This is a genomic window from Vogesella amnigena (genome assembly GCF_042648905.1).
GTDB classification, from domain to species: domain Bacteria; phylum Pseudomonadota; class Gammaproteobacteria; order Burkholderiales; family Chromobacteriaceae; genus Vogesella; species Vogesella amnigena.
Genome location: NZ_JBHRYH010000045.1, coordinates 55,360 through 108,846, shown reverse-complemented (window position 1 = coordinate 108,846; position 53,487 = coordinate 55,360). Strand labels below are relative to the sequence as shown.

Here is a 53,487-nt window from a genome sequence, read left to right as displayed (position 1 = left end):
CGCTCGGCGGTAAGCTGGGCGCTGGTGATCTCCAGCTCCTTGCGTATCGCCCAGCCCTGGGTACTGCTGCGCTGGTTGGCCAGCTCTTTCTCGATGCGCCGCAGTTGCTCCAGCTCGGCCAGCGCCAGCTGAAACTGGCCGGCATCCTTGTACAAGCGGTACAGGCCCTCATGCGCCAGCACCACCATGTCGAACTCCAGCAGCTCGCCCTGTGCCAGCAGGCTGCGTAGCGCCTGCGCCGCCGCCTCGTGCTGCCCGGAGTGATGCAGCAGCGCCGCCTCGGCCAGCTCGGTATTGCGCAGGATATGGGTGAAATGCCCCTGCACCGACAACTCGCGGGAGCGTTGCAGCGCCGTGGTTGCCGCCGCCAGGTCACCCAGATTGGTATGAATCTCGGCCAGATTGATCTGACTGGTCGCCAGTGAATGCAGGTTGTCCCCCTGCCTGGCCAATGCCTCGGCCTGTTCGAACTGCTGCCGCGCCAGCAGGAACAGCCGCTGCGCCTCCTCTGGATTGCCCAGCACTTCCTGCTGCATGCCGGCCGCGCGGTAATTGACCCCCAGATTGGTCAAGGCGCTGAAACTGGCGATGGTATCTCCCACCTGGCTGGCTTGCAGCTGCGCCTGCTGCAGCAGGCTGACACTTTGTTCCAGGTCGCCCAGCGCGGAAAAAGTTGCCAGCCCGGCCCGGTTCAGCGCCCACGACAACAGCAGGGGGTCGCCATCGATACGGGCGGAACTGAGTGCTTCCAGCGCATATTTCAGCGCATCCTGCCCCAGGCCCATTTCATTGCAGGCCATGGCCACCGTGCACAATACATCGGCGCGCGCACCGGCCTGGGCCACGAAATCCAGCCCAGCCGCCGCCTCCAGCCCGTACTGCACCGCCTCGGTCAGCTGCCCCAGCCGCAACAGATGCAGCGCCAGCAGCACCAGCGCCTCATTGCGCTGCCGCTGTTGCTGCGGCTGGCTGCACAGCGCCAGCGCATTGGCCGCAGCCTGACGGCCTAGATGATGCTGGCCGCTCTGCCGCGCCTGCCGCGCATCACGCAGATACCTGGCCAGCATGCGACCCGATGCCGGGCTGGCTGCAGGGGTAACAGGGGAGGGGTTGGAGTCGGTGCTCACGCGGGAAGGCATGTCTTAGTGGCTGAAACGCTGCAGTTAAAAGCAATAAACATAAAAATGACACGGCTTTCGTTTCCATCTTTTATATATAGTTTTTCTCGGCCACAACAGTAGTTGTAGAAGTGATAGCCGGCTTTTTTCGTTTTTGCTGCAACTCCACCCACTAGCGTGGCGCCACTTAAACAGGACCACTGGTAATGGTGAGATTTTATGACGATATGGCTTGATAAACCGGACCGGGCCATGTTGCTGTCTTGCCACGTTGCCAATGCGCCATCCGCCCCTGCTGACTGCAGGCTGTCAGTAGGGTGGGAAGATACTGGCGGCTCCCGACACGCATCACAAGGAGCCAAGCATGTCCGCATTTGTTCACTGGTTCGAAATCCCCGTTAGCGACTTTGATCGCGCCGTTGCCTTCTACCAGCAGGTGTTCGCCATGACCTTGCGGCAGGAAGACATGATGGGCGAACGCAACGCCGTGTTTACCCTGCCGGACGGCAGCAGCCACGGCAGCCTGCTGCACAGCCCGCGGCTGCAACCGGCGGCACAGGGCTGCCGGCTGTACCTGGATGGCAGCCCGGATGTCGCCACCCTGCTGCAACGGGTGCGCGCAGCCGGCGGCGAAGTGGTACTGGAGAAGATGGCGCTGCCGGACGGCATGGGCCACATCGGCCAGTTTGCCGACCCGGATGGCAACATCATCGGCATCCACACCGAGTCATGAGCCGCTACTGGATAGGCGTAGCCAGCCGCGACCACGTTGGCCGCGGCCTGGCAGGCGGCTTCGCCCAGCTATGCCACGGCAAGGCCGGGGCGCTGGCGCGCATGCAGCCGGGCGATGGCCTGGTGTACTACTCGCCGCGCGAGCAGTTCGACGGCAACACCCCGTGCCAGTGCTTTACCGCCATCGGCATCGTGCTGCCGCGCCCGCCGTATCAGGTATCGATGGCGCCGGATTTCACCCCCTGGCGGCGCGATATCGCCTTTGTCGCCGCCAACCCGGCGCCAGTCCGGCCGCTGCTGACACAGCTGGCCTGCATCCCCGACCCGCAACACTGGGGCCAGGCCTTCCGCTTTGGCGTGCTGCAGATCAGCGGCGGTGATTTTGCCTTGATCGCCAGCGCCATGGGCGCGACACTGCCGCCGGACATGTCAATGGAGTGAGCACCATGCGCCGAGCTGACCGGCTGCTACAAATCCTGCTGCTGCTGCGCGGGCGGCGCCGTACCACGGCCGCCCAGTTGGCCGCATGGCTGGAGGTGTCGCCACGCACCGTGTACCGCGACATGGCTGATTTGCTGACCAGCGGCGCACCGCTCAATGGCGAGGCCGGCGAGGGCTACTGGCTGGAGGCGGGCTTCACCCCGCCGCCGATCAGCTTTGCCAGCGAGGAGCTGGCGGCGCTGGAAGCCGGCGCGCGCATGCTGGCCGGCTGTGCCGACAGCGATACCGCCGCGGCCGCCAGCAGCGCGCTGCACAAGATCCACGCCGTGCTGGGCAGCAGCGGGCTGACACCATCCCCGCTGTTCGTGCCGCCACTGCGCAGCCCGGCGCCGACGGTGCTGGCCGAGCTGCGCCGCGCCTGTGAGCAACAGCAATGCCTGCGGCTGCAGTACCAGGACGAAGCCGGCCGGCAAAGTGCGCGGGAAGTGGCGCCACTGGGGCTATTCTTCTGGGGCGAACACTGGACGCTGGCAGCGTGGTGCCTGCTACGCGGCGACTACCGCCACTTCCGCAGCGACCGCATCCAGGCACTGCATGCGGCCAACCTTGCCTGGCCGGACGGCATCTCGCTGGATGCCTTCCTGCAGCAGGCCGGCGCCGGCACGGCCAGCCGCCAGCGCCTGCAGCAACAGACCAGCCAGCCGTGGCACAAGCGTTGACGTGCCACCTTATACACGAGGAGCAGCAAGATGGAAGCACGACTGAGTTTCATCACCCTGGGCGTGGCCGACCTGGCGCGCGCCACCGCCTTCTACCGCGACGTACTGGCACTGCCGCAGATCGCCATGCCGGAAGGTGCCGGCGTGGCGTTTTTCGAACTGGGCAAGACCTGGCTGTCGCTGTTCCCGCGCAGCGAGCTGGCCAAGGATGCAGGCGTGCCGGACAGCCCGCCGGCAGCGTTTCCCGGCTTTTCGCTGGCGCACAATGTGCGCGAACGGCTACAAGTGGATGCGTTGCTGGCCGAGGTGTCCAGCCGTGGCGGCGAGATCGTCAAAGCGGCGGAAGACGCGTTCTGGGGTGGGCGCAGCGGCTACTTCCGCGACCCGGACGGTTTCCTGTGGGAAGTGGCGTGGAACCCGCAGTTTCCGCATGTCTGAGCCGCCGGCAGGCGGCCGCACCATTCCGCTGGCGGCAATAATCAATTGCCGGAAACAGGCGTTCATTTCTCCAGCCTGCCAGGGCACAGTGGCGGCATCCGCATCTGCACAGATGCACCACTTGCCCGGAGACCATCATGACCCGCCTGCCCGTCAAACTGTATACCTTCCCGCTGTCCGGCCACGCGCATCGCGTGCGGCTGGCGCTGTCCCTGCTGCAGGTACCAACCGAGCTGATCGAGGTTGACCTGCGCGCCGGGGCGCACAAGCAGGCCGACTTCATTGCGCTGAATGCGTTTGGCCAGGTGCCGGTAATCGACGACAACGGCACCATCATTGCCGACTCGAACGCCATCCTGGTGTACCTGGCGCGGCGCTATGGCAACGGCGACTGGTTGCCAGGCGATGCCGTGGGCGAGGCCGCCGTGCAACGCTGGCTGTCGGTTGCCGCCGGCCTGCTGGCATTCGGCCCAGCCGCCGCGCGGCTGATCACGGTATTTGGCGCCTGCTTTCGTGCCGAGGAAGTCATCCCGCGTGCCCACAAGCTGTTCGCGGTAATGGATGGCGAGCTGGCGAAGCAGCCCTTTCTCACCGGCGACAAACCCAGCATTGCCGACATCGCCAACTACACCTATACCGCGCATGCACCGGAAGGCCATGTCTCGCTGGCTGACTATCCACATGTGCGTGCCTGGCTGGCGCGCATCGAGGCCCTGCCCGGTTTTGTCGGCATGCAGCACACCGCCGTAGCCCCGGCGGTCGATGCCTGATAACGAGGAAACATCATGTCCAGCTCCTCTCCCTGGCACCGTGGCGAACAACTGCTGCAGGAACGCCTTGGCGTCGCGGAACAGATGCTGGCCGTCGGCCAGCGCGTGATTCGCGACTACATGCCGGAGCAGCACCGGCAGTTTTACGCCCAGCTCCCCTTCCTGCTGGTGGGAGGCGTGGATGCGGCAGGTTGGCCGTGGGCCGGCGTGCTGGAAGGCAGCCCCGGCTTCGTGCAGTCTCCCGATGCCCGGCTACTGACGATTGCCGCCCAGCCGGGGCAGGACGACCCCTTGCACGCCTGCCTGCATCCGGGCGCCCCGCTCGGCTTGCTGGGCATCGAGCTGCCAACCCGCCGCCGCAACCGCGTGAATGGCGAACTGCAAACCATGTCAGATGCCGGTCTGAGAGTGGCGGTAACGCAATCATTCGGCAATTGCCCCAAGTACATCCAGCAGCGCGATATCCGCATTGCGCCCGCGGCCGCCAGCCAGGCCATGCCGGCGGAACGGCAACCGCAACTGGATGCCGCCGCCCGGCAACTGATACGCGCTGCCGATACGCTGTTTGTCGCCAGCTGCTTTCCCGGCGATGCCAGCCAGCCGGCGGCATCGGTGGATGTCTCGCATCGCGGCGGCAAGCCGGGCTTTGTCAGGGTCGAAGGCAACCGGCTGACGATTCCGGATTTTTCCGGCAACCGCTTTTTCAACACGCTCGGCAACCTGCTGCTCAACCCCAGGGCCGGGCTGCTGTTCATCGACTTTGCCAGCGGCGATGTGCTGCAGCTGACCGGGCGCACGGAGATCGTCTGGCAGGACGACACGCTGGCCGCATTCGCGGGCTGCGAGCGCGCCTGGCATTTCACGGTCGAACAGATGTGGCGGCGGCGTGGCGCGCTGGCCCTGCGCGGGGAGGCGGCGCAACTGTCGCCCTTCCTGCTGCAAACCGGCGACTGGCCGGCTTAGCGGGCAGAGCGCATCAGGCGAGGTGCATGTCCGCGCGCAAGCGCTCCACCAGCAGGTCGATGAAGCTGCGCACCCTGGCGGCGCCGTACTTGCTTTCCCGATGCACGATGTGAATCGGCAACGGGGCGCTCTCGTACGCCGGCAGCACCAGCTGCAGCTCGCCGGACTGCACCAGCCCGGCTACCTGGTAGGACAGCAGCCGGGTAATGCCCAGCCCGCCCCTGGCCGCCTCGATGGCGCTGTCGTTGCTGGTGACCAGCAATCGCGGCTGTAACCTGACTGCCTCGGCGCCATCCGCCGCCTCGAACTTCCACTCCACGCTCGGCGACACGTTGGTAGCGGCAATGATGGTATGCGCCTGCAGATCAGCAGGCTGGGCCGGTATGCCATGCGCGGCCAGATAGCCCGGTGACGCACACAGCACCCGCCGCACTTCCCCCACCTTGATCGCCCGCATGCTGGAATCCGGCAGCGGGCCGATGCGCACCGCCACATCCACGCCTTCCTCCAGCATGTTCACCACCCGGTCGAGAAACAGCGCCGACACCGTCACCTGCGGATAACGCTGCAGATAGGCCACGATGCCCGGCATCACGAACAGCTTGCCGAACAGTACCGGCGCGGTAACGGTGAGCTGGCCGCGCGGCGCGGCATTGATGCCGGCTACCGCTTCGTCGGCCTCGTCTACCTCCGCCACAATGCGCCGCGCATCATCCAGGTAACGCTGGCCGGCATCCGTTACCCGCACATGGCGGGTAGTGCGCTGCAGCAGCTTGACCCCCAACCGGGCTTCCAGGCTGGCAATGGCACGCGTCACCGCTGGCGGCGACATGCCCAGCCGGCGGGCGGCGCCGGCAAAGCTGCCTTCGTCCCCCACCGCCACAAACACCGTCATCAGGTGCAGTCTGTCCATGCTTCATTCCCCAAAGTGGAATAATCAATTGCATTGTATGGCTATTCTTCTGGCTGGTGAGGTCTGTCACAGTGCAATCACTGGCACCGCACAAGGCGATGCGCAGCAACATCCCTCACCAGACAAGGACCGCGCCATGAACCGCATCAGCATCCCGACCGTAGAACAATCCCACGCCGCCAGCCAGCCGCTGTTGGCCGCAGTGCAGCAGCAACTGGGCGTGGTGCCCAACCTGATGAAAGTCATCGGCCACAGCCCGGCCGCACTGGAAGGCTACCTGTCGCTGAATGGCGCGCTGAACAAGGGCAAGCTGCCGGCAGCCCTGCGCGAACGCATCGCGCTGGCGGTGGCGGAATACAATGGCTGCGATTACTGCCTGTCGGCACACAGCTACCTTGGCCAGCATGTCGCCAAACTCTCCGCCGCCGAAATCAGCGCCGCCCGCGACCACCACAGTGCCGATGCGCGTAGCGCCGCCGCACTGCAGTTCGCTTTCCTGGTAGCCAGCAAGCGCGGCCAGATCAGCGATGCCGAGCTGGCCGCATTGCGTGCCGCCGGTTTCGACGAAGCAGAAACCATCGAGCTGGTGCTGCTGGTGGCGCTGAACGTGCTGACCAACTATGTCAACAATGTGGTCCGCACCAGCATCGACTTCCCGGTGGTGACTGCCGGCCAACACCACGCAGCGTAAGCTGTGTGCCCCGGGTGCTGGCGCAAGCGCTGGTACCCGGGCCTTGTTTTTTAACCTGGAAGGCTGCCGATTCACGCACTTAGCTGCAGCGCCTCCCTTTGCCAGGAACAGCCATGACCCCGACACCTGAAGCAAGCCGCCCGCCGTTGCCACCGTTCACACTGGATACCGCCATCCAGAAAGTGCGCGCCGCCGAAGATGGCTGGAACAACCGCAACCCGCAGAAAGTGGCACTGGCGTATACCCCCGACAGCCGATGGCGTAATCGCAGTGAATTTCTGAACGGACGGGCGGAAATCGAAGCCTTCCTGACCCGCAAATGGCAGCGGGAACAGGAATATCGGCTGATCAAGGAAATCTGGGCATACAGCGAGAACCGCATTGCGGTGCGCTTTGCCTATGAATGGCACGACGAGCAGGGGCAGTGGTACCGCTCCTACGGCAACGAGAACTGGGAATTCGACGCCAATGGCCTGATGGCGGTGCGCCATGCCAGCATCAATGACCTGCCGATACGGGAGGAGGAACGGCTGTTCCACTGGCCGCAGGGCCGCCGCCCGGACGAGCACCCGGGATTATCCGCCCTGGGGCTGTAATCCACCCCGCGAGCCGCCGGCCAGGCACGCCTGCCAGATCAGCCAACCGGCAAGGGCAAGCGCATCAGGTACTGGTACAGCGGCTCACGGCTGGCGCCCAATGCCAGCAAGGCATCGCCGCCGACATGCGCCGCCTGCAGTTGCGGTACGTCCCATGGCAGCCCCGGGTGTGCCGCGCGCAGCGCCAGCAACAGCGCCCGCGCCGCCTGTTGCGCCGGCTGCCTGTCCACCAGGCTCAGGATCTGCACGCCATCGTCCTGCACCACGAATACCAGCTGGGCACTGCCTGACTGCCAGGCCTGCCACGCCAGTGGCGATGCCGCCAGCACCGGTGCGGTGACCTGCAGCGGCAGCTCCAGACCAGCGGCCTCGGCAGCATCCAGCCAGCCCAGTGCCGCCTCGCGGCCAACGTCGCACGGCTGGATAGCGGCCGCCGGCAACGACACATCGCCTGCCAGGGCGTAACCATGCAGCGCCATCCGCTCGCCAAAGCCACGGCTGCGGTACAGGCGAACGGCACGTTCGTTCTGCGCGAACACTTCCAGCTCCAGCGCGTCCAGCCCATGCGCGGTGGCGCGGGCGATCAGCTCGTCCAGCAGCGCCGGTGCCGCCCCGCTGCCACGCGCCAGCGGCACCGCGCCCATGGTGGCCAGCCGCCAGCGTTGGCCGCGTGGCGCCACCAGTGCCAAAGCCAGAATTTCATCGCCAAGCAATGCCACCCGGCTACGCGACAGCGACACTGCCTGACGGGCAAGAAACCCCGGCCATTGCGACAATGCTTGGGTGAACGGGCCGATCAGGTAATCGGCAAAGGCGGTACGGAATGCCGTGTGCAATTGTGCCGGCGGCACGACATTGGCTGGTACCAGGCGGAAAGCGGACATGGCGTGGCTCCATGACAGAACCACGCCATTCTAGAAAGGCTGCCGACAGGGCACAGCCCGTCGGAAGGACAGCCAACTTGTACTTAGCGCCTGTTCACGATCTAGCGAGCTAGATCGAGACAAGGCAAAAACGTGAGGGGCGCGGAGTTTACATAGAGTAAATGCGCATTCCGAAGCCGTTTTTAACGCCGTATCGCCGACGCGCAACAGATCGTGAACAGGCGCCTACAGCTCGCCCTTGAGCAGCGCCAGCAATGCCTCGGTATCCAGCTTGGCGCTGGCGTCGCCGCCTTCCAGCAGGCTGTCGGCCAGGTCGCGCTTCACGCCATGCAGCGCCACGATCTGCTCCTCGATGGTGTGCTCGGCCACCAGCCGGTAGATGGTCACCGGCCGCTGCTGGCCCATGCGGTAGGCGCGGTCGGAGGCCTGGTCTTCCACCGCCGGATTCCACCACGGGTCGAGGTGGATCACGAAATCGGCGGCGGTGAGGTTAAGGCCGGTGCCGCCGGCTTTCAGGCTGATCAGGAACACATCGCCCTCGCCGCGCTGGAAGGCATCCACCCGCGCCTTGCGCTCCCTGGCCGGAGTGCTGCCGTCCAGGTACTGGTAGGCGATGCCCTGTTCGTCCAGCCACTGCCGCACCAGCTTGAGGTGGTCAACGAACTGGCTGAACACCAGCGCCTTGTGGCCGTTTTCCAGCAGCTCTTCGGCAATCTCGGTGAATGCGGCCAGCTTGCTGCCGGCAATGGCGCTATCCGGCAGCACCAGTTGCGGGTGGCAGCAGAAGCGGCGCAGCTTGGTGATTTCCGCCAGCACCTGCATCTGTTTGCCGTCGGTGCCCTGCAGCTGGTCCAGCTTGTCCACCGCCTGCTGGCGCATGGCTTCGTACAGATGCAGTTCTTCCGCCGACAGCGGCACCTTGCGGGTGATCTCGGTGCGCGGCGGCAGCTCGTGCAGCACCTGGCTCTTGGTGCGGCGCAGGATGAAGGGCTGGATCAGCGCCTTCAGCGCCGCACGGGCGTTCTTGTCGCCACGCTCGATCGGGTTGGAGAAGCGTTGCTGGAAGCGCTCCTGGCTGCCCAGCAGGCCGGGGTTGAGGAAGCGGAACAGGTTCCACAGCTCGCCCAGGTGGTTTTCCACCGGCGTGCCGGAGGCCGCCAGGCGGAAGCCGGCATTCAGCGACATCACCGCCTGCGAGCGCTTGGTGCCGGCGTTCTTGATCGCCTGCGCCTCGTCCAGCACCACCGAGCGCCAGTCCACCGCGGCAAAGGCGTCGGCATCCAGCTGCAGCAGGCCGTAGCTCACCACCACCAGGTCGAACGGCCCCAGGTCCACCAGTGAGCGGAACTGCTGATACGGCCGCACGCGCAGGGTGGGGGCGAAGCGGGCGGCTTCCGACAGCCAGTTCAACGCCACCGAAGTGGGCGCCACCACCAGCTGCGGGCCGCCGGGAGCGCGCTCCAGCAGCAGCGCCAGCGTCTGTACCGTCTTGCCCAGGCCCATATCGTCGGCCAGGCAGGCGCCCACGCCCCAGTGCGCCAGGCGCGCCATCCAGTTGTAGCCTTCGCGCTGGTAGTCGCGCAGCTCGGCCTGCAGCGTGGACGGCAGCTGCGGCTGGTAGTTGCGCAGGCTGTCCAGCGTGGCCAGCTGCTGTTGCCAGGCGGCATCGGCATCGAATTCGCCCACTTCGTCGGCCAGCTCGGCCAGCATCGGCGCCGCCAGCTGGCTGTAATGCACGCCGTCGCGGCCAACGTGGTCGGCCAGGCGCGCCAGCTCTTCCAGCCGCTGCTTCATGCTGTCGGTCAGCGCCAGCCAGTCGTCCTCGCCCAGTGCAATGAAGCGGCCCTGCTGCTGTGCGGCCAGCTCCAGCAGCTCTTTCAGCTGCAGCACGCGGCCATCGTCCAGTTTCAGCTGGCCACCCAGCACGAACCACTCGCCGTGGCGCTGCACCGTCAGCTGCAGCTGCGGCAGGCCGCGGCGCGACTTGATGCGCAGCCGCTCGCCCTCCGGCCACACGCAGGCCAGCAGTGCGCCATCCAGCTGCTGCAGTTCGGACAGCACTTCCAGCGCCTGCTGCGGCGCCGGCAGCTGCCATTCCTGGCCGTCGTTGTCGGCGGCGGCCAGCGTGGGGCAGGCAGCCAGCACCTGCTGCAGCGCGGCGCGCTCGGCAGCCAGGTTACGGCGGGTCTGCACGGTGCGGCCGTCCACCTCGCCGACGATGCTTTCCATGCCGCTGCCCGGCTTGCACCAGTTGGCTGCAGCCAGCGGCCGCACCAAGAGTTGCAGGCGCAGGCCCTGCGCCAGCGGCAGCAGGTGGGCGTAGATGCGACCATCGGCCGGAATGCTGTCCAGGTTGCTGGCCAGCTCCGGCAGGTCGGAGTGAATCGGCACCAGCGGTGCCACGCTGGTCACCGCGTCGATCAGCTGCGCCTTGGCCGCCAGCGGCACGGTGAGTTCGCGGCCGATGATGGCGGCGATCTGCCGTACCTCGCGGCCAACCTGGTACACCGCCAGCCGGGTGGGAGTGTCCTTCTCCCACACCACGTCGCTGTCGGCGGCAATCTTGTTGGGGTTGAGGCGCACGCGGATCTCGCGCGCATCCTCGGTAAGCTGCAGCGATACCTGGCCGGCCACCACGTCCACGCGCACATCCGGCGCATCGGCCCAGTACACCGCGCCGTGGCCCACCAGTGCCGGCAGCGATTTCTCGGCGTCCAGCGCGTAGGCGCTGCCACCGCCGTAGTAGCTGTCGTGCGCGGATTTGATATGGCGCAGGATGCGGCGATCCGGCTCGCCCAGGTAGTCGAATTCGTCCGGCGTCTCCAGCAGGCGGCGCAGCGCCACGGCGCGGCCGCGGCTCCATTGCCCGCGGGCGCCCAGTTTCTGTTCACGCGGCTCCATCAGTACGCCATGCGGCGCCACGGTGATGAGCCAGGCCAGGCGGGTGTCCTTGCTGTCCACGGTAAGCGGGGTCTCCTTGCCGGCGCCCAGCAGCTTGAGCGCGTTGAGTGCGTGCTGCCAGGCTTCCTGGCGGCGGTAGATGTCCACCAGCGGGGTGAGCTGGCGCTGGGCATGCCACTGCGGCTGCTGCCGCTGCACGCCGAACTGGCGCCACAGCAGCGCGGCAAGCTCTTCAGCTGCCCAGACATAGCCTTCGTCCTGCAGCTGCTGGCCGAACTGCGTCAGCGCCGCCTGCCACGCCGGGGTGCGCGCCTGCTTCACATCCAGCCACCAGGCAGCCACCGCCAGCAGCAGGCCATCGAGGCCGTTCAGGGCGGAGACATCCGGCAGCTGCAGGCTGGCGGCCACTGCCGCGCTTTCCTGCACCGTGAGCAGATGCTGCAGCACGTAGTAGCAATGGCCGTGGCGCTGGCGCACGCCGGCGGCAATGGCCTGCTTCAGCTCGGCCTGACGTTTGTCGTCACGGCTGCCGATCAGCGCCAGACAGTAGAAGGCGTTGAACACCGCCGGCAGCTCCAGCGTGCGCTTGCCGGTTTCGCGGCGGATGTCGGCCAGCCAGTCGGCCACCACCTCCAGCGCCTCGGCATAGCGGCCCTGCATCACCGGCAGCAGCAGCCGGCGCGCCACCGGCAGGCCGTCGCCTTCGGCACCCGGCTGGGTGACCTGCTCGAAATCGGCGCGCCACAACGCCTGCTGCAGCAGCTGCGCGGTGAGCTCGTCCCAGTCGCGATAGCCGTCCTCCAGCCGTGCCAGCGCGTAGCGGTAGCCTTCGGCAAAGTGATCCAGCCGCCAGTTGGCATCCGGCAGGTAATCCATCAGCAGCAGTACCTGGATGTCGTCGTCCAGCCGGTCGAACAATGCGCGGCCGGCGGCGGTGTGGAACAGGCGCTTGAACGGCGGCTGCGGCGCCACGCCACTGCTGCCTTGCACCAGCTGCTGGTACAGCGCCAGCCACTGGCCGGTAGGCTCGGCGCGGCCCTGCAGAATCGCCAGCCACAGCCGCAGCTGCACCGCCGGCGCACTGGGCGCCACCCGTGGCAGCGGCAGGTGGTCGCACAACAGCTCGCCCCAGGCGGCCAGCTCGGCCTGCTCGTCCATGAGCTGCAGCAGCACCGCGTTGCGCGCCTGCGGCGCGATGCGGTAAGGCAAGCCGGTGGTGCGCACGATGGCGTCGCGGTGTTCCAGATCGCCCAGCACCGCGCCCAGCGTCTCGTTGTTCAGCGCCTTGCCCTGCGCATCGCGGATCAGGTTCATGCTGAGCAACATCAGCAGGTTGGGCTTGTTTTCCCCGTTGGGCAGGAGCGCAAGTGCACGCAATACCGCCAGGTGGGGGGCAGACAGCTGGTCAAGCGGTAGCTGGAGTTCAGAGGTGGTCATGGGCAACGGGCAATCGGGTTGGCCGCGGCAGCATGTGTGCGGCGGTAAAGCGAAACGAACCCGAAAGTGTACGCCAAGGCGGCGGTGGCGGCCATTGGCGGCGCGAGAAAACGTGCAGGAAGTTGCTGCTCGTAGCCCGGATAAGCGCAGCGCATCCGGGGACTCAGCGCAACGTTGGCCGCATCTCCCCGGATGCGCCTGCGGCTTATCCGGGCTACGGGCTACCGATCCCGCAAATGAAAACACCCCGCCAAATTGCTCGGCGGGGTGTGTCGCATGCGGCCAGAGTTGGCCGCTAACCTCAGATACGTGCCAGAGCGCGGCGGGCCGCGGCGATGGTCTGGTCGATCAGCGCTTCCGTGTGGGCGCTGGAGGTGAACCCGGCTTCGTAGGCCGATGGCGCCAGGTACACGCCTTCGTCCAGCATGGCGTGGAAGAAGGCCTTGAAGCGCGGGATATCGCACTGGGTGGCCTCGGCGTAGCTGGCCGGTACCTTGCTGCTGAAGTAGAAGCCGAACATGCCGCCCACGCTATCGGTGGTCATCGGCACACCGGCTTCACGTGCGGCATCCGCCAGGCCTGCGGCCAGGCGGGCGCTGAGGCGGCCCAGATTGTCGTGGAAGCCAGGCTGCTGGATCAGGCGCAGGGTGGTGAGGCCGGCGGCTACCGCCAGTGGGTTACCGGACAGGGTGCCGGCCTGGTAGACGTTACCCAGCGGCGCGATCTTGGCCATGATGTCGGCGCGACCGCCGAACGCTGCCAGCGGCATGCCGCCGCCCACCACCTTGCCCAGCGTGGTGAGGTCCGGGGTGATGCCGTGCAGGCCCTGTGCGCAGTTCAGCGCCACGCGGAAGCCGGTCATCACCTCGTCGTAGATCAGCACCGCGCCGTACTGCTCGGTGAGTGCGCGCAACGCCTGCACGAACTCGGCGGACGGCTTGATCAGGTTCATGTTGCCGGCGATCGGCTCCAGGATCACGCAGGCGATCTTGTCGCCCAGTTCCTTGAAGGTGTCGGCCAGTTGCTGCACGTCGTTGTACTGCAGCACCAGGGTGTGCTTGGTGGTATCCGCCGGCACGCCGCCGGAGGACGGGTTGCCGAAGGTGAGCAGGCCGGAACCGGCTTTTACCAGCAGGCTGTCGGAGTGGCCGTGGTAGCAGCCCTCGAATTTCACGATCAGGTCACGGCCGGTAAAGCCACGCGCTAGGCGAATGGCGGACATGGTGGCCTCGGTGCCGGAGCTCACCAGGCGCAGCTGCTGCACCGACGGCAGCAGCTTGCAGATTTCCTCGGCGATCTCGACTTCGCCTTCGGTAGGCGCGCCGAAAGACAGGCCACCGGCCGCGGCGTCCTGCACCGCCTTGATCACCTCCGGGTGGGCGTGGCCGAGGATGGCCGGGCCCCAGGAGCCGACGTAGTCCAGGTACTGCTTGTCATCGGCATCCCAGAAGTAGGCGCCCGCGGCGCGCTTCACAAAGCGCGGCGTGCCGCCCACCTGGCCAAAGGCGCGCACCGGTGAGTTCACACCACCGGGGATCACCTGTTTGCCACGTTCGAACAGTTCGAGATTGCGGGACATTGCTTTTCCTTTCTGGCAGCCATGCCGGCTGCGCTTCACATTGGGTGCGGCGCCGGCTGCAAGCGGCAGCCGGGCGGGAATGTCTGTCGGCAACGCTACCGCTTTATTACCGAAGCAGCGTTGACCTGTGTCCAGTGGCGGCGCCTTCTGCGGGCGTCGTGAAATCAAGTGCCGGATTGTCCGGCAAATCGCCGCCCCCGGCTAGCCGACGGCGGGAATGCGGTGTTCTGCCTGCGGCCAACCTGGCGTCAGGGCGTCGCAGGCCGCGTGGACAGCAGGTCCGTCACTTCGGCTTCGGTCAGCGGTCGCACCACGCGGCCCAGCTCCACGCCTTGCTGCAGCAGGATCAGCGTCGGCCAAAGCTTGACGCGGAAGCTGCGCCCCAGCCGCCGCCCGGCACCGTCCTCCACCTTGATGTGGCGCAGTGCCGGGAAGGCCGCCAGCGCCTGTGCGATGGCCGACTGCGCGTTCTGACAATGCGGGCACCAGTCCACGCCGAATTCCAGCAGCACGGGCTCGCTGGCGGCGTCGAGGGCAGCCCGCTCGGGGGCCGCGGGCGAATAGGCGGCAACATAGCTCACGACGTTTCCTTCCGGCGCTACCAGCGGCTGTACGGGTTTTTGGACAGATACGCGTTGGTGTAGCGACCGTCGAAGGTGACTTCCTCGCCGATCCATTCCGGCTTGTCGAAGGCGGTTTCCTCCGATGGCAACTCGATCTCAGCCAGCACCAGGCCGGCGTTTTCGCCGAAGAACTCGTCCACTTCCCAGATGAAGCCGCCGAATGCAATGCGGTAGCGCAGCTTATCCACCACCATCGGGCACATGGCATCCATGATGGTCTGCGCCTCGGCCACCGGAATGGCGTATTCGAACTCGTGGCGGCTAATGTCGCTGATCTGGCCCTTGAGCGTGAGCCAGGCCTGCTCGCCCACCACGCGCACGCGCACGGTGCGTTCCTTTTCCACCGACAGGTAACCCTGACGGTAACGCACGCCCTCGGCCAGGCCGCGCCAGCTGTCACCGTTTACCTTGAAGCGGCGTTCAATTTCCACTGCCATGCGATTCTTCTTTCTTGATCAGGCGGGCCGGGGCCTTCAGGCGCCAGTCGGCTTCGCGGTAGGGGTAGACATCCTGCGGCCAACGGGCATCCAGCCGGTACACGTACCAGGGCTGGCCGGGCTGCAGACGGTTGCCTTTCAGCGCGTCGCTGTAGTCGCTGCGCGCGGCTAGCGCGCTGCAATAGGCCCTGGTGCCGGGGAAGTGACCATCGGATGCCGGTTGCAGTCCGGCAGGCAGTTGGCCGGCGGGCAGGCGGCCCGGCATCGGCGCCACGTTGGCCGCAGGCACATCGCCAAAATCCTGGCCGCTGAGCACGAACACACCATCGGTACAGTCATCGCGCTGGCAGCCAGCCAGCGCGGCAGTCAGCAGCAGGGGAAGAATGAGATTTTTCATCAGAACGGTTTGACCACCACCAGAATCACCACCGCCAGCAGCACCAGCACCGGCAGCTCGTTGAACACGCGGAACCATACATGGCTGCGCCGGTTGCTGCCGGCGCGAAAATCGCCCAGCAGCCGGAAACAATAGCCGTGGTAAGCGGCGAGGCCGGCCACCAGGGTGAGCTTGGCATGCAGCCAGCCGCCACCGATGCCGTAGCCGAACATCAGCCACAGGCCGAACACCATCGCCAGCACGCCCAGCGGCGTCATGAAACGCAGCAGCTTGTGCGCCATCAGCAGCAAGCGGTCGTATTCCGCCCCCGGCTTGGCCATGGCGAGGTTGACGAAGATGCGCGGCAAGTAGAACAGGCCGGCGAACCACGACACCACGAAGAAGATGTGAAACGCCTTGAGATAGAGATATGCCATGTCAGAGTCCGTACGCGGCGCGTACTGTTTTTGGGAGCTTGCCCGCCACCAACCGCCAGGATGCGGCCAACCCTTGCTGCAGCTGCGCCATGTCCAGCGCGGCGGTACTGCTCACACTGATCCAACGCGAGCGGGACAGGTAGGGCGCAGGCCGCACGCCGGGCAGGCCGGACAGGGCGAGGAAATCCTCGTCCGCCACCTTGTAAGCCAGCGTGTCGCCGTGAAAGGTGGCGAACATCTTGCCCGCCACCTTCAGCACCTGCACGCCGCCCCACAGCACTTCCAGCTGCGCGCCGGGCTGGGCCAGAGCGTGCTGCAGCAGGGCATCCAGCTGGGCAGAAGTCAGTTTCACGTGAAACCGCTTACTTCTTCGGCGCCGCCTGGTACAGCGGCATCACCTTGGGAATCAGCCGCTGCAGGGTGGCGATGCGATCCTCGCCCGCCGGGTGGGTGGACAGGAAAGCCGGGCCGCCACCGCCGCCTGCCTTCAGCATCTTCTGCCACAGGGTGATGGAGGCCTGCGGGTTGTAGCCGGCACGCGCCATCAGCTCCAGGCCGATGGTGTCGGCCTCGCTTTCCATGCCGCGGCTGTGCGGCTTGGTCAGCGCCACATCGGTGGCCAGCGCCGCCAGCTCCATCGAGCCCTGCGACAAGCCGGCCAGCTGGCCGACAATGCTCAGCCCGGCCTGCTTGGCATATTCCTGGCTCATGCTTTCGCGGCTGTGCTCGCGCAGCGCGTGGGCGATCTCGTGGCCGATCACGGTGGCCAGCTCGTCATCCGTGAGCGCCAGCTTTTCAGCCAGCCCGCTGTACACCATGATCTTGCCGCCGGCCATGCAGTAGGCGTTCAGCTCCGGCGAGTTGGCCACGTTGACCTCCCACTTCCAGCTGCGCGCATCCTGGCGGAACACCGGCGTCTGGCGGATCAGCCGCTCGGAAATGGCACGCACGCGGCGGGTGAGCGCGGCGTTGGTGTTCAGCGCGCCGGCAGCCTGGGTCTTGCGCACTTCCTGCGCATAGGCCTGCGCCGACATGCTGTCCACTTCCTGCTGCGACAGCAGGATGAACTGTTTGCGCTGCACGCCCACCTCGCCACTGGAGGTGGTATTGACACAGCCAGCCAGCGCAGCAGACAGCAGCAGCGCGGCGCCACAACGTTGCAAGGTGGTATTCATCGTCTAGGCATCCCGTTGGTGATGGCTCAGAATGCCATCATTTCAAAATCGTCCTTGCGTGCCCCGCAGTCCGGGCACGTCCAGTTCATCGGCACGTCTTCCCACTTGGTGCCAGGGGCAATACCGTCTTCCGGGCGGCCGGCAGCCTCGTCGTAAATAAAGCCGCAGATCAGGCACATCCAGGTTTGCATGGTTTTGGTTTCCAAACGGTTAAAATGCACATTGTAATTGCTCCCGCACAAAGAGGATAAACCTTGAGCCAAGACATCGAGCTGCCGCCCATCGTGCTGACGCTGGCCGGCTCCGACCCCACCGGCGGCGCCGGAATCCAGGCCGACATCCTGACCCTGGCCAGCATGGGCTGCCACCCGCTGTCGGTGATCACCGCCATTACCGTGCAGGACACCCGCGGCGTACAGGATTTCATGACCCTGGACGGCGAGTGGGTGCTGGATCAGGCGCGTGCGGTGTTAGAGGACATGCCGGTGGCAGCGTTCAAAGTGGGGATGATAGGCAGCGTGGACAATGTGGCCGCCATCGCCGAGCTGGCCGCCGATTATCCGGATATCCCGCTGATCTACGACCCGGTGCTGGCCAGCGGCCGTGGCGACGAACTGTCGCGCGACGAGCTGGTTCACGTGCTGCGCGAATTGCTGTTGCCGCAGGTAACTGTGCTTACCCCCAACAGCATGGAAGCACGCCGCCTGGCGGCCAACGACGAAGACGACGAAGACAGCATCTCCCTGGCCGACTGCGCCAAGCGCCTCACCCGGCTGGGTTGCGACTACGTGTTCATCACCGGCACCCACGAAGCCACCCGCGACGTGGAAAACCGCCTGTATGACCGCAGCGGCGAAGTGCGCGTGGACACCTGGCCACGGCTGAACGGCAGCTTCCACGGCTCCGGCTGCACGCTGGCCTCGGCAGTGGCCGGGCTGATCGCCCGTGGCCTGGCAGTACCCGAGGCCGTGAAGGAAGCCCAGGACTACACCTGGCAGGCGCTGCGCTACGGCTTCCGCCCCGGCATGGGGCAATACATCCCGGACCGCCTGTTCTGGGCCAACGACACCCCCGAAGACGAACAGGCCCCGGCCGGCAAGGATCACGATGCACTCCGTTAACGGCCTGTACGCCATCACCCCCGACACCGAAGACAGCGAACGGCTGATCGAGCAGGTCAGCGCCGCGCTGGACGGCGGCGCCCGCGTGCTGCAGTACCGCAACAAGGGCAGCGACCCGGTGCGCCGGCTGTGGCAAGCCAGCATTCTGGCCAGCCTGGCACGCAGCCGCGATGCGCTGTTCATCGTCAACGACGACATCGCACTGGCGCGGGCAGTGCAGGCCGACGGGGTGCATGTTGGCCGCGACGATGCCGCCATCGCCAGCGCCCGTGCAGCGCTGGGCCCGGCGGCCATCGTTGGTGCCAGCTGCTACAACAGCATTGAGCTGGCCCGCGCTGCCGTGGCCGCCGGTGCCAGCTACGTGGCCTTCGGTGCGGTGTTTCCGTCCGGCACCAAGCCCGGCGCAGTGGCTGCGCCGCTGCAGCTGTTCGCGCAAAGCGCCGATCTGGGCGTGCCGCGCGTGGCCATCGGCGGCATCACCGCCGCCAATGCCGCACAGGTAGTGGCTGCCGGCGCCGATGCCATCGCGGTGATCGGCGGCCTGTTCGACGGCGATGATGTCGCCGAACGCGCGGCCACGCTGGCAGCGTTGTTCCACAACTAGCCCAGCAGGCAAACCCGGCCGCCATAACAAGCTCCTGCGGCCACCCCCGACGCCCCCCGTCACCACAAGGAAACCGTATGCAACGCTTTGCAGGACGCACCGTGCTGGTTACCGGGGGCACCTCCGGCATCGGCCTCGCCACCGTGCGCGAACTGGCGCGTGAGGGCGCGCAGGTATTGTTTACCGGCCGCCGCGCCGAGCTGGGGCAGCAGATCGCCGCCGACATCTGCGCACAGGGCCAGCTGGCCGAGTTCTGGCCGCTGGATCAGCTGCAGCCGGAAGCCACCCCGGCACTGGTGGAAGCCATCATTGCCCGCCATGGCAATATCCACGGCCTGTTCAACAATGCCGGCGTGGTGCTGGGCGGCACCGCGGAACACACCAGCGAAGCGGACTGGGCCACGGTGCTGGCGCTCAATGTCACCGCGGTGTGGCGCATGTGCAAGGCGGTGCTGCCGCATATGCGCGTCAGCGGTGGCGGCAGCATCGTCAACAATGCCTCCGACTGGGGGTTGGTAGCCGGCGAGTCCGCGGTGGCCTACTGCGCCAGCAAGGGCGCCGTGGTGCAGATGACACGCGCCATGGCGCTGGATCACGCCCGCGACCGCATTCGCGTCAACGCCATCTGCCCCGGCGACACCGAGGTGGAACGCTGGGCGGCGGAGCGTGCGGCCAACCCCGACGCACCATCGCTGACCGTGGCCGGCGGCGTGCCACTGGGGCGCTATGGCCAGCCAGCGGAAATCGCTCGCGCGGTGTGCTTTTTACTGTCGGACGATGCCAGCTTCGTCACCGGCACCACACTGGCGGTGGATGGCGGCAATACCGCACGCTGAGCACTTGTGTTATCAATGGCAATGCTAGTAACGTATCAAAACGATACGTTACTAGGTGCCACGCCATGCACAACCGCTTCGACCAATTCCGCCTTACCGCACTGGGCCAGCAACTGGAAGTGCTGATCGACAGCCCGCAGCGCTACACCGAATACGCGGCGCTATCGCGTGCTGACATCCCTGCGGTTACCGCGATCGTGCATGATCTGCAGGCGCGCTTCCCGGAGGTAGATAGCGACCAGACGGCACGCCAGTTCTGTGGCGCCATGGTGGGCGACGTGATGCGCCGCCATGGCCACGAGCTGCTGCGCCCGCGCGGCCGCGTGCCCGGCGGCTACTTCAGCTACGGCGCCGTGTGGTCGCCGGTGCCGCTGCAACGCAGCTTTGCCGAGCTGCTGCAACAGCTAGCAGCCATGCCACAGCAGGTGCTGCAGCGCCTGGCTACCGTGTCGCCAGGCCAGCGCACGCAACGCCCGGCCGGCACCGCCTTCTCGGCACTGGAACACCTGTGCCACCTGCGCGACCTGGACCGCGATGCCTTCCTGCCACGCGTGCAAGCCATGCTGCAGCAGCAACAGGCCGCACTACACGGCGTGAATGGCAGCGCATGGGCACAGAAACGGGATTACCAGGCGCAGGACTGGCAGCAGGCGGTGGATGGCTTTACCGCCGCACGCCAGGCACTGCTGGCGCTGCTGCAGGGTTGCGACCAAGCGGCACAGGCACGCATCGCGGTATGGGAAGGCAAGCGTCGGCTGACGCTGACGGAGCTGGTGGTCGACATGGCGGCGCACGATGCCACCCACCTGCTGGAAATCGACGAACTGCTGGCGGCGCTGGCGGGCGAAGAGGTGTGAGCAGCGACGTCAATCGGCATACTCCCCTGGAATGCAGCAACAGGTTTAACACTGCGCAGTAAACGTTGGGCCTGGCCATACGGGACTCAACAACCTGCGCTCCCATTTCTCTCAACGCAAAAGGGATGCCATTCGGCATCCCTGGTTCATAACGAGATAGCAACGCTTAGAAGCGCTTGCTGTCACCCTTGTAGCGATGATCCACCCAGGCGCCACCACTTGGCGTGGAGGAAGGAGCCACAGTTGCCGGCCCGGCTGCCGTCGGCTGTCGCTGCATGATGTTCTCCACGTCCATCATCTGTGATGAGCACAGACTCATGCGCTGCCGGCAGCGGTACTCGCCGCTATCGCCACTCTGTGCATATGCCATACCGGCGAGCAGGGTGCCGGCCAGGGCCACGGCCCATATTCGTGCGTTCATGACTACCTCCGTCAGCCCGGGAAGGGCTGTGCTGCTTGTACTTGCCAAGTATTCGTCATTACCGGCTATAAAAAAGCGGGAAATCTTGGGCAAAACCCGCTAGAAATTCGATAGGAAGCATGCCACTTGCCTGCGCTGCGGCGGCGGGCAGCCACGGCATGCATGCCGATGTATCGAACGATTCGATCAGTCTTCGCGCCGCCCGAAATGCATACCGCCCATGGCACATCAGTTTCCCCGCACCACGCTGGAACAATGGCGCGTGCTGCAAGCCATTGTCGAATACGGCAGCTACGCACAGGCAGCCAAGGCACTGTTTCGCAGCCAGTCATCGGTAAGCTACGCCGTGGCCAGGCTGCAGGAGGAACTCGGGGTTACCCTGCTTAGCCCCTGCGGTCGCAAAATGTGCCTGACGCCCTGCGGCGAGGCATTGCTGCATGATGCGTTGCTGTTGCTGGAAGATTCGCTCTACCTGGAACAGCGGGCGCAATCGCCTGCCGGCCTGTGGGAGGCCCAGGTCAACCTGCTGGTGGACATGTTGCTGCCCAGAGCGGTCCTGCAAACCGCGCTGCGCAGCTTCTGCAGCCAATGTCCGTACAGCAGCCTGCAGTTACAGGAGGAATTCAATGGCAACAGCCTGTCGCTGGTGGAGCGCGGCCAGGTGGACGTTGCCGTGCTTGCCCGAGTGCCCAATGGCCACAGCGGCCAACCCTTGATGCACAGCGACAGCGTGGCGGTGGCGGCCAGCAGCCATCCCTTGTGTCAGAACATTCACGCGCTCGGCTCGCACGAGCTGAAAAAATATCCGCAAATCACCCTGAACCATATGGCGTCACTGGCGCGCCCACGCGGCCATGCACCGCTACCGGGCAATCTGTCGGTCAGCACCCTGGGCAGCGCGGTGGAGCTGGTCAGCCAGGGCCTGGGTTATGCCTGGCTGCCGGAGCACGCCGTAGCCGACGCCCTGGCCAAAGGCACTATGCGCTTGCTGGCGCTGAAAAGCGGGCAACGCCGCAGCATGGAGCTATATCTGCTGCTGCCGGCCGGCGAGCGCAGCGGGCCTGCCAGCCGGGTACTGGCCCAGGCGCTGCAGGCGGCGGTCTGACCACATCACAGCAGCTCACGCACCGCCAGCAGCGCCGGACGCCCCAGGTGGTAGCCCTGGTACAGCTCCAGCCCCAGCGCCTGCATGGCGGCGAACTGCTCGGTAGTTTCCACGCCACACACCACGCTACGACAGCCTATCTGCCAGGCCAGCTGCAGTTCGCTGGCCAGCCTGCCACCGTCGCCCAGCTGCTGGTCCAGCAGCATGCTGCGGTCGAACTTGATGATGTCCGGGTTCAGCGCCCGGGTGCGGCCGTGGCTGGAAGCGGTGGCGCCAAAATCGTCGATGGCGATACCGAAGCCGGCCTCGGAAAAACGGCGCAGGCTGCCGGCCAGCTGCAGCGGGCTGTGCTCCAGCTCGTATTCCAGCACTTCCAGCACCACGCCGTCGGCCGCCAGACCCAATGCCGGCAGCAGTTGCTGCAGCAGCGGCAGCAGGCCGTCCTGCAGCAGCGAGGCCGCCTGCACGTTCAGCGACAGGCAGCCTTCGCAGCGCGCCTGGGCAAAGTTGTGCAGATGCATTACCAGTGCCAGGCTGTCCAGCTGCCGGGCGTCGGCCTCGTCCAGGCTGGCAAACAGCAGGTCTGGCCGCAGCGGCTTGTCATCGGCAGCCGTAACTCGCAGCAGCGCCTCGTGGCCGAACACGCTGCCGCTGCGGTAGTACAGCGGCTGGAACACGCTGTGCAGGCGGTAGCCGGCGAATGCCGCGCAGTAACGTCCGGCCTCGTCGCGCAGCAGGGCCGGCAGCAGGGAATGCAGGGAAGGGGACGGGCGCATTGCGGTTTCCGGCTGGGCAGATGTGTGCAGCATAGTCTGCCTGCCGGCCGGCTGTCGCGCCGGCATGTGACAACCATGTGCTGCCATGGCAATAAATCGCTACAAACTGCTTACCAACTGGCAGCGCTGGCGCTACACCCGGGTGCTTGAATCGCGGCATCCCTTTGCCGCGCGAGCCCTGCCATGTCTACCCTGCGCCTGATCTGCCCCCTGCTGCTGCTGACCGGCTGCACCACCCAGTCGGTAGTGCAGCTGCCCACCAGCAGCTATCCGCAACTGCGGCCGGTGCTGGCCACCCAGGCCGATGGCGGCATCTTCAATCCGTCATCGGCACGGTTGTTTTTTGAAACCAGCCTCGCCAGCCGCATCGGCGACGCCATTACCATCACCATCGACGAAGACCTGAGCAGCAGCAGCTCGCAGGCGCTGAGCGACAAGTCCAGCGGCAGCAACAAGGTCAACGGCCCGGCAGCGCTGAATACCGTGCCGGGGGTGGTGAAGCAGCTGTTCGATGTCAACGTGGATTCCGACTATGCCTTGCAGGATCAGCTGGACCACTCGCGCAAGAACAGCAGCAAGGTCAGCGGCAGCATGATGGTGTCGGTAATCGATGTGCTGCCCAATGGCTACCTGGTGGTGGGCGGCGACAAGATGCTGCTGATCAACGGCAAGCAGAGCGTGCTGCGCCTGTCCGGGGTGATCAACCCGGCCAATCTGCAGGCCGCCAACAGTATCTCCTCGCGCCAGCTGGTGAATGCACGGCTGGACCAGGTCACCCAGGACATGCCGCTGGATGCCGGCGTGCTGGCCTGGATGCAGTTTCTGTTCGGCGTGGCGCTGACGGTGTACTGAACGGCTCAGCTGTTGGCCGCAGCCGGCTGCAGGCCAAACAGCAGCTGGTCCAGCAGGAACACCAGCTTGGCCTCGGTGCTGGCCCAGCGGTCCATCACCCGGGGTTCGTACACCACCCGCGCCAGCACGCGGCCATCCTGCTGCAGCGCCATGGTGGCGTAGCTCAGGTAGGCCGCATCCTGTTCCCACACCCTGGTAGCGGCATACTGCAGGGTCACGCAGCCGGCAGGCACACTACCTGCCGGGTACACCTGGGTAGCCACGCCACGGCGCTGCATGCCGTCTTCCATCACCCGCACCATATCCGGCACCGTTACCGCCTGGTTCCACTGGATGCAGATACGCTTGTACGGCGCCTGGCGGCGCTCGGCACGCTGGCGCGCCTTTTCCGCGAATGCCTGCAGCTCGTTGGCGGTGGAAAAGGTAAAGGTGAACACATCGCGCGCCGGGCTGGGTAGCGACTGTACGGTGATGCAGCCGGACAGCAGCAGGGCGGCGGCAACGGAAAAAGCTCGGGTCATGGGTAGGGCGGCCGGTTAACGGGCCGCGACAGACAGGCGGCCTTCGGCGACAAGTCTAGCGGCAGCGGTGTTGCCGGCGATTGGCTGCTTTGTAGAAAAGCGCTTACAAACGGCACACACGGTGCCGGCACGGGGCCGCTACCCTGAGCCTCTTTTGCGGCCAACCCCACGCCACCCCACACCATGCTGCAAGCCATCTACCCCCCACCCACCAGCACCAGCGACACCGGCACCGTACAGGTGCTGGTAGTGGACGACGACGAGGACATCCGCGAGCTGATCTGCCAGTACCTGGGCAATTACGCCATCCGTTCGCTGGGCGTGGCCAATGGCGAGGCGATGCAGGCGGCGCTGGCCGAGCAGCACTTCGACGCCATCGTGCTGGACCTGATGCTGCCGGGCGAAAACGGCCTGACGCTGTGCAAGCGGCTACGCGGCCATTCCACCGTGCCGATCCTGATGATCAGCGCGCATGGCGACCCTACCGAGCGCATCATCAGCCTGGAAGTGGGCGCAGATGATTTCCTGACCAAGCCGTTCGATATCCGCGAGCTGGTGGCGCGCATCCATTCGGTGCTGCGCCGCACCCGGCAACCGCCGGCAGGCGGTCGGGTGCCGGCCACGGCGCCGGAGCGGCTGGGCTTTGGCGACTGGCAGCTGCACCTGACATTGCGCCAGCTGCACGATCGCGACGGCACCGTGGTGCCGCTGTCCAATGCCGAATTCCGCCTGCTGTCGGTAATGCTGCAGCGGCCGCGCACGGTGCTGGACCGCGACCTGCTGCTGGACCTGACCCGCGGCAGCACGGTGGAGGTGTTCGACCGCAGCATCGATATCCTGATCTCGCGGCTGCGCGGCAAGCTGCGCGACGACCCGCGCAACCCGCGGCTGATCCGTACCGTGCGTGGCGAGGGCTATATGCTGGATGTGCAGATCCGCCAGCTGTAGCTGGCCTTGCGGCCAATGCTGGCGGCAGCGGCAAAATGAAAAACGATTCTTTGCCACGAAATCCACAGAAACCACGGAAGACAACAACAGCCCGCAAGGTTATGACCCTGCCACTTTTTCTGTGTATTCCGTGGGTTCTGTGGCAAAGAAAACTATCGGCCACGCAAGGCGTAGCGTGGTCACGAGGGGGGGGGATGAACGGCTACCTCGAACGAAAAAAGGCCACCCGACACCGGGTGGCCAAGCCCATCTCACCACTCACCGCAGGATTACTTGATGTTGCCCAGCTGTTTGTTCAGCGACAGTGCATCGTAGAAATCGCCCTGGTACACGATGCGGTTGTGCTTCACCTTGATCAGGCTGACGCCCTCGAAGCTGATCGGCTTGCCGGTGGGCTTGCCACCGTCCACCGTGGCATCGATGTTCGGGCCGCTGTTGGTGCCGGAAAAGCGCCAGCGGAAGGCGATCTGCTCCTTGCCCTGCACCGGTTCGCCCAGCATTTCCCACTTCAGGTCGGGAAAGCTGTTGATGAAGAAGCGGATCACGTTGTCGCGCGCCACCATCACCCCGTACTGCGACTCACCCACCGTCACGTCGTAGTACTCCACCTCCGGATCCAGCGCCATGGCCGCCTGGTTGGCGTCGTGGGCGTTCCAGCCCGCCATGTATTGCTGCACCACCTGCAGCGGCGTGGCCGCCCAGCTGGCCGCGGACAACATCAGACCACCCACTACCGTAGCCAGGGCAAGCCGCCGGCTGATTGCTGTGTACATGTGTCTCTCCCCTGGTGAACAAGGCTGGCCGCAAGCTTGCGGCCAACCGGATGCCGCGTAGTACATATTCACGATCTCGCGAGCGAGAGCGAGACAAGGCGAAAACGGCTGAGGAAGCGGAATTTACAAGTTGTAAATGCGCATTACTGAGTCGAATTCAACGCCGTATCGCCGACGCGCAGCAGATCGTGATCCGACTGTTACTGCTTGATCATCACGTGACGCACACAGCTGTAATCCTCCAGCGCGTACATCGACATGTCCTTGCCGTAGCCGGAACGCTTCATGCCACCGTGCGGCATTTCGTTCACCAGCATGAAGTGGGTATTCACCCAGGTGCAGCCGTACTGCAGTTCGGCGGATACCTTCATCGCGCGGCCAACGTCCTGGGTCCACACCGAGCTGGCCAGGCCGTAGTCGGAATCGTTGGCCCAGCCAATCACCTGCTCGGTGTCGTCGAACGGGGTGATGGACACCACCGGGCCGAACACTTCACGGCGCACGATCTCGTCGTCCTGGCGCGCACCGGCAATCACCGTCGGCTGGTAGAAGAAGCCGGGGCCGCTGCCCATGGCGCCGCCGGTTACCACTTCGATATGCGGCTGCTGCTCGGCGCGCTCCACGAAGCTGGCCACGCGGCTGCGCTGGCGTTCGGAAATCAGCGGGCCCATCTCCACGCCTTCCAGGTGCTGGTGGCCGTACTTGATAGTGGATACCGCGCCGGCCAGATCGGCGACAAAGCGTTCGTACACGCCCTTCTGCACATACAGGCGGCAGGCGGCGGTGCAGTCCTGGCCGGCGTTGTAGTAGCCGAAGGTGCGGATGCCTTCCACCGCGGCGGCGATGTCGGCATCGTCAAACACGATGACCGGCGCCTTGCCGCCCAGCTCCAGGTGGGTGCGTTTGAGCGAGCGCGAGGCGGTTTCCAGCACGCGCTGGCCGGTGGACACGTCGCCGGTGATGGAGATCATGCGCACTTCCGGCTGCGAGATCAGTGGGCTGCCCACGGTTTCGCCACGGCCCAGCACCAGGTTGAACACCCCCGGCGGCAGGATGCCGGCCACCAGTTCGGCCAGCTTCAGGGTGGACAGCGGGGTCTGCTCGGATGGCTTGAGCACCACGGTATTGCCTGCGGCCAACGCCGGCGCCATCTTCCACGCCGCCATCATCAGCGGGTAGTTCCACGGCGCGATGGAGGCCACCACGCCCAGCGGGTCGCGGCGGATCAGGCTGGTATGGCCGGGCAGGTATTCGCCGGCCAGCGCGCCGGTCTGGGCGCGCACCGCACCGGCAAAGAAGCGGAACACGTCCACCACCGCCGGAATCTCGTCACCCAGTGCCAGGTGATAGGGCTTGCCGCAGTTCAGCGATTCCAGGCGGGCGAATTCCGGGCCGCGCGCCTCGATGGCCTCGGCCAGCGCCAGCAGCTTCTCGCTGCGTTCACGCGGGGTGGTGCGTGCCCAGCTGCCGAACGCGCTCTGGGCGGCGGCCACTGCCGCCTGCACCTGCTCGGCGCTGGCTTCGGCGATTTCCACGATCAGCTCGCCTGTTGCCGGGTTGACGATGCGCTCGCGCTCGCCCTGGCCTTCCACAAACTCGCCACCAATCAGCAAACGGGTATTCAGCGTCTTTTCCATAGGAACCTCGGTCATTTACCGCTGCCGGCGATGTCTTCCGTGCCGCGGGTCAGGTAGTACGCGCCCAGGATAGGCAGCGCGGTAATCAGCATCACGGTCATGGCCACCACGTTGGTGATGGGCACATCGCGTGGGCGGGTAAGCTGGTTCAGCATCCAGATCGGCAGCGTGACTTCGTTGCCGGCGGTGAAGGTGGTAACGATGATCTCGTCAAAGCTCAGCGCGAAGGCCAGCATGCCGCCGGCCAAGAGCGCAGTGGCGATCTGCGGCAGCACCACGTAACGGAAGGTCTGGAACATGTCGGCGCCAAGGTCCTGCGAGGCTTCCACCAGGCTGTAGCTCATGCGGCGGAAGCGGGCGATCACGTTGTTGTAGATCACCACCACGCAGAAGGTGGCGTGGCCGATGGCGATGGTCCAGAAGCCGGACGGGATCTCCGCCAGCCGGAACGCCGACAGCAGCGCGATGCCGGTAATGATGCCGGGCAGGGCAATCGGCAGGATCAGCATCATGGTGATGGCGTTCTTGCCGAAGAAGTCGCGGCGGTACATGGCTGCCGCCGCCAGCGTGCCCAGCAGCACCGCCAGCACGGTGGCCAATGCGGCCAACTGCAGCGACAGGCCGATGGCCTGCATCACGTCGTTGCGGGCAAAGGCGGCGCCGAACCAGCTCAGGGTGAAGCCCTTGGGCGGAAAGCTGTAGCCGGCGCTTTCGGCGTTGAAGGCGTAGATGATGATGACGGCGATCGGCAGGAACAGGAAGCCGATGCCACCGTAGGCCAGCAGGCGCAGCCACAGGGGTGCGCGGTCTTGATCAGAGTGCATCGAACGCTCCCAGTTTGCGTGCGCCGGTCAGGTATAGCGCGATGATCACCACCGGTACCACGGTGAAGGCGGCGGCCAGCGGCATGTTGCCGATGGAGCCCTGCATGGTGTAGACCATGGAGCCGATGAACAGGCCGGACGGGCCGATGATCTGCGGGATGATGTAATCGCCCAGCGTCAGCGAGAAGGTGAAGATGGAGCCGGCCACCACCCCGGGAAACGCCAGCGGCAGGATCACGTGGCGGAAGGTCTGCGCACCGCTGGCGCCCAGGTCGCTGCTGGCCTGCATCAGGCCCAGCGGCACCCGCTCCAGCGCGGCCTGGATCGGCAGGATCATGAACGGCAGCCAGATATAGGTGAACACGGCAAAGCGGCCCAGGTGCGAGGTAGTCAGCGAGTTGCCGCCCAGCAGCGGGATGGTCATCAGCCAGTCCACCACACTGCCCAGCCCCAGGTGCTGGTAGGCCCAGTACACGATGCCATCCTTGGCCAGCAGCACCGTCCAGGCGTACACCTTCACGATGTAGCTGGCCCACATCGGCAGCATCACCGCCACGTAGAAGAAGCCCTTTTTCCAGCCACGGGCGTAACGCACCATGTAGTAGGCCAGCGGAAAGGCCAGTACCGCCGAGGCCAGCGTTACCGCGCTGGCCATGCTCAGCGTGCGCAGCACCACGTCGAAGTTGGCCGGCTGCAGCAGCTGCTGGTAGTTGGCCAGCGTCAGCTCGCGGCTGACCTCCATGGTGAAATCGTCGAAGGTGAAGAAGCTCTGCGCCAGCAGGGTGGCCAGCGAGCCGATATACACCACCAGGAACCACAGCAGCGGCAGGCCCAGCAGCAGCGCCAGCTGCAGGCCGGGGCGACGGTACAGCGCCACGCCCAGTCGCTGCAGCAGGCCAAGCGGCGGCACGGCAGGGGTGGCGGACAGGGAAGCAGTCATCATGTTTCCCCCTCAACCGGCCAGCGGCAGCATGGCCTGACGCGGCCAGGCCAGGGTGATGGCGGCGCCGATGGCGGCCTGCGGCTCGGCATTGCCGTGCTCGTTGGGCAGTACCATGCTCACCACCTTCTGACCGAACACTTCCACCTCGTAGCGGCTTACCGCGCCCAGGTACTGGATATCCAGCAGCTTGCCCGGTACCCGCACCACGTCGGCATCGGCCAGCTGGCCGGCCGGGCGAATGCGCTCCGGCCGCACGGCGAATGCCTGCGCATGGCCGATCAGCGTGCCGGCCAGATCGCCGTCGAATACGTTGGCCGCACCGACGAAATCCGCCACAAAGGCGGTAGCCGGCTGGTTGTACAGCACTTGCGGCGCCGCCACCTGCTCGATGCGGCCCTTGTTGAACACTGCCACGCGGTCGGACATCGACATCGCCTCGCCCTGGTCGTGGGTCACATAGATGAAGGTGATGCCGAGGCGGCGTTGCAGCGCTTTCAGTTCGGTCTGCATCGCTTCGCGCAGCTTGAGGTCGAGCGCGCCCAGCGGCTCGTCCAGCAGCAGCACGCGCGGCTGCAGGATCAGCGCGCGGGCCAGGGCCACACGCTGGCGCTGGCCGCCGGACAGCGCTGCCGGGCGGCGGGTGCCGTACTGGCCGAGCTTGACCATCTCCAGCATTTCCTCGGCGCGGCGGTAGCGCTCGTCCTTGCCCACGCCCTTGAGCATCAGGCCGTAGGCCACGTTGTCCAGCACGTTCATGTGCGGAAACAGCGCGTAATCCTGGAACACGGTATTCACCGCACGCAGATTGGGCGGCAGCCCGGCGGCTTCCTGCCCGAAGATGCGGATGGAGCCCTGGCTGGGCTGCTCGAAGCCGGCGATCAGGCGCAGGCTGGTAGTCTTGCCGGAGCCGGACGGGCCCAGCATGGAGAAGAATTCGCCCTCGGCAATGTCGAGGTTGATGTCGTCAACGGCGCGCACGCTGTCGTAGTGGCGGCTGACATTCTGGAACTGGACGGCGATGGACATGATGTACTCCAAATGCACGGCAAGGCGTGCAAGGCGGCGGCCCGAACGGGCAGCCGTACTACCGGGTGAGCAACCGCCACGCCCCGCCCCCCCAGGAAGGACATGGCGGCGCTCGGTTGAAACGTAGTACCGGGTTGGCCGCAACTGGCGGCCAACCACGGCAGCGGGATTACCGACCGCCCATGATGGCGATGTAGTCGGAAGTCCAGCGGCTGTACGGCACGCAGGTTCCCTGGGTCTTGCAGGTGGCGATCGGGGTTTTCCAGAAGCGGATCTGCGCAAAGCGGTCAAAGCCGTTGCTCTTGCAGAAGTCGCTGCCGCCCGGTGCCTTGGTCTTGCAGGCGTCCGGCACCACCGGGTTGGAACCGAACCATTCAGCCAGGCTGGACTGCAGGTTCTTGTTCAGCGACCACTCCATCCACTTGTAGGCACACACCGGGTGCTGTGCCTTGGCATGCAGCATGGTGGTATCCGCCCAGCCGGTGGCGCCTTCCTTCGGAATCACGCCTTCCACCGGGAAGTTTTCCGCCTGCAGGGTGTTGATGGTGTAGCCCCAGGCACTGGATGCCGCCACGCCTTCTTTCTTGAAGTCGTTCATCTGCACGGTTACGTCGTGCCAGTAGCGGTGGGTGAGCTGCTTTTGCTGGCGCAGCAGCTTCAGCACTTCCTGGTACTGCGCTTCGTTCAGCTCGTACGGGTCCTTGATGCCCAGCTTGGGGTTCTTGCTCATCAGGTACAGCGCGGCATCGGCAATGTAGATGGCGCCGTCGTAAGCCTGCACCTTGCCCTTGTTGGCCTGGCCATTGGCCAGCTTGCCCGGCTCGAATACCGCCGCCCAGCTGGTGGGCGCGCTCGGGTAGAGCTTGGTGTTGTACATCAGGAAGTTGGCGCCCCACTGGTACGGCGTGCCGTACACCTTGCCGCCCACGGTGTACCAGCCACCGTTCTTCACGCGCGGATCCAGCGTGCTCCAGCTGGGAATCAGGTTGGGGTTGATCTCCTGCACCTTCTTGCCGTAGATCAGGCGCAGCGAGGCATCGCCGGAGGCGGTTACCAGGTCGTAGTTGGGCGAGTTCATCAGCGACACCATCTCGTCCGAGGTGGCAGCGGTTTTCACGCTTACCTGGCAGCCGGTGTTCTTTTCGAACTGGGTTACCCAGTCGTAGTTCTTGTCGGTCTCGCCGCGCTCGATATAGCCGGGCCACGCGATGATGTTGAGTTTGCCTTCCGGCTTGCCCAGCGAGGTCGGCGGTGCCGCCATCAGCGGGGTGGCGACCATGCTGCTACAGACGGCCGCCCAGGCCAGGGCATGCAGGCGATGCTTCATCACAGTTCTCCTTTGCAGATCGGCGCATTGATTGCGTCTCGAATGATGTGCTGCATTCTAGGAACCGCGTTTTGGCACTACCAAGGTAACTTGCCCAATACTACCTATCGGAAAAACCGGATGCTCGCCGCCGGTGTTGGCATTTATCGCTGCGCCGTGCGGGAGTTTGAACCGAAAGCGTGCCGCAGCGCAAAATCGCGAGCCACAGCGGTGCAAGCCATCTGTTTTATAAATTGCACACTACAAGATATCGGTTTTATAGAACGAAATTTGATCCAATCAGGCGTGGCTACGGGTGTACTCGCGCGCCACGGTCAGGAAGTTCTGTGCTGTTTCCGCCACCTTGGCACCACGGCGCCAGGCCAGGCCCACCTGCAGCGACGGCGTTTTTTCCAGCAGCTGACGCACTTCCAGCCGGTCGCCATCCAGCGACCACGGCCGGTACAGCAGGTCCGGCATCACCGCCAGCCCCGCGCCGGTGGCCACCAGGCTACGCAGGCCCTCCACCGAGCTGGTACGCACCGCCACCGTTGGCCGCAGGCCCTGGCTGCGCCACAGCGCGGTGGCCACGTCTTCCAGCTCGTCCAGTTTCAGGGTGACCAGCGGCTGCTGCGCCATTTCCGCCACCGCCACCGTGCCCAGCTCCAGCAGCGGGTGGTTCACCGGCAGCCACAGCCGGTAGGCGGATTCCAGCAGCGTTTCCGCCTCCAGCGCCTGGCGGTTTTCCAGGTTGGAAACGATCAGCACCCCCACATCCAGCTCGCCGTTCACCAGCAGGTGCTCGATGTACTCGCGCTGGTCTTCCACCACGCGGATATCCACCAGCGGAAAGGTATTGCGGAAGCGGTCCAGCAGATAGGGCAGGAAGTAGCCGCACACCAGGCTGGTAACGCCGATATTGAGCTGGCCGGTAACGGTGTCCGGCCGCGCGCGCATTGCCTCGCGGGCATTGCGCACCGAAGCCAGGATCTGGTGCGCATGGCGCAGGAACTGGTAACCGGCGTGGGTAAGGATCATGCCGCGGGCGTGGCGCTGGAACAGCGTGGCGCCAAGGTCGGCCTCCAGCGTGCGGATCGCCTCGGTCACCACCGATTGCGACACGTTGAGATCCTGCACCGCACCGGAGATAGACTCCGCCTCGGCAACCGCCACGAAATAACGCACGTTCTTCAGCGTGATGGCCACGTTTTCCCCCTGTAGACAATGGCGGTGTTGCCCGCCTTGGGCTGCACTTTACACCAGCGACAGCACGACGCTACGGCTAGAACAAACCACCCTGTGCCGCCGGCGCGCCCCAGGCGATCTCGCCACGGCCGCGTGCGGCCAACCATTGATTGGCCTGCGAGAAATGGCGGCAGCCAAAGAAGCCGCGGCTGGCGGATAGCGGCGACGGATGCGCGGCCTTCAGCACCGCATGGCGGCCGGTATCGATGCGCTCGGCCTTGCCCTGCGCCCAGTTGCCCCACAGCAGGAACACGCAGCCGGGATTGTGCGCATTCACCGCGTCGATCAGCGCATCGGTCACCTGCTGCCAGCCGATCTTGCCGTGGCTGCCGGCATTGTCGGCTTCCACCGTCAGCGAGGTATTCAGCAGCAGCACACCCTGCTGCGCCCAGTGTGTCAGATCGCCGCTGGCGGCCGGTGCCACGCCCAGGTCACTGGCCAGCTCCTTGTACATATTGCGCAGGCTGGGTGGAATCTTCACCCCGGCCGGCACCGAGAAACTCAGTCCCATGGCCTCGCCGGCGCCGTGGTAGGGGTCCTGGCCCAGGATCACTACCCGCACGTCCTGCGGTGCAGCGTGTTGCAAGGCATGAAAGACCAATTCGCGCGGCGGGTAGATGGCCACGCCGTCGGCGGCGCGGGCGGCCAGACGCGTGTCTATGGCCTGCAACTGCGCAGCCAGCGCCGGTGCGGTCAGCACCTCTCGCCAGGCGGCGGGCAGGGCGGCAAGGGCGGGGGAAAGGTAGCTCATGTTCATTCTTTTCTGCCACGGCGTGGCGACAACAAAAAAGCCGCTCCGGCAGGAACGGCTTTCGACTGGATGGTGTGGCTTAGTAGCGCGCCATCGCCGGGTCCACCTCATTGGCCCAGGCATCCACGCCGCCACGCAGGCTCAGCACCTGTTCGAAGCCGGCGTTCTGCAGGTAGAGGCCCACCTGGAAGCTGCGCACGCCGTGGTGGCAGATGGTTACGATGGGCACATCGTCCGGCAGCTCGTTATGACGCAGCGGCACCAGGTTCATCACCATCTGCTGCGAGCCGGCGATGTGGCACAGCGCGTATTCCCAGTCCTCGCGCACATCCAGCAGCACCGGTTTGACGCGACTGTCGTCGGCCAGCCAGGCAGCCAGATCGCGGGCGGTGATTTCGCCTACCATGCTCAGAAGCTGAAGCGGGACGGCTCGATGGCGTCCAGCTGCTGCAGGCGGGCGATATTGGTGTCGAAGCTCACGCTTTCCTGGTAGGCGCTTTCCGACACGCGGGTGATTACCTTGGCAATCATCACCGGGGCATCACCGGCGATTACCGCCAGGCGGCCGCCCACGGCCAGCTGCGCCTTCAGTGCGTCCGGCACTACCGGTACCGAGCCGCCAACAAAGATCACGTCGAACGGCGCCTGCGAAGCCAGGCCTTCGATACCGTTGCCTACCGACAGGGTCACGTTGCGGATGCCGGCGGTCTTGAGGTTGGCCGCGGCGCGCTGGGATTGCTCGGCATCCAGGTCCACGCTGTACACGTGCTGGCTGACGGCGGCCAGCAGCGCGGTCATGTAGCCGCTGCCGGTACCCACTTCCAGTACCTTGTCGCTGGATTTCACCTGCAGATCCTGCAGCAGGCGGGCTTCCACCTTCGGCTCCAGCATGGTGCAGCCGTTTTCCAGCGGCAGCTGAACGTCGGCAAACGCCAGGCTGCGCTTTTCTTCCGGCACGAAATCTTCGCGTTTCACGTGAAACAGCAGGTCGAGGATGGAGGTGTCGAGCACATCCCACGGACGGATCTGCTGCTCAACCATGTTGAAACGGGCTTGTTCGAAATTCATCGGAAACTCCGGGGGATTCAAGACAATAAGGAAAGGACGACTCTGAAAACGGCACGCACGCTTGATTTCATGCAGTTTTCGCAGCCGGCCGGCCCGTAATGCGGGCGCAACCTAACTTGCGATTATCCCACAATTAACTTACCTTCACAGCATCGCTAGGGGTCCTGCCCCTGCCGGTGAGCATGCCACAGCGTTGTGTGCGGGCGACACTGGCGGGTTGGCGGGTGAGAGTCACCCTTCGAACCTGACCCGGATAATACCGGCGTAGGGAAGCGTAACCTGCCAGACACCGCATCACGCCGCGCGTTCCCGCCAGCCGTGACCGCGGCCAACCGCAGCCGGGCAACCGGGCCGCTCCTTGCGCCGTTTCATCGCACACTGGAGCCCCCCGATGAACGCGCCAAGCAAACTGAACGAACACATGGTGGTGGATTCCGCCGCCATCCAGCCGCTACCGAACTCCCGCAAGATCTATGTCGAGGGCAGCCGCCCGGACATTCGCGTGCCGATGCGCGAAATCAGCCAGGCCGACACCCCCACCCAGTTCGGTGGCGAGCAGAACCCGCCAATCTACGTCTACGACACCAGCGGCCCGTACAGCGACCCGCAAGCCAGCATCGACATCCGCTCCGGCCTGCCGGCACTGCGCGCCGCCTGGATCGCCGAGCGTGACGACACCGAGCGCTTAGCCGGCCTGTCCAGCGACTACGGCCGCGCCCGCGAGGCCGACCCGAAACTGGCCGACCTGCGCTTCGACCTGCAACGCAAACCGCGCCGCGCCAAGGCTGGCCGCAACGTTACCCAGATGCACTACGCGCGCCAGGGCATCATCACGCCAGAGATGGAATACGTTGCCATCCGCGAAAACCTGAACCGCAAGGCGTATGTCGAATCGCTCAAAGCCACCGGCAACAAGCGCCTGCTGGAACTGATGACCCGCCAGCACGCCGGCCAGAACTTCGGCGCCCAGCTGCCGGAAGACATCACCCCGGAATTCGTGCGCCAGGAAGTGGCCGCCGGCCGCGCCATCATCCCCAACAACATCAACCACCCGGAAAGCGAACCGATGATCATCGGCCGCAACTTCCTGGTGAAGATCAACGGCAACATCGGTAACAGCGCGGTAACGTCGTCGATCAGCGAAGAAGTGGACAAGATGACCTGGGGCATCCGCTGGGGCGCCGACACCATCATGGACCTGTCCACCGGCAAGAACATCCACGAAACCCGCGAGTGGATTCTGCGCAACTCGCCGGTACCCATCGGCACCGTGCCCATCTACCAGGCACTGGAAAAGGTGAACGGCAAGGCCGAGGACCTCAGCTGGGAAATCTTCCGCGACACGCTGATCGAGCAGGCAGAACAGGGCGTTGACTACTTCACCATCCACGCCGGCGTGCTGCTGCGCTACGTGCCGCTCACCGCCAACCGCATGACCGGCATCGTGTCGCGCGGCGGCTCTATCATGGCCAAGTGGTGCCTGGCGCATCACCAGGAAAACTTCCTGTACACCCACTTCGCGGAAATCTGCGAAATCATGAAGGCCTACGACGTAGCCTTCAGCCTGGGTGACGGCCTGCGCCCGGGCAGCGCCTGGGATGCCAACGACGCCGCGCAGCTGGGCGAGCTGAAGACCCTGGGGGAGCTGACGCAGATCGCCTGGCAGCACGACGTGCAGGTGATGATCGAAGGCCCCGGCCACGTGCCGATGCAGCTGATCAAGGAGAACATGGACAAAGAGCTGGAGTGGTGCCACGAAGCGCCGTTCTACACCCTGGGGCCGCTCACCACCGACATCGCGCCGGGCTACGACCACATTACCAGCGCGATTGGTGCGGCGCAGATCGGCTGGTACGGTACCGCCATGCTGTGCTACGTCACCCAGAAGGAACACCTGGGCCTGCCGAACAAGAATGATGTGAAGGAAGGCATCATCACCTACAAGCTGGCCGCACACGCCGCCGACCTCGCCAAGGGCCACCCCGGCGCGCAGATCCGCGACAACGCGCTATCCAAGGCACGCTTCGAATTCCGCTGGGAAGACCAGTTCAACCTGGGCCTGGATCCGGACAAGGCGCGCGAATTCCACGACGAAACGCTGCCGAAAGACAGCGCCAAGGTGGCCCACTTCTGCAGCATGTGCGGCCCGCACTTCTGCTCGATGAAAATTACCCAGGACGTGCGCGAATTCGCCGCCAAACAGGGCATCAGCGAGCAGGACGCGCTGCACAAGGGCATGGAAGTGAAAGCCATCGAGTTCGTGCAGGGCGGCGGCAAGCTGTACGACAAGGTATAAGCCTGCTTTGCTTCACGTTAAACGAAGGTTGGCCGCAGCGCTGCGGCCAACCTTTTGGGGCAGATAAACGCCCCGTGACACCCGGCATGTCTTGTTCGCCGGTATCTATACAAAGCCGTATTCCCCATCGGCATATTTTGCGGCACCATGCTGGCTCCAACCGAAGGGGAGTCGCATGAAAAGCGTTCTATTCAGTCTGCTGTTGTCCATGCCATTGGCACTGCCCGCACAGGCAGCAGATATCAAGCAATTGCTGCAGGACGGCTACTACCAGCTGGCACTACAACAGGCCAGCCAAGCATTGCAGCAACTCCCCGCAGATGACGCCACTAGCCAATTACGTGCACAAATCGATCTGGCCAACGCCACCCGAGAACACCGCCAACCCGCTCAGGCGGAACAAATGTTCAAGGCCTTGCTGCAGGACAGCCACCAGATTCCCCCGGGCAGCCTGCTCGAGGCAGAAGTACAAGATGGACTGGCTGCCGTTTATATGGACCTGCAGCAGGCAAAGCCGGCGAGCAAACTCTACCGGCGCATACTGGCTACACGTCAGCAGCACCTGGGGGAACAACATCTGGACGTTGCCCAGACACTGAATGACCTGGGCGTTTCCCTAGGCATGCAAGACCAGGTGGCGGAAAGCCAGAAACTGCTGAAGCAAGCACTGCAAATACGCGAACAACTGGCAGGACATGACAGTTTCCCTGTGGCAGAAAGCCTGTACAACCTGAGCTTCAATCACATGGTTCCCGGTGAGTACCAACAGGCCGAATCCATGATGATCGAAGCCATCCGCATCAAACAGCATGTCTTGCGCCCGGACCACCCCAGCCTGACCCGCAGCATGCGCATGCTGGGCTGGTTGTACCGCAAGGAAAAGCGGTTCGACGAAGCCATGGCGCAATTGCAAGCCACTCTGACCATGACCCAACGCAATGGCGAAGACTCGCTTGACCAGACAGGCAGAACCTTGCGCGCCATCGCTGACTGCCTCCAAGACCAGGGCAAGGTCACGGAAGCGGAACAGTACTACCGGCGGGCCCTGGTAGTGCTACAGCAGGCACTGGGAGCAAAACATTATGCCGTCGGACAGGCCATGAACAATCTGGGGTGGCTGCTGAAACAGAACCTCCATAACAGTGAAGGTCAGCAACTGATTACCGAGGGGCTACGCATCATGGAAGCTGCGGAAAACCAAAACTGACAGCATGCCGGATAGCTTCCGACTGCAAGCACATAACCCTGGGCTGCCCATATGCACATTTTCCGTCCTGTTCTCCCCCTGCTCTTCACCATTGCCTGCCATGCCGACAATGTTGACAACCTGCTGCAGCAGGGCAATTACCAGCAAGCCACCCAACAGGCAGAAGCGGCGCTTGCCAGCGCTACCGACCAGACCGCCCGCTGGCAGGCACAGCGAGACCTTGCCCGCAGCTGGCTAATGAAGGATCACTTCAAGGAAGCAGGAGCATTACTGCAGTCCTTACTGTATGGCCCGCAAGCGGTACCAACAGACACGTTGCTATACGCAGACCTGCTGGATGCATGGTTCCAGTTCCTGCGCGAAAGCAGCCGGTTCAAGGACGCAGAACCCATCGGCTTGCAGGCCCTCGCGTTACGTACGCGACTACTGGGCGAGCAGCACCTGCTGGTTGCTGAGTCGATGAACAATCTGGCACTGCTACGCCAATACACCGGCAATGACAGCGAGGCTATCCGGTTACACGAGCAGGCCCTGGTCATGCGCAAAACCCTTGCTGGGGAAAACAGCAAGGAGGTGGCAGAAAGCCTGCACAACCTGGGCACGCTGTATAACCGCAAGCGGGACTGGGCCTCTGCCGAGCGCTATCTGCAACAGGCACTCGCTATCAAACAGCTGATCATGCCAGCCAACCACCCGTCGATCCGGGTATCGAAGGCGCGCCTTGCCAGCAACTGCATCGATAGTAAGCAGTACGTCCGTGCCATATCACTACTGGAGGAGGTACTGGCCGGGGAGCAGAACGATGCAAACAGCGACAGGGTGCATAAAGCCATCGTGTTGCGCGAACTGGGCGATGCCCATCACTACTTGCGCCATGTCGATGTGGCAGAAGGCTATTACCGGCAAGCACTGGATGCCTTTGCTAGCAGCGTAGGCACGCAGCACTACGCCTATGCGGTCACCCTGAACAGCCTGGGCTGGCTGTACAAGAAGAATGGCAAACAGGAGCAGGGTACAAGCATGATTACCGAATCCGAGCGCCTGTTCGACGCAATCAAATAGCACCGCACCCCAGACAGCCCAATGCGCCTTGGCCCCCTATTCGCCAGCACTTACAGACATACCTGTTCTGCTAACCGGCACGGCCGCAGTTACATGCGGCCAACGGTGTGGAAACTCGCCCGGAACTTGCATCGAGCCGCCCGGTCTTGCCAACGTCGCTCAACACAGCTTCAGAATACATAGACATGTTCAAGAAACTGCTTGCCTCGATTGGCGTCGGTGGCGCCAAAGCTGGTACCCAGCTGGGCAAGCCGCGCCAGTGTCCGGGCGACGGAAAGTGAAAGCCATTGCGTTCGTGCAGGGCGGCGTCAAGCTGTACGACAAGGTATAAGCCCTCCTTGGCACAGGTTGGCCGCATGCTGCGGCCAACCCTTGCACCCGACCGGCGATGCATTAAGCTGACAACATCGTCACTTTTCCTGCCCAGTGCCATGTTGCCTGTCCGTCTGCTGCTTACCACCTGCCTCTGGCTGCCAGTTGCTGCCCTGGCCTGCAACTACACCTACCCGGTAGCGCCAAATCAGCCGGCCCTGTACCAGCAAGCCGCATCCGGCGAGGAAAGCGGACTGATGGTGGTGGTGGCACAGCGCCTTGCCACGCTCAGTGGCTGCCGCCTCCAGCCGCAGCAGCTACCACTGGCCCGTCGCGATGCCGTATTCCGCAGCGGGCAGCTCATGCTGCAGCTGGGCGTGCTGGAAGACCCGCAGATCCCCGCCGCCGATGCCGAGTTCGTCCCCATGCTACGCATGGCACTGCGCGTGGGTGTGCTGCGCGGTGGCGCATATAGCACGGCGGACGAAGCGCTGGCCGATATCTCGACGCGGCTAGGCATGATCCGCGGCACCCATCTGGCCCCCACGGTAACGACACGGCTGAATGCCTTGTCCGTCTTCTCCCGCATCGAATACAGTAACGACCGTTCCAGTCTGTACCAGAAGCTGGCGCGCCAGCGCCTGAGCGCGGTACTGGACACTACCAGCTGGGCCCCCACCGGCGTATCCGGGTTGGAAGGGCAGCTGCAGAGGCTGCCGTTCCGCCCTCCGCTGTATGTACGGGTGGGCAGCTACCTGTCGACCCGGCTACCTGCCACCGACCGGCAGCACCTGCGCCGCGCGTTGCAACAGCTGGTTGCCGAAGATGCGTTGCGCCCGCTGATACAAACCTATCTGGCCATTCCGGCCAGCGACTTGCTCCTACCCTGAGCAAACCCTCTCCGCGCCGCAACCACGGCCGGAACTTGCTGCCGTCCATACGGTCTTGCAAGCGCCCGTCAACACAACTTCAGAATACATAGACATGTTCAAGAAACTGCTTGCCTCGATCGGCGTCGGTGGCGCCAAAGTCGATACCCAGCTGGACAACCCGCGCCTGTATCCAGGCGAACTGCTGCGTGGCCGCGTGCTGGTGCAGGGCGGCAGCGCCGACCAGGACATCGAGAAAATCGAACTGGTACTGATGGTGGAAGCGGAGCAGGAATCCGGCGACCACGAGGCACGTGGGGCGCTGCCGCTGGGCACGGTGCCGGTAAGCGGCCGCTTTACCATTGTGGCAGGCCAGACCAAGGAACTGCCGTTCCAGATTCAGCTGCCGGCGGAAACCCCCATCAACGCGCTGCCGCATTACGGTCGCCCGCTGCCGGTGTGGATCCACACCGACCTGGCCATCGATTCGGCAGTGGATGCCAGCGACCGCGACCTGCTGGAGATTCTGCCGCCGGCACCGGTGCAGACCCTGCTGCAGGCGTTCGAGCAGCTGGGCTGGGCGCTGGCCAGCACCGACGTCGAAGTCGGCACCGCCCGCGCCGGCAATGTGATGAGTACCCTGGGCTGCTACCAGGAGTTCGAGCTGCGCCCGCGCGGCGGCAATTTCCGCATCCAGGAAATCGAGCTGACCTTCATCCCGCAAGGTGGCAACACCCATGTGCTGATCGAGGTGGATGCCCGCTTCGGCAGCGACAGCTACAGCGTGCTGGTGATGGGCCCGGATTATGCCGGCCGCGACTGGGTGGCCGAGCTGCGCCGCTATCTGCCGCTGTAAACCCACGGCCATAAAAGCAAACCGCGCCACCGGCAAGTTGCCTGCGGCGCGGTTTGCCGTTGTTGCGGCCAACTCCGGCCGCAGGCGATGATTATTGCTTGCCCTGCAGGATATCCGCCGCCTGCTTGGCCTGATCGATCTGCTCGCCCAGCTCCGGGTCGAACACCGCCGCCGCCTCACCCACCCGCTTGGCCACGCCGATGGCGGCGCTGGCCTGCTGCTTGAGCTTGCCACCATCCCCCAGCACTGCGCTGGCCTGCTGTTTCAGCTCGGCCAGCGGCGCGCTGCTGTCCTGCACCACCTGGTGCACGCCGCCGATGGCGGCCGATGCCTGCTGCTGCAGCCGGGCGGTCTGTTCTTCGCTGCAGGCAGTCAGCAGCACCAAGCCCGCCATCACCACAAATGTCCTCATGTCCTGCTCTCCGGAATCGATGCCTATCATCTTGCAGCCGCGTAGAGCATTTGCCGCTGGCACAAGTTCCGGCGCGGTCTATGCTGGACAGGCCATGTCATCAAACAGGATAACCGCCAGGACCGCCACCATGGATACCAGCTCCCACGATCTTCCCGGCCTGTTCAAGCAACTGGGCCTGCCGGCAGAGCCCGCCGCCATTCGCGCCTTCATTGCCAGCCACCCGCTGCCGCACGAAACCAGTATCGAGGACGCACCGTTCTGGAATGCTTCGCAAGCCGCCTTCCTGAAACAGTCGCTGGACGACGACGCCGAGTGGGCGGAAGCCGTGGACGAGCTGGCCAATTTGCTCACCGGCTGACCCTGCCGCCAGACCAGCCATGGTCTATGCTGGGTTACACCCACCCTGGGCATGCGCGCCCGCCCCCGCGAGCGCCGGCCCGGCTGCCTTGCACCACGGCCGCCCACCAGCCCCCGCGCTGCAGCGGCAGCTGTTGGCCGCACTCCTTATGGCATGCCCTGTCTGACAGGAGTTGCCACCATGTTCATTGCCCGCTGGAGTATCGAAGCCCGTTTTGGCCACAAGGCGGAGGTGCTCGACCATATGCACCGCTGGCTGCGCGAAATCGGCTCACAGGTCGGCTGGAGCGAAGGAAATACCCGTTTGCTCACCGGCTCGATCGGCGCCAGGGAATCCACCATCCAGAGTGAAATCGCCGTTGCCAGCTTGGCCGAGCTGGAAGCCGCCTGGGCCAAGCTCGCCACCCTGGATAGCCACGCCGCCTGGAGCAAACAGCTGGAACCGCACGTGGTTTCCGGCACCCAGCGCTGGGAAATCTTCCGCCTGCTGAGCTGATCATTGCCGCACTGCGCCCGCCTGCCGCCGGCGCTCGCGGCGGCAATACGGGCAGCTACACCTAAGGGCGCCTCGAAAACCCCGATTTTTAAGCGAGACAAGGCGCGTACGAAAAATCCCGACGACGCATATGTTTGATATGTAAGGAGGGACAATCGTGAGCAACGCAGTATCGCGACGAAGGCGGGGTCTTTTCGGGGTGTCCTAAGCCACTGATTCCGCTATAATTCCGCCCCTTCACCCCACCCACCGCAGGAAGTATTCATGAGTCTGTTGCCGCACCAGGTTGAGCTGCTATCCCCCGCCAAGAACGCCGACATCGGCCGCGAGGCCATCCTGCACGGCGCCGACGCGGTGTATATCGGCGGCCCCAGCTTTGGCGCGCGCCACAACGCCTGCAATAGCGTGGAAGACATCGCCGGCCTGGTGCAGTTTGCCCACCGCTACCACGCGCGCATCTTCGCCACCCTCAACACCATCCTGCACGACGCCGAACTGGACGCCGCGCGCACGCTGATCTGGCAGCTGTACGACGCCGGCGTGGACGCGCTGATCGTGCAGGATATGGGCATCCTGCAGCTGGACCTGCCGCCGATCCAGCTGCACGCCTCCACCCAGTGCGACATCCGCACTCCGGAGAAAGCCCGCTTCCTGTCCGATGCCGGCTTCAGCCAGATCGTGCTGGCGCGCGAGCTGACCATTCCGCAAATCGCCAAGATCTCACAAGTGGTGGCCGAAGGCGCCGACCCGGCCGCCATCGAATACTTCATCCACGGTGCGCTGTGCGTGGCGTTCTCCGGCCAGTGCTACATCAGCCATGCAGACACCGGCCGCAGCGCCAACCGTGGCGACTGCTCGCAGGCCTGCCGCCTGCCGTACACGCTCACCGATGAAAAGGGCGGCGTAGTGGCGTTCGACAAGCACCTGCTATCGATGAAGGACAACAACCAGAGCAACAACCTGGAAGCCTTGCTGGATGCCGGCGTGCGCTCGCTGAAGATCGAGGGCCGCTACAAGGACGTGAGCTATGTGAAGAACATCACCGCCCACTACCGCCTGCTGCTGGACGAGATCTTCGAGCGCCGTCCGGAGCTGGCGCCGGCCGCCAGCGGCAGCAGCGAAATCTTCTTCACGCCGGACCCGGACAAAACCTTCCACCGCGGCGCCACCGACTACTTCGCCACCGGCCGCAAGCAGGATATCGGCGCCTTCGACTCGCCCAAGTTCGTCGGCGTGCAGCTGGGCAGCGTGCACCAGGTGGGCGATGGCTGGCTGGAAATCGCCACCAGCGAGCAGATGAGCAACGGCGACGGCATCAACTTCATGAAGAAGCGTGAAGTGGTGGGCATGCAGCTCAACACCGTGAAGCAGGTGGGCAAGGTGCCTGGCGGCCAGCTGCTGTGGCGCTGCGTGCCCAACGACCCGGCTACGCTTACCGGCCTCAAGCCCGGCACCGACATCAGCCGCAACCGCGACCACGCCTGGGAGCTGGCGCTGCTGAAGAAATCCGCCGAACGCCGCGTGGGCGTGTGGGCCACGTTGGCCGACTCGGCCTCCGGCCTCACGCTCACCCTTACCGACGCCGACGGCTGCAGCGCCAGCGCTGCGGCCAACATCGCGCTGGAGCCGGCCAAGGACGCCGCCCGCGCCGAAGCCAGCCTGCGTGAGGCGGTGGCCAAGCTCGGCAACACCATGTTCGAAGCACACGACGTGGCGCTGAACCTCAGCCAGCCGTGGTTCGTGCCGGCTTCGGTGATCAACGGTCTGCGCCGCGACGCGGTGGAACAGCTGGAAACGGCAAGGTTGGCCGCATGGCAGCGCCCGCCGCGCAAGGCGGAAGCCGAACCCAAGCCGCAGTTCCCCGAGCAGAGCCTGAGCTACCTCGCCAACGTCTACAACGCCCTGGCCTGGGACTTCTACCGCCAGCACGGCGTGGACGTGATCGAGCCGGCGTACGAAGCGCACCAGGAAGAGGGCGAAGTGTCGCTAATGATCACCAAGCACTGCCTGCGCTTCTCCTACAACCTTTGCCCCAAGCAGGCCAAGGGTGTGAAAGGGGTGATGGGCCAGGTGCGCGCCGACCCGATGATCCTGAAATCCGGCGACGAAACCTACACGCTGAAATTCGAATGCCGCCCGTGCGAAATGCACGTGATGGGCAAGATGAAGAAGCACATCCTGAAATCGGCGCCGCCCAGCGACATCCCGGCCACGGCCCCGATCACCTTCTTCAAGCAACGTCCCGCTTCGTAAGGCAGGGAGTGCGGCCAAGGTTGGCCGCACGTGTTCTCGCGTAGCAAAAGACAAGGGCAAGCCATACGGCTTGCCCTTTTGTCATAATGGTAACCGTATTGTCGCCACTACCAGCGCCGACACGTTATCGACACAACGCTGCACATGAACAAATTCAGCCTCTCCGCTACCCAGGCCACCATCATCAGCCTGATCTGCTTTGGCCTGCCGATACTCACCTCCCTGCAGATTGTCAGCGCCGGGTTTCCCGTGATCACGCTCTCGAATGACGGCAATGCCGCCATGATCTTCATCGAGCTGATACTTGCCGCTACTGCCTTGCTCTATCTGCATTCGCAGGGCTTTGACATTACCCACCTTTATCCGCGGCCAAGCTGGCGCAGCACACTGGCCGGATTGCTGCTGACGGTTGTTGCCTGGCTGGCCAGCGGGCTGGCAACGTCGGGAGCCGCCAGCCTTACACACATTACCGGCCTGCACGGTATGAGCCGCTTCTCCTTTGGTGAGCTGTCGCTTGTGTCCATCGTGTGTTTTGCCATGGTCAACGGCACCTTCGAAGAAGTATTCCTGCTTGGCGTACTGGCGCGCGGCCTGCGCCATCACGGCCCATCGCTGGCGCTTGGCGTATCGCTGCTGGTGCGCATGCTTTATCACCTGTATCAAGGGCCGTTGGGCGTGGTATGGGTACTCACCTTCGGGTTGACACTCACCCTTGCCTACCTCTGGAAGCGGACGTTATGGCCCCCGGTGCTTGCCCATATCCTGTGGGATATCGTGCCTTACTTTTACAAGGGTTGAAGCGGGTGGCAAGGCACGCATTGGCTTGTAAAACCCACTCATCAAGGAAGGTGCCGCATGCGCCGATTATTGCTACTGCTACTGTTGCTCGGCTGCCAGATGGTGGCCGCACAGGAGATTTCACCACTGAGCAAGCAGGATATCGCCGCACTTGATGCACAGCGTCAGCTGATCCGGCACTTCCTGTCTCCGCGAGATCTACAGGACAAATACCCCACAGCTGTCGGCAAGCTCGGCACCTTGCGTGCCTTGCTCGAAGCACGCCGCTTCCGCCCCGAGCAGACATATGAGCTGCAGGCCCTGGGCGTGGTGTTGGGCGATGTTTTCGTGCAGGAGATGGGCTTCAAATGGGTGATGGTCAGCGATGAATATGGCCGTGATCCGGCGCTGCAGTACCGGGATTCGCCAATCCTGCTGTTTCCGCTCACCATGATCGCCAAGCGCATCGAACGCGGCGAAACCGTCGATGCATTCGCACTGTACGAGGGCATCGCGGAGCAAGCCAGGCAGCGCATCCGGGCACTGCAATAAACCCGACCTCATTCCGTCATTGATGCGCAGCGCGCATGCGGAAGTGGGGAGCTTGGCAAATGAGCAGCATCAAGAGCAGCGTAGCTTGGGTTGAGCGCAGCGAAGCCCAACGTCTTCCGCACAATGCATTCAAAAGGTTGGCCGCACGCCGTAACGGGTTTGCGGCCAACCTTTTTGGATTGGGACTCGTCAGCCACAGGGTATAGCCACGGGAGAAATGACTACGTCGAACAGGCAGGGCGTCGCCTGCTCGACGACTCCGCGAATGTTGGGCTTCGCTACGCTCAACCCAAGCTACCGTGCTGCCACGTTGGCCGCATGACCAATCCCAACCAGACGCTGCATCACAACGCCAGGTGCCCCACCTTCACGTAGATCAGCGCCCCCGCGTCTCCGGTATACGGCGTGTGCTGGCTGCCGCAGGGGTTGCGCAGCCAGCTGCCTGCCGGATAGCAGCCGCTTTCGTCGCACAGCACGCCTTGCAGCACCAGGATCTCTTCGCCACCGGGGTGGCTGTGCGGTTTGAACACCGTGCCGGGCGCCCAGCGCACCAGCGCGGTGTGCTCGCTGCCGTGCTGATGCAGCGGCAGCACCTGCAGGCCAGGCACCAGCCCCGGCTGCCAGCTTGCCGTGGCCGGATCGATACGCACCGTGGCGGCATCATCCGCCGCAAACTGCCGCAGCTTGACCAGCAGGCGGCAGCCGGTAGTGGAGTAGGGCGCGTGGCGGCTGCCGGGCGGATTGCGCAGGTAGCTGCCGGCCGGGTACACGCCATGCTCGTCGGCAAACTCGCCGGACAGCACCAGGATCTCCTCGCCGCCATCGTGCTCGTGGGCATCGAAGCGGGCGCCGGGAGCGTAATCGACGATGCTGGTGGCGCGCGCCACTTCGCCGCCGACACGATCCAGCATCATGCGCTGCACACCGGGCAGCGGCGAGGCCACGAACCGGTAATCGCCGGGCAGCACCAGCGCGCGTTGTGTCATGTCGGCACGTATCAGCATCTGTTCTCCTGCGGCCAACCTTAGCACCAGGCGGGCAAATACTCACCCTGTGCGACAGCTGCCAGCGCCTTGCTGCGCGCTACCGATAGCCGCCGGGGCAAAACACTTGCCAGCACGCCATGCCGTAAGAATAATCTGCCGCTGCGAGCAGCATGGGTTGCCGCGACGAGGGAGCAGCGCATGTATACCGATGAAGACCTGAGCCATGCCGTGCAGGTGGGCATTTTCCAGCAGCAGGATGTGGCGCGCTTTCGCGCCATGGTGGCCAGCCGCCAGCACACCTCCCTGATGGACGAGGAGCACTTCCGACTGCTTAGCGGTTTCAACGATATTTTTGTGGTGATTGCCGCGCTGCTGCTGCTGGGCTGCGCCGGCTGGCTGGGCGGCACGCTGTGGCCGCCGCTGGGCGCCGTGCTGGTGGCGGCACTGTCCTGGCTGCTGGCCGAGTATTTCGTGCGCCAGCGGCGCATGGCACTGCCGGCCATTGTGTTGCTGGGCAGTTTTGTCAGCGCTAGCGGCATGGCCGTGCTGCTGTTGCTGGACAGCGGGCTGGAAACCACCATGGCGCCGGCGATACTGACCGCCGGCAGCGCCGCAGCCGCCGCCGCCTGGCTGCACTGGCGCCGCTTCCGGGTGCCGATCACCGTTGCCGCGGCGGTGGCCGTGGCGGTGATCACGCTGAATGCCGCACTGCTGCTGCAGTGGCCAAACCTGCGCCACAGCAGTGACCTGCTGCTGCTGGGCTGCGGTGGCATCGCCTTCTGGCTGGCCATGCGCTGGGACATGCAGGACCCGTCGCGGCAGACGCGCAAGTCCGACGTGGCGTTCTGGCTGCACCTGTTGGCCGCACCGCTGATCGTGCACCCGGTGTTCTCGCTGCTGGGCATACAGAGTGGCGAAGCCGGCAGCAGCGCCATGCTGGCGGTAGTACTGCTGTACCTGCTGTTCGGCCTGCTGTCGCTGGCGGTGGATCGCCGCGCGCTGCTGGTCTCGGCACTGGCCTATGTGCTGTATGCCTTCAGCCATCTGCTGCAAGATGCCGGCCTGCAGGGGCAGGGCTTTGCGCTGTCAGGGCTGCTGATCGGCAGCGCGCTGTTGCTGATGTCGGCCTTCTGGCAGCGCTGCCGCCAGCAACTGCTGGCCCGGCTGCCCGCCACGCTGGGCGCCAGGCTGCCACCGCAGGCCTGAGCGGAACCACGCCATGTCCGTCTTGCGCCGCCTGTGCGCCCGCCTGTGGCGCGACCCTGCCACGCGCTGGCCCATGCTGATGCTGCTGATCATGCTGCTGCTGATGCTGATCGTGTGGCTGTTCGGGCTGGATGCCCCCTTGGGCTACCGCCAGCCGCTGCCGCCGCCTGCGGCCAACGCCGTAGCGGTTTGAACGGCAGAAGAGGAAGCATCATGCATCGCACCATCCTTGGCGGCGCCCTGGCCGCGCTACTGTTTGCCACAGCCGCAACGGCCGCGCCGCAGGCCGATCTGGTGCTGGTGGACAAGCGCGCGCAGCGGCTTTACCTGTACCAGGGCCAGCGCCTGCTGGCGGCATTTCCGGTGGCGTTCGGCGCCCAAGCGCAAGGCCACAAGCAACAGGAAGGGGACGAGCGCACACCGGAAGGCCGCTACCTGCTGGACTACAAGAAGGCCGACAGCGGCTATTACAAGGCGATCCACATTTCCTACCCCAACGCCGCCGATCGCGCCGCCGCCGCCGCGCGCGGGGTGTCGCCCGGCGGGCAGGTGATGATTCATGGCCAGCGCAATGGCTTTGGCTGGGCGGCGGCGCTTACCCAGCGCTTCAACTGGACCAATGGCTGCATCGCGCTACGCAATGCCGACATGGAGCAGGTATGGCAGGCGGTGGCGCCCGGCACCCCCATCGTGATCCGGCCGTGAAACTTTCCTCTCTCCTCGGCCTGGCCTACAACGCAGGCATCACCCCGCCGGAGAGCACCATGCGCATCGTCATCGTATTCAGTCTGCTGCTGGCCGCCTGCGGCCCCAGCGGCAAGATCGCCGAAAGCCAGCGCCAGGAGCTGGACAAGGCCAAGGCCGTGCAGCAGCAGGTGGACAGCTACAACCAGCAGCTGCAGCAGCACACGGACAGCTCCGCCGCGCAGTAGCCACCAGCTTGCTGCGGCCAACCCTGCTGGCCGCTGTGCCAGCTCGCCTTGACCGGACCACCAGGCTGCGCCAGATTGCACACTCTACCCGCCAGGAGCCCGCCAGATGGAACAGAAAACCAGCCGCAATGCTGACGGCGCCTGTGAGCCGTTCGCCGCCGACAGCGTGCCGTGGGAAAGTTATCAACAGGGCAGCCGCTTCGGCCTGCGTTATCAACAGCTGGGCGAGTTCGGCGGCGCGCAGCATGTGGGCGTGAGCCGCGAGGAGCTGGCACCAGGCAAACAGGCCTGCCCGCTGCATTACCACATGCAGGAAGAAGAACACCTGCTGATTCTGGATGGCGAGCTCACGCTCATCCTGGGTGAAGCGCGCTACCGCATACAGGCCGGCGACTACGTATGCTTTCCCGCCGGGCAGAAGGTAGGCCACGCGCTGTTTAATCACAGCGCTGCGGTGTGCCGCTACCTGATCATTGGCGAGCGCAATTCCAACGAGGTGGTGGTGTACCCGGAAAGCGGCCGCATCGGCGTGCGCAGCCTGGGGCAGGGCTTCGACGGCAAGGCCACCATGGCGTACTGGGACGGCCAGGCCGGCAGCCAGGACTGATTGCCTGTTTACGCTCTGCTGCGCGCAGCACGCTGAACACAGCGTTGCTTGCCTGCCAACGGCGTCGGCGAGATCATCGCCGCTCCCACCCCTTTGGATTTACCCATGAACGCGCTATTCCTTCCGCTGGCCTTCATCATCGGCATCGTGGTGCCGCTACAGGCCGCCATCAACAACCAGCTCAAGGCGGTGATCGGCGGCAGCCCTATCATGGCGGCCCTGGTGTCCTTTCTGGTGGGCGCCGTCACCCTGATCCTGGCGGCCTTGCTCACCGGCCAGCGCTGGGTAGGGTTGGCCGCGCTGCCCAGGGCGGAATGGTGGATGCTCACCGGCGGCGTGCTGGGCGCGCTGTTCGTGTTCGGCACCACCTTGCTGGCGCCAAGACTCGGCGTGGCGGTCATGTTGTCGCTGATCATCGCCGGCCAGGTATGCGCGTCGCTGCTGTTCGACCGCTACGGCTGGCTGGGCATGCCGCTGAAGGAGATCAACAGCTGGCGCCTGCTGGGTGCGGTACTGGTGATTGCCGGCGTGCTGCTGGTAAATCTGGGCGACAAGATCGGCAAGGCGTAAGCGTAGCGTTTCACGTGAAACGGATTAGCAGATGCGGCAGCGCCTGCTTCACGGCAGGAGATGCACCGGTCTGCGGTCAATATTTTGTTGCGCCGCACACAACAAGCCCCAACGGACAGCTTACCCGCATGCCTTGCTCAAGGCAGATCAAGGACATGCGGATACATTTTTGCCGCATACCTTAGCTGCACCGCAACAAAAGTATGGCTATGCTGCTAGTGATACTGTCTAGCGGAGCCTGCCATGCACAGCGCAACCCTGTTTCCCCAACTGCAAGCCTATGTCACCGACGCCTTTCAGCGCGGCATCCTGGCGCTGGATGTGCTGCGCGAGCGCGGTGATGTCTACCTGCAGCACCACGCCGACGGCAAACCGCCGGTGCTGGCCTTCGACTACAGCATCATCATCGATGGCCGCAAGCTGCCGCAGCCGGTGAACTACGCGCTGGCCGCCATCCACCCGCCGGCCGGCAGCCCGGCCACCGACCCGGACAAGCGCCCCTTCGTGGTGATCGACCCGCGCGCCGGCCACGGCCCGGGCATCGGCGGCTTCAAGATGGACAGCGAGATCGGCATTGCGCTGCGTCAGGGCCACCCCTGCTACTTCGTGATGTTCTTTCCGCAACCGGAGCCGGGCCAGACCATCGAGTGCGTACTGCAGGCGGAAAAAGCCTTCATGGACGAAATCAACAGCCGCCATCACGGCAACAGCGGCAAACCGTTCGTGATCGGCAACTGCCAGGGCGGCTGGGCGCTGGCGCTGCTGGCCGCCACCGCGCCGGAAAAGGTCGGCCCCATCCTGCTGGCCGGCTCGCCGCTGGCCTACTGGTCCGGCATCCGCGGCAAGCACCCGCTGCGCTACAGCGGCGGCCTCACCGGCGGCACCTGGGGTGCCTCGCTGGCCGGCGACCTGGGCGGCGGGCTGTTCGACGGTGCCCACCTGGTAAGTAATTTCGAGAACCTGAACCCGGCCAACACGCTGTGGGAAAAACCGTACCGGCTGTACGCCAACGTGGACGACGAGCGGGAGCGTTTCCTGGATTTCGAACGCTGGTGGGGCGGCCATTTCATGCTCGGCAAGCAGGAAATGGAGTGGATCACCCAGAACCTGTTCGTCGGCAACCACCTGTCCGCCGGCGACATCGAGCTGGAACAGGGCAATAGCCGCGTCGACCTGCGCAATATCCGCTCGCCCATCATCGTGTTCGCCAGCTGGGGCGACAACATCACGCCGCCGCAACAGGCACTGAACTGGGTGATGGACCTGTACCGCAGCAGCGACGAGATTCGCGCCAACGAGCAGACCATCGTCTACTGCCTGCACGAGCAGGTAGGCCACCTGGGCATCTTCGTGTCCGCCGGCGTGGCCAACCGTGAGCACAGCGAGCTGGCCAGCGCGCTGGACCTGATCGACGTGCTGCCGCCGGGGCTGTACGAGGCGGTAATCACCGACACCCACCCGGAAACCCCGGGCCTGGATTACCTGCAGGGCCGCTACATCGTGCGCTTCGAGCCGCGCGAGATTGCCGACATCGCCGCGCTGGACGACGGCCGCGACGACGAGCTGCCGTTCGAAGTGGTGCGCCGCGTGGCCGAGATCAACCAGCAGCTGTACGACAGCTTCGTGTCGCCGTGGCTGCGCGTGCTGATCAAGCCGGCGCAGGCCGAGGCACTGCGCGTGCTGCACCCGGCGCGGCAGGAGCGCCTGCTGCTGTCCAGCCTCAACCCGTGGCTGTCCTGGCTGCCCAAGGCGGCCGAGCAGATTCGCCTGCAGCGCCAGCCGGTGGAAGACAGCAACCCGTTCTGGCAATGGCAGCAGCAAGTCAGCACGCAGCTGGCAGGTGCGCTGGAACAGTGGGGCGACTGGCGCGACCGCTGGATGGAGCAATGCTTCGAACTGACCTACGGCTCGCCATGGCTGCGCGCCGCCGTCGGCCTGCCACCGGCAGACAGCTGGCAGCGCGAGGCACAATCCGGCCGCTGGGAGCGCGAGGAAATGCTGCGCCTGAAGCGTGCCGAGCTGGAACAGCACTACACCGCCGGCAACCCGTTCGATGGCCTGCTGCGCCTGCTGGTGTACACCGCCATCGGCACCGGTGTGGTGGATGTACGCCCGTTCAACGCCATTCGCCGCCTGATGGCGGAAACGCCGCTGGGCGAGGGCGTGGCGCTGCCGGCACTGAAGGACAGCATCCGCCGCCAGACCTGGCTGGTGCGCAACGACGAAACCCGCGCACTGGACACACTGGGCAGCCTGCTCACCGAGCCGCAGCAACGCCAGCAGGCGCTGGACCTGGCCTGGCACCTGCTGGGCATCGCCGGGCCGATCAGCGAGGAAAAACAGGCCCGCCTGGCGCGCGTGGCCGCCGCGCTGCAACTGGATGGCCCCAGCCCGCAGCCAGGCAAGGTTGAAGCGGCGGAGCCGCCTGCTGCCGCAGAAGCCACAACGGCAGCAGCGGTAACTGAGGCCGTGCCAGTAGAAGTTGCTACCCCGGCGACTAAACCTGCGCGCCAGCCAGCCGCCAAGCGCAGCCCGGCCACCACCAAAGCGGTAGCCAGCAAGCCCACCCGCAGCCCGGCAAGCAAAGCGGCAAACAGTGCTGAGCCCAAGCCGGCTGCTCCGCGCAGCCGCCGCAAGCCACCTGCGCCGGACGTGGAATAAAGCGCTCCTCCTTTGCGGCCAACCCTTTGCGGGTTGGCCGCAAGCGTTTCACCACACAGTGCCCTGCGCTGACATTCCAAACGGATTGCGCGATGATTGCCCTTCAATCAACGCCAGAAAGTCCGCGCATGCCGCTGCCAAATCTTCACGATGCCACCCTGCTTTTGATCGAAATCGATTGGGCACAAGGAAGCTGCAAACTGCATCTGCAAACCACCAGCCATGGCCA

The 53,487-nt window shown here is 64.9% G+C and carries 61 protein-coding genes and 1 riboswitch (2 of these 62 cut by a window edge); of the genes, 34 read left to right on the top strand and 27 right to left on the bottom strand.

Annotated elements, in window-relative coordinates; all coding sequences use genetic code 11:
* Nucleotides 1-1,139 carry the 5' portion of a GGDEF domain-containing protein gene (locus ACFOKJ_RS14895; RefSeq protein WP_390281014.1) on the bottom strand. Its footprint begins 592 nt before the window's first position, so 1,139 of the gene's 1,731 nt are visible here — the first part of the coding sequence; the start codon lies at nucleotides 1,137-1,139; its stop codon lies beyond the left edge, outside the window.
* Between the two features lie 343 nt (nucleotides 1,140-1,482).
* Here ACFOKJ_RS14895 and ACFOKJ_RS14890 point away from each other — a divergent pair, with 343 nt between their 5' ends.
* From ACFOKJ_RS14890 to ACFOKJ_RS14865, 6 genes are all read left to right on the top strand, one after another.
* A complete protein-coding gene (locus ACFOKJ_RS14890) occupies nucleotides 1,483-1,851 on the top strand; it encodes a VOC family protein (protein ID WP_390281012.1) in 369 nt (122 codons plus the stop codon).
* Nucleotides 1,848-2,291, top strand: a complete 444-nt coding sequence (locus ACFOKJ_RS14885) for an EVE domain-containing protein (protein ID WP_390281010.1) — start codon at nucleotides 1,848-1,850, stop codon at nucleotides 2,289-2,291. Before ACFOKJ_RS14890 ends, ACFOKJ_RS14885 begins: the two co-directional genes overlap by 4 nt.
* A gap of 5 nt (nucleotides 2,292-2,296) precedes the next feature.
* Nucleotides 2,297-3,010, top strand: a complete 714-nt coding sequence (locus ACFOKJ_RS14880; protein WP_390281008.1) for a helix-turn-helix transcriptional regulator — start codon at nucleotides 2,297-2,299, stop codon at nucleotides 3,008-3,010.
* 30 nt (nucleotides 3,011-3,040) lie between these two features.
* Nucleotides 3,041-3,448, top strand: coding sequence for a VOC family protein (locus tag ACFOKJ_RS14875; protein ID WP_390281006.1), 408 nt, complete (start codon nucleotides 3,041-3,043; stop codon nucleotides 3,446-3,448).
* 137 nt (nucleotides 3,449-3,585) lie between these two features.
* Nucleotides 3,586-4,218 (top strand): glutathione S-transferase family protein, encoded by a 633-nt coding sequence (locus ACFOKJ_RS14870; protein ID WP_390281004.1) that lies wholly within the window; start codon nucleotides 3,586-3,588, stop codon nucleotides 4,216-4,218.
* A 15-nt stretch (nucleotides 4,219-4,233) separates the two neighbouring features.
* Nucleotides 4,234-5,181, top strand: a complete 948-nt coding sequence (locus ACFOKJ_RS14865) for a pyridoxamine 5'-phosphate oxidase family protein (RefSeq protein ID WP_390281002.1) — start codon at nucleotides 4,234-4,236, stop codon at nucleotides 5,179-5,181.
* Nucleotides 5,182-5,194: 13 nt separating this feature from the next.
* Here ACFOKJ_RS14865 and ACFOKJ_RS14860 read toward each other — a convergent pair whose 3' ends face one another.
* Entirely contained in the window at nucleotides 5,195-6,094 is a 900-nt protein-coding gene (locus ACFOKJ_RS14860; protein ID WP_390281000.1) for a LysR family transcriptional regulator, read from the bottom strand.
* A gap of 136 nt (nucleotides 6,095-6,230) precedes the next feature.
* Here ACFOKJ_RS14860 and ACFOKJ_RS14855 point away from each other — a divergent pair, with 136 nt between their 5' ends.
* On the top strand, nucleotides 6,231-6,785 hold the full coding sequence (locus tag ACFOKJ_RS14855) for a carboxymuconolactone decarboxylase family protein (protein ID WP_390280998.1): 555 nt from the start codon (nucleotides 6,231-6,233) through the stop codon (nucleotides 6,783-6,785).
* 113 nt (nucleotides 6,786-6,898) lie between these two features.
* The gene (locus tag ACFOKJ_RS14850; protein ID WP_390280996.1) at nucleotides 6,899-7,381 is read left to right on the top strand and encodes a nuclear transport factor 2 family protein; all 483 of its coding nucleotides are present in this window, start codon (nucleotides 6,899-6,901) and stop codon (nucleotides 7,379-7,381) included.
* 38 nt (nucleotides 7,382-7,419) lie between these two features.
* Here the strand turns inward: ACFOKJ_RS14850 and ACFOKJ_RS14845 are convergent, their stop codons facing one another.
* The 10 genes from ACFOKJ_RS14845 to ACFOKJ_RS14800 all read right to left on the bottom strand — a co-directional run bounded on the left by ACFOKJ_RS14845 (nucleotide 7,420) and on the right by ACFOKJ_RS14800 (nucleotide 17,421).
* The gene (locus ACFOKJ_RS14845) at nucleotides 7,420-8,265 is read right to left on the bottom strand and encodes a GNAT family N-acetyltransferase (protein ID WP_390280994.1); all 846 of its coding nucleotides are present in this window, start codon (nucleotides 8,263-8,265) and stop codon (nucleotides 7,420-7,422) included.
* A 225-nt stretch (nucleotides 8,266-8,490) separates the two neighbouring features.
* Nucleotides 8,491-12,603 (bottom strand): DEAD/DEAH box helicase, encoded by a 4,113-nt coding sequence (locus tag ACFOKJ_RS14840; protein ID WP_390280992.1) that lies wholly within the window; start codon nucleotides 12,601-12,603, stop codon nucleotides 8,491-8,493.
* A gap of 301 nt (nucleotides 12,604-12,904) precedes the next feature.
* Nucleotides 12,905-14,182, bottom strand: a complete 1,278-nt coding sequence (gene hemL, locus ACFOKJ_RS14835; RefSeq protein ID WP_390280990.1) for a glutamate-1-semialdehyde 2,1-aminomutase — start codon at nucleotides 14,180-14,182, stop codon at nucleotides 12,905-12,907.
* A gap of 248 nt (nucleotides 14,183-14,430) precedes the next feature.
* A complete protein-coding gene (locus ACFOKJ_RS14830; RefSeq protein ID WP_390280988.1) occupies nucleotides 14,431-14,763 on the bottom strand; it encodes a thioredoxin family protein in 333 nt (110 codons plus the stop codon).
* 17 nt (nucleotides 14,764-14,780) lie between these two features.
* On the bottom strand, nucleotides 14,781-15,242 hold the full coding sequence (locus ACFOKJ_RS14825; protein WP_390280987.1) for a CYTH domain-containing protein: 462 nt from the start codon (nucleotides 15,240-15,242) through the stop codon (nucleotides 14,781-14,783).
* Nucleotides 15,226-15,639, bottom strand: coding sequence for a DVU_2496 family lipoprotein (locus tag ACFOKJ_RS14820; RefSeq protein WP_390280985.1), 414 nt, complete (start codon nucleotides 15,637-15,639; stop codon nucleotides 15,226-15,228). Before ACFOKJ_RS14820 ends, ACFOKJ_RS14825 begins: the two co-directional genes overlap by 17 nt.
* Entirely contained in the window at nucleotides 15,639-16,055 is a 417-nt protein-coding gene (locus tag ACFOKJ_RS14815) for a CopD family protein (RefSeq protein WP_390280983.1), read from the bottom strand. The genes ACFOKJ_RS14820 and ACFOKJ_RS14815 overlap by 1 nt, the downstream gene beginning before the upstream one ends.
* Before the next feature lies 1 nt (nucleotide 16,056).
* On the bottom strand, nucleotides 16,057-16,407 hold the full coding sequence (locus ACFOKJ_RS14810) for an MmcQ/YjbR family DNA-binding protein (protein ID WP_390280981.1): 351 nt from the start codon (nucleotides 16,405-16,407) through the stop codon (nucleotides 16,057-16,059).
* A 10-nt stretch (nucleotides 16,408-16,417) separates the two neighbouring features.
* Nucleotides 16,418-17,230, bottom strand: a complete 813-nt coding sequence (locus ACFOKJ_RS14805) for a M48 family metallopeptidase (protein WP_390280979.1) — start codon at nucleotides 17,228-17,230, stop codon at nucleotides 16,418-16,420.
* A 26-nt stretch (nucleotides 17,231-17,256) separates the two neighbouring features.
* Nucleotides 17,257-17,421, bottom strand: a complete 165-nt coding sequence (locus tag ACFOKJ_RS14800) for a rubredoxin (RefSeq protein WP_390280977.1) — start codon at nucleotides 17,419-17,421, stop codon at nucleotides 17,257-17,259.
* A gap of 63 nt (nucleotides 17,422-17,484) precedes the next feature.
* On the opposite strand from ACFOKJ_RS14800, the gene thiD reads away from it, so the two are divergent.
* The 4 genes from thiD (at nucleotide 17,485) to ACFOKJ_RS14780 (ending at nucleotide 20,648) form a co-directional block, all read left to right on the top strand.
* Complete coding sequence (gene thiD, locus ACFOKJ_RS14795; RefSeq protein WP_390280975.1) at nucleotides 17,485-18,351, top strand: bifunctional hydroxymethylpyrimidine kinase/phosphomethylpyrimidine kinase; 867 nt, start codon at nucleotides 17,485-17,487, stop codon at nucleotides 18,349-18,351.
* Nucleotides 18,338-18,955: a thiamine phosphate synthase gene (gene thiE / locus ACFOKJ_RS14790; RefSeq protein WP_390280973.1), complete on the top strand. Its 618-nt coding sequence runs from the start codon at nucleotides 18,338-18,340 to the stop codon at nucleotides 18,953-18,955. Before thiD ends, thiE begins: the two co-directional genes overlap by 14 nt.
* 77 nt (nucleotides 18,956-19,032) lie before the next feature.
* Nucleotides 19,033-19,791, top strand: coding sequence for an SDR family NAD(P)-dependent oxidoreductase (locus ACFOKJ_RS14785; protein WP_390280971.1), 759 nt, complete (start codon nucleotides 19,033-19,035; stop codon nucleotides 19,789-19,791).
* Nucleotides 19,792-19,856: 65 nt separating this feature from the next.
* On the top strand, nucleotides 19,857-20,648 hold the full coding sequence (locus tag ACFOKJ_RS14780; protein ID WP_390280969.1) for a DinB family protein: 792 nt from the start codon (nucleotides 19,857-19,859) through the stop codon (nucleotides 20,646-20,648).
* A gap of 166 nt (nucleotides 20,649-20,814) precedes the next feature.
* Here ACFOKJ_RS14780 and ACFOKJ_RS14775 read toward each other — a convergent pair whose 3' ends face one another.
* The gene (locus tag ACFOKJ_RS14775; protein WP_390280967.1) at nucleotides 20,815-21,069 is read right to left on the bottom strand and encodes a hypothetical protein; all 255 of its coding nucleotides are present in this window, start codon (nucleotides 21,067-21,069) and stop codon (nucleotides 20,815-20,817) included.
* 220 nt (nucleotides 21,070-21,289) lie between these two features.
* Here ACFOKJ_RS14775 and ACFOKJ_RS14770 point away from each other — a divergent pair, with 220 nt between their 5' ends.
* Nucleotides 21,290-22,174, top strand: coding sequence for a LysR family transcriptional regulator (locus ACFOKJ_RS14770; RefSeq protein ID WP_390280965.1), 885 nt, complete (start codon nucleotides 21,290-21,292; stop codon nucleotides 22,172-22,174).
* A gap of 5 nt (nucleotides 22,175-22,179) precedes the next feature.
* Here the strand turns inward: ACFOKJ_RS14770 and ACFOKJ_RS14765 are convergent, their stop codons facing one another.
* Entirely contained in the window at nucleotides 22,180-22,983 is an 804-nt protein-coding gene (locus ACFOKJ_RS14765; RefSeq protein ID WP_390280963.1) for an EAL domain-containing protein, read from the bottom strand.
* 150 nt (nucleotides 22,984-23,133) lie between these two features.
* Here ACFOKJ_RS14765 and ACFOKJ_RS14760 point away from each other — a divergent pair, with 150 nt between their 5' ends.
* Complete coding sequence (locus ACFOKJ_RS14760) at nucleotides 23,134-23,802, top strand: flagellar basal body L-ring protein FlgH (RefSeq protein ID WP_390280960.1); 669 nt, start codon at nucleotides 23,134-23,136, stop codon at nucleotides 23,800-23,802.
* Nucleotides 23,803-23,807: 5 nt separating this feature from the next.
* On the opposite strand, the gene ACFOKJ_RS14755 is transcribed toward ACFOKJ_RS14760, so the two are convergent.
* Nucleotides 23,808-24,323 carry a hypothetical protein gene (locus tag ACFOKJ_RS14755; protein WP_390280958.1) on the bottom strand — a complete coding sequence of 172 codons (516 nt, stop codon included), beginning with the start codon at nucleotides 24,321-24,323 and terminating at the stop codon, nucleotides 23,808-23,810.
* Nucleotides 24,324-24,506: 183 nt separating this feature from the next.
* On the opposite strand from ACFOKJ_RS14755, the gene ACFOKJ_RS14750 reads away from it, so the two are divergent.
* A complete protein-coding gene (locus ACFOKJ_RS14750; protein WP_390280956.1) occupies nucleotides 24,507-25,271 on the top strand; it encodes a response regulator in 765 nt (254 codons plus the stop codon).
* A gap of 269 nt (nucleotides 25,272-25,540) precedes the next feature.
* On the opposite strand, the gene ACFOKJ_RS14745 is transcribed toward ACFOKJ_RS14750, so the two are convergent.
* The 10 genes from ACFOKJ_RS14745 to ACFOKJ_RS14700 all read right to left on the bottom strand — a co-directional run bounded on the left by ACFOKJ_RS14745 (nucleotide 25,541) and on the right by ACFOKJ_RS14700 (nucleotide 34,844).
* Nucleotides 25,541-26,044 carry an ester cyclase gene (locus tag ACFOKJ_RS14745; protein ID WP_390280954.1) on the bottom strand — a complete coding sequence of 168 codons (504 nt, stop codon included), beginning with the start codon at nucleotides 26,042-26,044 and terminating at the stop codon, nucleotides 25,541-25,543.
* 200 nt (nucleotides 26,045-26,244) lie between these two features.
* Nucleotides 26,245-27,696, bottom strand: coding sequence for a gamma-aminobutyraldehyde dehydrogenase (locus tag ACFOKJ_RS14740; protein WP_390280952.1), 1,452 nt, complete (start codon nucleotides 27,694-27,696; stop codon nucleotides 26,245-26,247).
* Nucleotides 27,693-28,505 carry an ABC transporter permease gene (locus tag ACFOKJ_RS14735; RefSeq protein WP_390280950.1) on the bottom strand — a complete coding sequence of 271 codons (813 nt, stop codon included), beginning with the start codon at nucleotides 28,503-28,505 and terminating at the stop codon, nucleotides 27,693-27,695. Before ACFOKJ_RS14735 ends, ACFOKJ_RS14740 begins: the two co-directional genes overlap by 4 nt.
* Nucleotides 28,495-29,448: an ABC transporter permease gene (locus ACFOKJ_RS14730; RefSeq protein ID WP_390280948.1), complete on the bottom strand. Its 954-nt coding sequence runs from the start codon at nucleotides 29,446-29,448 to the stop codon at nucleotides 28,495-28,497. Before ACFOKJ_RS14730 ends, ACFOKJ_RS14735 begins: the two co-directional genes overlap by 11 nt.
* Before the next feature lie 9 nt (nucleotides 29,449-29,457).
* Nucleotides 29,458-30,474 carry an ABC transporter ATP-binding protein gene (locus tag ACFOKJ_RS14725; RefSeq protein ID WP_390280946.1) on the bottom strand — a complete coding sequence of 339 codons (1,017 nt, stop codon included), beginning with the start codon at nucleotides 30,472-30,474 and terminating at the stop codon, nucleotides 29,458-29,460.
* Between the two features lie 169 nt (nucleotides 30,475-30,643).
* The gene (locus tag ACFOKJ_RS14720) at nucleotides 30,644-31,801 is read right to left on the bottom strand and encodes an ABC transporter substrate-binding protein (RefSeq protein WP_390280944.1); all 1,158 of its coding nucleotides are present in this window, start codon (nucleotides 31,799-31,801) and stop codon (nucleotides 30,644-30,646) included.
* A 279-nt stretch (nucleotides 31,802-32,080) separates the two neighbouring features.
* Nucleotides 32,081-32,986, bottom strand: a complete 906-nt coding sequence (locus ACFOKJ_RS14715; protein ID WP_390280942.1) for a LysR family transcriptional regulator — start codon at nucleotides 32,984-32,986, stop codon at nucleotides 32,081-32,083.
* A 76-nt stretch (nucleotides 32,987-33,062) separates the two neighbouring features.
* Entirely contained in the window at nucleotides 33,063-33,776 is a 714-nt protein-coding gene (gene ung, locus ACFOKJ_RS14710; protein ID WP_390280940.1) for a uracil-DNA glycosylase, read from the bottom strand.
* A 79-nt stretch (nucleotides 33,777-33,855) separates the two neighbouring features.
* Complete coding sequence (locus tag ACFOKJ_RS14705; protein ID WP_390280938.1) at nucleotides 33,856-34,182, bottom strand: rhodanese-like domain-containing protein; 327 nt, start codon at nucleotides 34,180-34,182, stop codon at nucleotides 33,856-33,858.
* A 2-nt stretch (nucleotides 34,183-34,184) separates the two neighbouring features.
* Nucleotides 34,185-34,844, bottom strand: a complete 660-nt coding sequence (locus ACFOKJ_RS14700) for a protein-L-isoaspartate O-methyltransferase family protein (protein WP_390280936.1) — start codon at nucleotides 34,842-34,844, stop codon at nucleotides 34,185-34,187.
* 147 nt (nucleotides 34,845-34,991) lie between these two features.
* A riboswitch (TPP riboswitch) is annotated at nucleotides 34,992-35,132 on the top strand.
* A 103-nt stretch (nucleotides 35,133-35,235) separates the two neighbouring features.
* Between ACFOKJ_RS14700 and thiC the strand changes: the two genes are divergently transcribed.
* The 6 genes from thiC (at nucleotide 35,236) to ACFOKJ_RS14670 (ending at nucleotide 41,446) form a co-directional block, all read left to right on the top strand.
* The gene (thiC, locus tag ACFOKJ_RS14695) at nucleotides 35,236-37,140 is read left to right on the top strand and encodes a phosphomethylpyrimidine synthase ThiC (protein ID WP_390280934.1); all 1,905 of its coding nucleotides are present in this window, start codon (nucleotides 35,236-35,238) and stop codon (nucleotides 37,138-37,140) included.
* Nucleotides 37,141-37,315: 175 nt separating this feature from the next.
* A complete protein-coding gene (locus ACFOKJ_RS14690; RefSeq protein WP_390280932.1) occupies nucleotides 37,316-38,347 on the top strand; it encodes a tetratricopeptide repeat protein in 1,032 nt (343 codons plus the stop codon).
* A gap of 51 nt (nucleotides 38,348-38,398) precedes the next feature.
* Entirely contained in the window at nucleotides 38,399-39,409 is a 1,011-nt protein-coding gene (locus tag ACFOKJ_RS14685) for a tetratricopeptide repeat protein (RefSeq protein WP_390280930.1), read from the top strand.
* Between the two features lie 185 nt (nucleotides 39,410-39,594).
* Nucleotides 39,595-39,690, top strand: coding sequence for a sporulation protein (locus ACFOKJ_RS14680; protein WP_390280928.1), 96 nt, complete (start codon nucleotides 39,595-39,597; stop codon nucleotides 39,688-39,690).
* 150 nt (nucleotides 39,691-39,840) lie between these two features.
* On the top strand, nucleotides 39,841-40,611 hold the full coding sequence (locus ACFOKJ_RS14675) for a hypothetical protein (protein WP_390280926.1): 771 nt from the start codon (nucleotides 39,841-39,843) through the stop codon (nucleotides 40,609-40,611).
* 94 nt (nucleotides 40,612-40,705) lie between these two features.
* The gene (locus ACFOKJ_RS14670; RefSeq protein WP_390280924.1) at nucleotides 40,706-41,446 is read left to right on the top strand and encodes a sporulation protein; all 741 of its coding nucleotides are present in this window, start codon (nucleotides 40,706-40,708) and stop codon (nucleotides 41,444-41,446) included.
* 91 nt (nucleotides 41,447-41,537) lie between these two features.
* Here the strand turns inward: ACFOKJ_RS14670 and ACFOKJ_RS14665 are convergent, their stop codons facing one another.
* Complete coding sequence (locus ACFOKJ_RS14665; RefSeq protein WP_390280923.1) at nucleotides 41,538-41,858, bottom strand: hypothetical protein; 321 nt, start codon at nucleotides 41,856-41,858, stop codon at nucleotides 41,538-41,540.
* Between the two features lie 130 nt (nucleotides 41,859-41,988).
* On the opposite strand from ACFOKJ_RS14665, the gene ACFOKJ_RS14660 reads away from it, so the two are divergent.
* From ACFOKJ_RS14660 to ACFOKJ_RS14640, 5 genes are all read left to right on the top strand, one after another.
* Entirely contained in the window at nucleotides 41,989-42,219 is a 231-nt protein-coding gene (locus tag ACFOKJ_RS14660; RefSeq protein WP_390280921.1) for a DUF2789 domain-containing protein, read from the top strand.
* 180 nt (nucleotides 42,220-42,399) lie between these two features.
* Nucleotides 42,400-42,714 (top strand): hypothetical protein, encoded by a 315-nt coding sequence (locus ACFOKJ_RS14655; RefSeq protein WP_390280919.1) that lies wholly within the window; start codon nucleotides 42,400-42,402, stop codon nucleotides 42,712-42,714.
* A gap of 264 nt (nucleotides 42,715-42,978) precedes the next feature.
* The gene (locus ACFOKJ_RS14650; protein WP_390280917.1) at nucleotides 42,979-44,967 is read left to right on the top strand and encodes a peptidase U32 family protein; all 1,989 of its coding nucleotides are present in this window, start codon (nucleotides 42,979-42,981) and stop codon (nucleotides 44,965-44,967) included.
* Nucleotides 44,968-45,111: 144 nt separating this feature from the next.
* Complete coding sequence (locus tag ACFOKJ_RS14645) at nucleotides 45,112-45,765, top strand: CPBP family intramembrane glutamic endopeptidase (RefSeq protein WP_390280915.1); 654 nt, start codon at nucleotides 45,112-45,114, stop codon at nucleotides 45,763-45,765.
* A gap of 69 nt (nucleotides 45,766-45,834) precedes the next feature.
* Nucleotides 45,835-46,296, top strand: a complete 462-nt coding sequence (locus tag ACFOKJ_RS14640; protein ID WP_390280913.1) for a DUF3806 domain-containing protein — start codon at nucleotides 45,835-45,837, stop codon at nucleotides 46,294-46,296.
* A gap of 344 nt (nucleotides 46,297-46,640) precedes the next feature.
* Here ACFOKJ_RS14640 and ACFOKJ_RS14635 read toward each other — a convergent pair whose 3' ends face one another.
* Nucleotides 46,641-47,300: a cupin domain-containing protein gene (locus ACFOKJ_RS14635; protein WP_390280911.1), complete on the bottom strand. Its 660-nt coding sequence runs from the start codon at nucleotides 47,298-47,300 to the stop codon at nucleotides 46,641-46,643.
* Nucleotides 47,301-47,480: 180 nt separating this feature from the next.
* Between ACFOKJ_RS14635 and ACFOKJ_RS14630 the strand changes: the two genes are divergently transcribed.
* The 8 genes from ACFOKJ_RS14630 to ACFOKJ_RS14595 form a co-directional block, all read left to right on the top strand.
* Complete coding sequence (locus tag ACFOKJ_RS14630) at nucleotides 47,481-48,488, top strand: hypothetical protein (protein WP_390280909.1); 1,008 nt, start codon at nucleotides 47,481-47,483, stop codon at nucleotides 48,486-48,488.
* Between the two features lie 13 nt (nucleotides 48,489-48,501).
* Nucleotides 48,502-48,681 carry a hypothetical protein gene (locus ACFOKJ_RS14625; protein ID WP_390280907.1) on the top strand — a complete coding sequence of 60 codons (180 nt, stop codon included), beginning with the start codon at nucleotides 48,502-48,504 and terminating at the stop codon, nucleotides 48,679-48,681.
* Nucleotides 48,682-48,701: 20 nt separating this feature from the next.
* Nucleotides 48,702-49,193 carry a L,D-transpeptidase family protein gene (locus ACFOKJ_RS14620; protein ID WP_390280905.1) on the top strand — a complete coding sequence of 164 codons (492 nt, stop codon included), beginning with the start codon at nucleotides 48,702-48,704 and terminating at the stop codon, nucleotides 49,191-49,193.
* Nucleotides 49,190-49,420: a hypothetical protein gene (locus tag ACFOKJ_RS14615; RefSeq protein WP_390280903.1), complete on the top strand. Its 231-nt coding sequence runs from the start codon at nucleotides 49,190-49,192 to the stop codon at nucleotides 49,418-49,420. The genes ACFOKJ_RS14620 and ACFOKJ_RS14615 overlap by 4 nt, the downstream gene beginning before the upstream one ends.
* Nucleotides 49,421-49,526: 106 nt before the next feature.
* Complete coding sequence (locus tag ACFOKJ_RS14610) at nucleotides 49,527-50,027, top strand: cupin domain-containing protein (protein ID WP_390280901.1); 501 nt, start codon at nucleotides 49,527-49,529, stop codon at nucleotides 50,025-50,027.
* Nucleotides 50,028-50,132: 105 nt separating this feature from the next.
* Complete coding sequence (locus ACFOKJ_RS14605) at nucleotides 50,133-50,597, top strand: DMT family transporter (protein ID WP_390280899.1); 465 nt, start codon at nucleotides 50,133-50,135, stop codon at nucleotides 50,595-50,597.
* Between the two features lie 243 nt (nucleotides 50,598-50,840).
* Entirely contained in the window at nucleotides 50,841-53,258 is a 2,418-nt protein-coding gene (locus ACFOKJ_RS14600) for a DUF3141 domain-containing protein (RefSeq protein ID WP_390280897.1), read from the top strand.
* Nucleotides 53,259-53,350: 92 nt separating this feature from the next.
* A protein-coding gene (locus tag ACFOKJ_RS14595) for a hypothetical protein (protein ID WP_390280895.1) crosses the window boundary here: on the top strand, nucleotides 53,351-53,487 show its start. 184 nt of this gene lie beyond the right edge of the window; only the first 137 of its 321 coding nucleotides appear in the window; its start codon is at nucleotides 53,351-53,353; its stop codon lies off the right edge, out of view.

Coding starts and splice junctions, on each gene's coding strand:
- ACFOKJ_RS14890 (WP_390281012.1), top strand. CDS start 1,483: ATGTCCGCATTTGTTCACTGGTTCGAAATCCCCGTTAGCGACTTTGAT.
- ACFOKJ_RS14885 (WP_390281010.1), top strand. CDS start 1,848: ATGAGCCGCTACTGGATAGGCGTAGCCAGCCGCGACCACGTTGGCCGC.
- ACFOKJ_RS14880 (WP_390281008.1), top strand. CDS start 2,297: ATGCGCCGAGCTGACCGGCTGCTACAAATCCTGCTGCTGCTGCGCGGG.
- ACFOKJ_RS14875 (WP_390281006.1), top strand. CDS start 3,041: ATGGAAGCACGACTGAGTTTCATCACCCTGGGCGTGGCCGACCTGGCG.
- ACFOKJ_RS14870 (WP_390281004.1), top strand. CDS start 3,586: ATGACCCGCCTGCCCGTCAAACTGTATACCTTCCCGCTGTCCGGCCAC.
- ACFOKJ_RS14865 (WP_390281002.1), top strand. CDS start 4,234: ATGTCCAGCTCCTCTCCCTGGCACCGTGGCGAACAACTGCTGCAGGAA.
- ACFOKJ_RS14860 (WP_390281000.1), bottom strand. CDS start 6,094: ATGGACAGACTGCACCTGATGACGGTGTTTGTGGCGGTGGGGGACGAA.
- ACFOKJ_RS14855 (WP_390280998.1), top strand. CDS start 6,231: ATGAACCGCATCAGCATCCCGACCGTAGAACAATCCCACGCCGCCAGC.
- ACFOKJ_RS14850 (WP_390280996.1), top strand. CDS start 6,899: ATGACCCCGACACCTGAAGCAAGCCGCCCGCCGTTGCCACCGTTCACA.
- ACFOKJ_RS14845 (WP_390280994.1), bottom strand. CDS start 8,265: ATGTCCGCTTTCCGCCTGGTACCAGCCAATGTCGTGCCGCCGGCACAA.
- ACFOKJ_RS14840 (WP_390280992.1), bottom strand. CDS start 12,603: ATGACCACCTCTGAACTCCAGCTACCGCTTGACCAGCTGTCTGCCCCC.
- hemL (WP_390280990.1), bottom strand. CDS start 14,182: ATGTCCCGCAATCTCGAACTGTTCGAACGTGGCAAACAGGTGATCCCC.
- ACFOKJ_RS14825 (WP_390280987.1), bottom strand. CDS start 15,242: ATGGCAGTGGAAATTGAACGCCGCTTCAAGGTAAACGGTGACAGCTGG.
- ACFOKJ_RS14820 (WP_390280985.1), bottom strand. CDS start 15,639: ATGAAAAATCTCATTCTTCCCCTGCTGCTGACTGCCGCGCTGGCTGGC.
- ACFOKJ_RS14815 (WP_390280983.1), bottom strand. CDS start 16,055: ATGGCATATCTCTATCTCAAGGCGTTTCACATCTTCTTCGTGGTGTCG.
- ACFOKJ_RS14805 (WP_390280979.1), bottom strand. CDS start 17,230: ATGAATACCACCTTGCAACGTTGTGGCGCCGCGCTGCTGCTGTCTGCT.
- ACFOKJ_RS14800 (WP_390280977.1), bottom strand. CDS start 17,421: ATGCAAACCTGGATGTGCCTGATCTGCGGCTTTATTTACGACGAGGCT.
- thiE (WP_390280973.1), top strand. CDS start 18,338: ATGCACTCCGTTAACGGCCTGTACGCCATCACCCCCGACACCGAAGAC.
- ACFOKJ_RS14785 (WP_390280971.1), top strand. CDS start 19,033: ATGCAACGCTTTGCAGGACGCACCGTGCTGGTTACCGGGGGCACCTCC.
- ACFOKJ_RS14780 (WP_390280969.1), top strand. CDS start 19,857: ATGCACAACCGCTTCGACCAATTCCGCCTTACCGCACTGGGCCAGCAA.
- ACFOKJ_RS14775 (WP_390280967.1), bottom strand. CDS start 21,069: ATGAACGCACGAATATGGGCCGTGGCCCTGGCCGGCACCCTGCTCGCC.
- ACFOKJ_RS14770 (WP_390280965.1), top strand. CDS start 21,290: ATGGCACATCAGTTTCCCCGCACCACGCTGGAACAATGGCGCGTGCTG.
- ACFOKJ_RS14765 (WP_390280963.1), bottom strand. CDS start 22,983: ATGCTGCACACATCTGCCCAGCCGGAAACCGCAATGCGCCCGTCCCCT.
- ACFOKJ_RS14760 (WP_390280960.1), top strand. CDS start 23,134: ATGTCTACCCTGCGCCTGATCTGCCCCCTGCTGCTGCTGACCGGCTGC.
- ACFOKJ_RS14755 (WP_390280958.1), bottom strand. CDS start 24,323: ATGACCCGAGCTTTTTCCGTTGCCGCCGCCCTGCTGCTGTCCGGCTGC.
- ACFOKJ_RS14750 (WP_390280956.1), top strand. CDS start 24,507: ATGCTGCAAGCCATCTACCCCCCACCCACCAGCACCAGCGACACCGGC.
- ACFOKJ_RS14745 (WP_390280954.1), bottom strand. CDS start 26,044: ATGTACACAGCAATCAGCCGGCGGCTTGCCCTGGCTACGGTAGTGGGT.
- ACFOKJ_RS14740 (WP_390280952.1), bottom strand. CDS start 27,696: ATGACCGAGGTTCCTATGGAAAAGACGCTGAATACCCGTTTGCTGATT.
- ACFOKJ_RS14735 (WP_390280950.1), bottom strand. CDS start 28,505: ATGCACTCTGATCAAGACCGCGCACCCCTGTGGCTGCGCCTGCTGGCC.
- ACFOKJ_RS14730 (WP_390280948.1), bottom strand. CDS start 29,448: ATGATGACTGCTTCCCTGTCCGCCACCCCTGCCGTGCCGCCGCTTGGC.
- ACFOKJ_RS14725 (WP_390280946.1), bottom strand. CDS start 30,474: ATGTCCATCGCCGTCCAGTTCCAGAATGTCAGCCGCCACTACGACAGC.
- ACFOKJ_RS14720 (WP_390280944.1), bottom strand. CDS start 31,801: ATGAAGCATCGCCTGCATGCCCTGGCCTGGGCGGCCGTCTGTAGCAGC.
- ung (WP_390280940.1), bottom strand. CDS start 33,776: ATGAGCTACCTTTCCCCCGCCCTTGCCGCCCTGCCCGCCGCCTGGCGA.
- ACFOKJ_RS14705 (WP_390280938.1), bottom strand. CDS start 34,182: ATGGTAGGCGAAATCACCGCCCGCGATCTGGCTGCCTGGCTGGCCGAC.
- ACFOKJ_RS14700 (WP_390280936.1), bottom strand. CDS start 34,844: ATGAATTTCGAACAAGCCCGTTTCAACATGGTTGAGCAGCAGATCCGT.
- thiC (WP_390280934.1), top strand. CDS start 35,236: ATGAACGCGCCAAGCAAACTGAACGAACACATGGTGGTGGATTCCGCC.
- ACFOKJ_RS14690 (WP_390280932.1), top strand. CDS start 37,316: ATGAAAAGCGTTCTATTCAGTCTGCTGTTGTCCATGCCATTGGCACTG.
- ACFOKJ_RS14685 (WP_390280930.1), top strand. CDS start 38,399: ATGCACATTTTCCGTCCTGTTCTCCCCCTGCTCTTCACCATTGCCTGC.
- ACFOKJ_RS14680 (WP_390280928.1), top strand. CDS start 39,595: ATGTTCAAGAAACTGCTTGCCTCGATTGGCGTCGGTGGCGCCAAAGCT.
- ACFOKJ_RS14675 (WP_390280926.1), top strand. CDS start 39,841: ATGTTGCCTGTCCGTCTGCTGCTTACCACCTGCCTCTGGCTGCCAGTT.
- ACFOKJ_RS14670 (WP_390280924.1), top strand. CDS start 40,706: ATGTTCAAGAAACTGCTTGCCTCGATCGGCGTCGGTGGCGCCAAAGTC.
- ACFOKJ_RS14665 (WP_390280923.1), bottom strand. CDS start 41,858: ATGAGGACATTTGTGGTGATGGCGGGCTTGGTGCTGCTGACTGCCTGC.
- ACFOKJ_RS14660 (WP_390280921.1), top strand. CDS start 41,989: ATGGATACCAGCTCCCACGATCTTCCCGGCCTGTTCAAGCAACTGGGC.
- ACFOKJ_RS14655 (WP_390280919.1), top strand. CDS start 42,400: ATGTTCATTGCCCGCTGGAGTATCGAAGCCCGTTTTGGCCACAAGGCG.
- ACFOKJ_RS14650 (WP_390280917.1), top strand. CDS start 42,979: ATGAGTCTGTTGCCGCACCAGGTTGAGCTGCTATCCCCCGCCAAGAAC.
- ACFOKJ_RS14645 (WP_390280915.1), top strand. CDS start 45,112: ATGAACAAATTCAGCCTCTCCGCTACCCAGGCCACCATCATCAGCCTG.
- ACFOKJ_RS14635 (WP_390280911.1), bottom strand. CDS start 47,300: ATGCTGATACGTGCCGACATGACACAACGCGCGCTGGTGCTGCCCGGC.
- ACFOKJ_RS14630 (WP_390280909.1), top strand. CDS start 47,481: ATGTATACCGATGAAGACCTGAGCCATGCCGTGCAGGTGGGCATTTTC.
- ACFOKJ_RS14625 (WP_390280907.1), top strand. CDS start 48,502: ATGTCCGTCTTGCGCCGCCTGTGCGCCCGCCTGTGGCGCGACCCTGCC.
- ACFOKJ_RS14620 (WP_390280905.1), top strand. CDS start 48,702: ATGCATCGCACCATCCTTGGCGGCGCCCTGGCCGCGCTACTGTTTGCC.
- ACFOKJ_RS14610 (WP_390280901.1), top strand. CDS start 49,527: ATGGAACAGAAAACCAGCCGCAATGCTGACGGCGCCTGTGAGCCGTTC.
- ACFOKJ_RS14605 (WP_390280899.1), top strand. CDS start 50,133: ATGAACGCGCTATTCCTTCCGCTGGCCTTCATCATCGGCATCGTGGTG.
- ACFOKJ_RS14600 (WP_390280897.1), top strand. CDS start 50,841: ATGCACAGCGCAACCCTGTTTCCCCAACTGCAAGCCTATGTCACCGAC.